This is a genomic window from Janibacter sp. LM (assembly GCF_039631275.1).
In the GTDB taxonomy this organism is placed as follows: domain Bacteria; phylum Actinomycetota; class Actinomycetes; order Actinomycetales; family Dermatophilaceae; genus Janibacter; species Janibacter terrae.
In genome coordinates this window covers 1-55,580 of the sequence record NZ_JBDIVG010000005.1, presented here as the reverse complement: position 1 = coordinate 55,580, position 55,580 = coordinate 1, and the positions used below count along the sequence as shown (strand labels likewise).

Below are 55,580 nucleotides of genomic sequence, written 5' to 3'. Positions count from 1 at the left end.
GAGGTTCTCCAGCCGGGTCTCGTCCTGGGGGTCGCGGCTGGCCTGCAGCTCGGTGACGTAACCGGTGCGGTCGAGGACGGCCTCCAGCATGTCCCCGATGCCGGCCCCGGACTCGTGCAGCTCTCCCAGGCCCTCCAGGAGCGCGGTGAACCCCTTGACCGAGGTCACCGAGCGCGTGGCGATGCCGGGCGCGTCCTCGACCCGCCCGAGCGCCGCGACGAAGGGGATGCGCTCGCGCTCCGCCAGCTGCGCCACGGCCGCCTGGGCCCGGTCGCCGATGCCCCGCTTGGGCACGTTGATGATCCGGCGCAGGTTGACCGTGTCGGCAGGGTTGGCGACGACGCGCAGGTAGGCCAGGGCGTCCTTGACCTCGCGACGCTCGTAGAAGCGGGTGCCGCCGACGACCTTGTACGGCAGCCCGACCCGCACGAGGACCTCCTCGATGGCGCGCGACTGGGCGTTGGTCCGGTAGAAGATCGCGACATCGCCGGGGCGGACCCCGTGCTGGTCGTGCAGCTCGTCGACCGTCTTGGCGATGAACGCGGCCTCGTCGTGCTCGTTGTCCCCGACGTAGCCGATGATCGGCTCGCCGGCGCCGGCCTGGGTCCACAGGTTCTTCTTGCGGCGCGACTCGTTGCGCTCGATGACGGCATTGGCCGCGGTGAGGATCGTCTGGGTGGAGCGGTAGTTCTGCTCGAGGAGGATTGAGCGGGCGTCGGGGTAGTCCTCCTCGAACTCGACGATGTTGCGGATCGAGGCGCCGCGGAAGGCGTAGATCGACTGGTCGGCGTCGCCGACGACGACGAGCTCGCTCGGCTCGACGGCGTGCTCGCCGCGGGCCTGCCCGTCGGCACCACCGACCAGCTCGCGCACGAGCTGGTACTGCGCGTGGTTGGTGTCCTGGTACTCGTCGACGAGCACGTGGCGGAAGCGGCGGCGGTAGTGCTCGGCGACGTCCGGGAAGGCCTGCAGGATGTGCACCGTCATCATGATGATGTCGTCGAAGTCCAGCGCGTTGGCCTGACGCAGGCGGCGCTGGTACTCGGTGTAGACCGCGGAGAGCGTCTGCTCCTGGTGCGTGCCGCCGGGTCGCTGCGCGTCCTCGTCGGCGGCGACCGTGCGGGCGAAGTCCTCCGCGTCGACCAGCTCGTTCTTGAGGTTGCTGATGCGGTGGGAGAAGGATCGCGGCGGGAAGCGCTTGGGGTCGAGGTCGAGGTCGCGCATGACGAGCGCGATGAGTCGCTGGCTGTCGGCCGCGTCGTAGATCGAGAAGTTGCTCTTCATCCCGACCTTGGTCGCCTCGCGACGCAGGATGCGCACGCACGCCGAGTGGAAGGTCATGACCCACATCGCCTTGGCCCGCGGGCCCACGAGGTCCTCGACGCGCTCGCGCATCTCGGCGGCGGCCTTGTTGGTGAAGGTGATCGCCAGGATCTGCCCCGGCTGCGCGCCGCGCGCCGCGAGCAGGTGCGCGATGCGGTGGGTGAGCACCCGGGTCTTGCCCGAGCCGGCACCGGCGATGATGAGGAGGGGACCGCCGTCGTGGAGCACGGCCTCGCGCTGGGCGGGGTTGAGGCCGGCGACGAGCTCCTCGGGGTCCGGCTGCGCCGGGCGCCCGTGGCGACTGTGCGCCGCGCGGGTGGGACCCTCGTCGGACATGGCCCACGTGGGGACACCGGTGTCGGTCACGTCCTTGGTCCAGTCACCGGGCAGGGCATCGGGGAGGTCGTCGAAGAGGCTGCTCATGTCGGCGTCCAGCCTACGTGGCGCAGGTGACAGCCCTAGGGTGCCTCCCATGGCCCAGATCGTGCGACCCGATGCCCGCTACCAGCGCTCCTACCTCGAGGCGCACGACGAGTTCGGCGGCGCGCACCGCGACGGTGACGGCGAGTGGCAGCAGGCGGGGGACGAGGCGACGGGCTTCGCCGGCCACGTCTTCACCCGCGAGGGCCTGGAGGACCCCGACGAGTTCCGCCGCCTCGTGCAGGTGCGGCGTGCGGCCGAGCTGCCGGAGACGCCCCGGCCCACCGGCCACGTACCCTGCACCTTCCTGTGGGTCGTCGACGGTGACGACTACCTGGGGTCCATCGCCCTCCGGCACGAGCTGACCGACGTCCTCCGCGAGCAGGGCGGGCACATCGGGTACTCGATCCGCCCCTCGGCGCGGCGGCAGGGGCACGCGGGCACCGCCCTTCGGCAGGTCCTGGAGCTCGCGGCCGAGATGGGGCTCGAACGGGTCCTCATCACGTGCGACGAGGACAACCTCCCCTCCCGCGCGACGATCGAGGGCGCCGGCGGGGCCTACGAGGACTCCCGCGCCGGAAAGCGGCGCTACTGGGTGCCGACGGTCGCGACCGACCGGCCCGCGGGCGCCGTCATCGGCTGAGGCGGCCCTAGGCTCGGGGGCATGGCCAAGGAGCACGGTGAGGACGTCCACCTCGACGTCGGCGGTCGGGATGTGCGCATCTCCTCCCCCGACCGCGTGTACTTCCCCGAGCGCGGTGAGACCAAGCTCGAGCTCGCGCAGTACTACCTCGCCGTCGGCGAGGGGATCCTGCGCGCGCTGCGCGAGCGGCCGACGATGCTGCACCGCTTCCCCAAGGGCGTCGCGGGCGCCAAGGTCCACCAGAAGCGCCTGCCCAAGGGTGCGCCCGACTGGGTCGAGACCGTGCGGCTGCACTTCCCCCGGTACGACCTGCACGCCGACGAGCTGTGCCCGACCGAGCTCGCGCAGATCATCTGGGCCGTGCAGATGAGCACGGTCGAGCTGCACCCGTGGAACGTCCGCCGCGCCGACGTCGACCGCCCCGACGAGTGGCGCATCGACCTCGACCCCATGCCGGACGCCCCCTTCGAGCGGGTGCGACGGGTGGCCGGCGTGGTCCACGAGGTCCTCGACGAGCTCGGGGTCGTGGGCTACCCCAAGACCTCCGGCGGGTCCGGGCTGCACGTCTACGTGCGCGTCGAGCCCCGGTGGGAGTTCGGGGAGGTGCGAAGGGCGGCCCTCGCCTTCGCCCGCGAGGTCGAGCGACGCGTGCCGAAGGACGTGACGACGACGTGGTGGCGCAAGGACCGCGACCCGGCGGCGGTCTTCGTCGACTACAACCAGAACGCCCGCGACCACACGATCGCCGCGGCGTACTCGGTGCGGGGCAACGCCGCCGGCACCGTCTCGACGCCGATCACCTGGGACGAGATCCCCGACGTCGAGCCGCGGGACTGCACGATCGCGACCGTGCCGGAGCGCTACGCCCGGCTGGGCGACCTGCACGCCGCCATCGACGACCTCGCGCACGACCTCACGCCGCTGCTCGAGTGGGCCGACCGGGACGAGGCCGGGGGCGCGGAGCCGCCGGTCGACCCGGAGGACTAGCGACGCAGGGCCGCGTCGACCCAGTGGCCCAGGCCGGCCTCGTCCTCGACGGCGTCCGGGGAGACGTCGAGCCAGCTCGGCCCCATGTCGCGGCCGCCCATGTCGGCGACCTGCGCGTAGTACGGGCCGGCGCCCGCCACGAGCTGCTCGCTCTCGTCCGGCGCGACCCTCACGAGCAGTCCTCCCCCGCCGCGGCAGCCGACGAGGATCGACCCGCCGACCATGAAGATCAGGGCGCCGAACATCCGCTTCTCCTCCCACTGCACGCCTCGGTCGAAGAGTGCGGTGCGCACCCGGTCCGCGAGGACCTCGTCGATCGCCATGGGTCCACGATGGCAGGTGCCTAGGGTGGAGGGGTGGCTGACGACGTGCTCCTCCCGCACCCGGTGACGGGCGCCCCCTTCGCCTCGCCGGTCGTGCCGGGGACCGGGTGGCCGGACGACCTCGCGACGCGCGAGACCCCCGTCGCACGGACGGCCGCCCAGGTCCGCCGCCTGGCCGCCGGTGCGGTCGGGCAGGACGAGCTCGACGCGCGGATCTCGGTCTGCCGCGCCTGCCCGCGACTCGTCACGTGGCGCGAGGAGGTGGCGGTGACCAAGCGCGCGGCCTTCTCCGACCAGCCGTACTGGGGCCGACCGGTGCCCGCGCTCGGCCCGCCCGACGCGCCCGTGCTCGTCGTGGGCCTGGCGCCGGCGGCCCACGGCGCCAACCGCACCGGGCGCAACTTCACCGGCGACCGCTCGGGCGACTGGCTCTACGCCGCCCTCCACCGGGCGGGGTACGCCAACCAGCCGGTCTCGTGGGCGGCCGGGGACGGTCTCGAGCTCGACGGCGTGCGGATCATCGCGCCGGTCCGCTGCGCTCCCCCGCAGAACAAGCCCACCCTGGTGGAAAGACAGACGTGCGCACCCTGGCTCGACGCCGACCTGGCGAGGAGCGCCCCCTTCGTCCGCTCGATCATGTGCCTCGGGTCCATCGGCTGGGACGCGACGATCGCCGGGGTGCGGCACGCGGGCTGGGAGGTGCCGCGACCGAAGCCGAAGTTCGGGCACGGCGCCCGCGCCACCCTGCGCACGCCCGAGGGCCGCGAGGTCGCGCTCGTCGGCTGCTACCACGTGAGCCAGCAGAACACCTTCACCGGCAAGCTCACCGAGTCCATGCTCGACGAGGTCATCGCCTCGCTCTGACCGGCGCGTCCTAGGGTGGGCCCATGACCACCACGACAGCGCTCGTCGTCACCGCCCACGGAGGGCCCGAGGTCCTCGCCCTCGAGGAGAGGCAGGTGGCCGACCCCGGGCCCGGGGAGGCGCTCGTCGAGGTCGTGGCCGCGGGGGTCAACTTCATCGACGTGTACCAGCGCGAGGGGGTCTACCCCACCCACCCGCCGTACGTGCAGGGCTACGAGGCAGCGGGCACCGTGCGGGCCGTCGGCGAGGGCGCCGTCGTGGCCGTGGGCGACCGGGTCGCCTGGTCGATGACGCTCGGCCTGCACGCGGGCCTCGTCATGGCCGACTCGGCCCGACTGGTGCCTGTGCCCGCTGGCGTCGACCTCGAGACCGCCTGTGCCGCAACCCTGCAGGGAATGACGGCGCATGCCCTCGTGACCGACTGCTTCCCGGTCGGCGAGGGGACCGTGGCACTCGTCCACGCCGCCGCGGGCGGCGTGGGTCAGCTGCTCACGCAGATGATCACCTCGCGCGGCGGACAGGTCATCGCCACGGCCGGGTCCCCGGCCAAGCTGGACATCGCCCGCTCCCGCGGAGCCGTCGAGCTCGTCGACTACTCGGCGACCGACGACCTCGCCGGGGACATCCGCGCGGCGGCGGAGCGGCTCGGTGCCGCGAAGGGGGTCGACGTCGCCTACGACGGCGTCGGCAAGGCGACCTTCGACGCGTCGCTGGCCTCGCTGCGGCGGCGCGGGATGCTCGTGCTCTTCGGTGGCGCGTCGGGGCAGGTGCCGCCCTTCGACCTGCAGCGGCTCAACGCCGGTGGCTCCCTCTTCGTCACCCGCCCGACGCTGGCGCACTACATCGAGGAGCGCGAGGACCTGCTCCGGCGCGGGCGCGAGGTCTTCGGCGCGATCGCCGCCGGGGAGCTGGAGGTCTCCGTCGGCGGGCGCTACGGGTTCGCCGACGCGGCCGAGGCCTACCGGGCGCTCGAGGGACGGGCGTCGACCGGGAAGCTGCTGCTCATCCCCTGACGCGTGTCGCACTGCAGTTCACGGCTCGCCTCACGAGATCCCGGGCCGGGTAGGGCCACGGCGGGGTGAACTGCAGTCCGACACCCACCTGTGGACAAGCCGTACGGGCGGATCGCCGACAGGGCCACCCTGTGGTGATGAGCATCGTCACCCATCTCGTGGGCCAGCACGGCGGCTCCGCCACCCGCGCCCAGCTGCTCGAGCTCACGACGGCCGCGACGGTGGCGAGCGCACTCCGCTCCGGGGAGGTCGCTCGACACCGACGCGGGGTCTACGGACTTCCGGCGGACGGTGCCCCGGCCCGCGCGGCGCAGCTCGGGGTGCACCTGAGCCACCGGACCGCCGCCCTGGACCACGGCTGGGGCGTCCTTCATGTCCCTGACCGCCCCGAGGTCATCGCCTCGCGCACGCGCCGCATCCGGCGGCCCACCGATCTCGACCTGCGCTACCGGACCCTCGCCGACGACGACCTGGGGCTGCACGCCACGACTGCGTTGCGCACCGTGATCGACTGCGCCCGCGACCTGCCCCTGCCCGACGCCCTCGCGGTGGCGGACTCGGCCCTGCGATCGGGCACCGTGACCGTCGACGAGCTCAACCGCGCCGTCCTGCCGAGGACCGGTCGCGCAGCCGCCCGCCGGGTGCTCGACCTCGCGTCGGCGCAGGCTGTCAACCCCTTCGAGTCGGGCCTGAGGGCCCTGGCCGTCGAGGCCACCGATGTCGCGTGGGCGCCGCAGCAGCCGATCACCCTGCGCAGCGGTCAGGCCCTGCACGCCGACGTCGGGTGTGACGACGTGCGGGTGGCCCTCGAGGCCGACAGCCACGAGTTCCACAAGAGCCGTCTGGACGTGCGCCGGGACTGCTGGCGCTACGACGAGATGATCATCTCCGGCTGGATCGTGCTGCGCTTCGCGTGGGAGCAGGTGATGTTCAACCCGGAGTGGGTGCGCGAGGTCATCGGCTGGGTGGTGCGGCAACGCGTGTCGTACTGCAGTTCACTCGGCGCGTGACGAGCTCGCGGGCCGGATCGAGCGTCGGTGTGACGAGCTGCAGTCCGACACACCGTCAAGGTCACCAGAGGAAGGCGATGGCGGCGTTGACCAGCGCCAGACCGGCAGCGGCCCAGGCGAGCTTCGACGCGGCGGCCTCGCCTCGCTTGGCCTTGGCGTTGCCGATCTCGGCGCAGGCCAGGACGGCGATCATGATGACGAGCTTGGTGCCGATCTTGGCGTGGTTGACCTCGGCGTCACCGGCCTCGGCGATGCCGGTCAGCCCGAGGCCGAGCAGCAGCTGGATGCGGGCGCCCCACACCTGGACCAGGTGACCACGACCGGCGACGGCCGGGCCGACGAGGATCGCCAGCATGGCGATCATGTGCAGGACGTACAGGACGAGACGCAGGGCTTCCATGGCCGCCAGCGTAGGCGAGCGGACGCGGCCGCTCCTACAGCGGGTAGGAGTGGCTGCCGGGCACCCACGGCCACAGCGGCGCCATCATGCTCCCGAGCGGGAGGCCGGGCACCTCCTCGATCGGCACCCAGGCCGCGGCACCGGTGGACCCGTCGACCTCCACGACCCGCGCCGGTCCCGGGTCGGGGCAGTGCGCCAGGTGGATCAGCCGCACGGCGTGGAAGTCCTCGGACCCGTCGGCCGCCACCCGGTGCACGGACTGCACCTGGACGAGCCCTCCGGGCACGACGTGCTGGCCGGTCTCCTCGTGCACCTCGCGCACGAGACCGGCCACCGGCTCCTCCCCGGGGTCGACCCCGCCCCCGGGCAGGGTCCACCGGCCGGCCCCGCCGACGACGCCGGCCGCCAGCCGTGACATCAGCAGCCGCCCGGACGCGACGACGATCGCGTACGACCCGAGGCGCTGCAGCCGGCGGGCACCCGGACTGCCCGGCTCGACGGGGACCGGCGGTCGCGCGTCGACCGGCGCGACGTCGTAGTGGACCTCGACCTCCCCCCTTCGCCCGAGCCGAGAGCCCACCGGCTCACCCACCCAGCCGTGCTCCGCGAGGAGGTCCACCGGGTGCTGCCCGTGCCGCAGCGGCAGGCGCTCGTCACCGGCGACCAGGACGACGCTCATGCACCGGCCCTGCGGTACTCGGTGACGGCCAGGTCGACGACCCGCTCCCAGGTCTGCGCCGGAGGCGTACGCGTGTTGTGCTGCGCAATGCGGGTCCGCAGGGTTTCGTCGGCGACGAGCCGCACGAGCGCGTCGGCCAGCCCCGCGTCGTCCTCGGCGAGCAGGCCCGAGCGTCCGTCGGCCACGACCTCGCGCACGCCCGAGTCACCGCGCGCGACGACGGGCAACCCGGCGGTGCGGGCCTCGAGCGCAGCAATGCCGAAGGCCTCCAGCCGGGTCGGCGACAGGTACACGTCGGCGTCGCGCCACGCGGCCGCGAGCTCGGGGCGCGTGACCCGCCCGCGCAGGCGCACGACGTCCGCCAGCCCGAGCGCGGCGGCCCGCGCCTCGAGCCACGGCCGCAGCGGTCCCTCGCCGTACACGTCGAGGCTCATCGCCCCCGGACCGAGGCGATGGCGGGCCGCGGCGACCACCGACAGCATGGCGCCCACCCGCTTGCGCGGTGCGAGACGCGAGGCGCTGACGACCCGCACCGGGCGGCCCGTGCGGACCGGGCCGGGCGGCCACGCGCTCGGGTCGATCCCGTTCGGCAGGACGGTGACCGGTCCACCGCGCGCGGCCCGCCGCACGCTGTCCGCGGCGAAGGCCGACACCGCGGACAGCACGGCGCCCCGGCGCACCCACCGCCGGACCGCGGGTCCGATCGCCGGCGCCGCCCCGTCGAGCACGCAGTGCCAGGTCAGGGCCGTCGGCAGACCGAGCGAGGTCGTCACCCGCGTCATGTCCCAGGCGAAGGGCGAGACCACCCCCAGGTGCACGTGAGCCACGTCGAAGCCGCCGACGGCCAGCAGACGTCGCGCCTCCGGCGGGGCGAAGGGGTTGACCGGCAGGCCCATCGAGAGTGGCGTGCTGAGCCGGTGCACGCGCACCCCCTCGGTGCCCGCTCCCCCGGCAGTCGCCGTGAAGACCTCGACCTCGTGCCCGGCGGCCGCGAGCTGCGCGGCCAGGTCGCCCACCTGCGACTCGATCCCCCCGGTGCGCGGCGGGTAGCAGTCGGAGAGCAGGGCGACCTTCACGGGTCCAAGGGTGCCACGCGGTGGTGTGGCAGGGTTTCACCCGATGGACGAGCCGACCCGCACGCTCGTGGTCTTCCACGCGCACCCCGATGACGAGGCCCTGCTGACCGCGGGCACCATGGCGCGCGCCGCCGCAGCGGGGCACCGCGTCGTCCTCGTCGTCGCCACCGACGGCGCGCTCGGGCTCACCGACGAGGCCTCCTTCGGGACGAAGGGGGATGCCCTCGCCTCCACCCGCAGCCGGGAGCTGGCGGCGAGCGCCCGTGCGCTCGGCGTCGCCCGTACCGTCGAGCTCGGGTACGCCGACAGCGGGAGCGGGCCGCAGGTGTCGGCCGACCCGCCGGGCGGACGACGCTTCGTGCGGGTCCCCGTGGACGAGGCCGCCGAGGCGCTCTGCGGGATCCTCCTGCAGGAGCGCGCGGACGTCCTCACGACCTACGACCCCCGGGGCGGCTACGGCCACCGTGACCACGTGCGGGTCCACGAGGTCGGGGCCCGCGCGGCGGAGCTCGCCCGCGAGCGCGGCCTGCCCGTGCGGGTGCTCTGGGCGACGGTCCCCCGTGACCTCATCTGCCGCGCCATCGACCTGGTCGCCAGGGTCTACCGCTTCCCGCCCGAGTTCGACCGCAGCAGCTTCGACCGCGCCTTCGTCGCCGGCGCCGAGATCACCCACCGGGTCCCGGTGCGCGGCTTCGCCGCCGCCAAGCGGGCGTCCATGCGCGCCCACGCGAGCCAGGGCGCCGACTCCGGCGGCGGGGACCGCACGCTCGGCATGCTCGTGCGCATCCCGCGGCCGCTCTACGACCTCGTCTTCCGCCGCGAGTGGTTCGTCGACCCCGACGTGCCGGCCGGGACGACCCGGACCGACGTCTTCGAGGGGCTGGCATGACGGCCGCGCCGGGCGAGCCGGTGGCGGCGACGACCCGGAGGACCTCCCCCGTCGTCCGGGGGGCGCAGGTCGTCCTCGGCCTCGGGCTCGCGGTCGTCATGCTCTGGTGGGGCCTGCCGCACTTCGCCAAGACCTCCTGGTCGGAGGTCCTCGCCGTCCTCGACACCGTGCCGCTGTGGAGGGCCGCTCTCTTCGTCGCGCTCGTCCTGAGCGGGCTCTACTGCTACACCTTCGTCATGACCGGCGCGATGCACGGACTGGGTCACGTGCGCGCGCTCATCCTCAACGTCTGCGGCTCGTCCGTGTCCAACCTGCTGCCCGGTGGCGGCGCGGTCGGCCTCGCGGCGACCTACTCGATCGCCAAGTCCTGGGGCTTCTCCGCCGCGAGCGTCACGACGATGGCCGTCGTGACCGGCGTGTGGAACGTCCTGGCGCGGGTCGCCCTGCCGATCATCGCCGTCCTCGCGCTGGCCTGGGGCGCCACCGACCTGCCCTCCGCGATGCGGGAGGCCGCGTGGGCCGCGGTGCTCTCCGGCACGGCGATCGCCGTCCTCTTCGCGGTGGCCATCGGCACCGACGCGGGTGCCCGCCGTCTCGGCCACGGCATCGACCGTCTCGTCCGCCTCGTGCGGCGGGGGCACGGGGACTCCGTCGAGCAGGGCCTCACCGGCATGCGCGAGCGCACGGCCGACACGGTCCGCACCGGCTGGCTGCAGATGACGCTCGGCATGGTCGGGTTCTTCGGCCTGTACTACGTGCTCTTCCTGCTGTGCACGGACACGACCGGCATCGAGCTGCCCTTCGGTCAGCTCTTCGCCGCGTACGCGATCGGCCGGCTGCTCACGGCCGTCGGCGTCACGCCCGGAGGGCTCGGGGTGACCGAGACGGGTACCGCGGCCGCGCTCGTGGCGTGGGGCGCCGACCCGGCCGCGTCGATGGCGGGGGTCGTGCTCTTCTCGATCTTCACGCACTTCCTCGAGATCCCGCTCGGGGCGCTCGGGTGGGTGGCGTGGAGCCTCATGCCCAAGGCCAGCGCCCGGGAGCTCGCCGAGACCGAGGCCTGATCAGCCGAGCAGGCGGCGCACCTGGCGCGTCTGCGCCTGCCGGGCCACCTCGTCGTCGAGCACGCCCGGCTCGAAGCCGCGCCCCGTCGCCGACTCGGCCGCCCACCCGATGAGCGTATCCGCGAGCTGCGGGTTGGCGGGGAGGATCGGGCCGTGCAGGTACGAGCCGATGACGTGGCCGGTGATCGCGCCCTCGGTGCCGTCGTTGCCGTTGTTGCCCAGGCCGTGCCGCACCCGGCCGAAGGGAGCCTGCCCCGCCCCGAGCGTCGTGGATCCCGAGTGGTTCTCGTAGCCGACGACGTCACCGTGGTCGGTGGAGAGCACGACGGGGCCGATCATCCGCTTCTCGTTGCCCTGGGTCGTGACGTCGAGGATGCCCAGGCCGGGCAGGCGCTGGCCCTGCACGGTGATGAAGGCATTGCCGAAGAGCTGGTACATCCCGCAGATCATGAGCATCGGCGTGCCGTCGGCGGCCAGGGCGCGCAGCCGGTCGGCGATCCGCTCGAGGTCCTCCTCCACCTTCGCCTGGCCGGAGTCCTGGCCGCCGCCGCCGACGAGCAGGTCGACCTGCTCGGGCAGGTCCTGCCCGGGGTGGTGCTGGTGGACGACGGGCACGTACCCGTGGCGCCGGATCCGCGAGGCGAGACACCGGGTGTTGCCGAGGTCGCCGTAGATGCTCATCTCGCGCGGGTAGAGGTGCACGAGGTGGATCTCGCCCTTGCCCTCGCTGCCGGGCTCGGCCGGCAGGTCGGAGCCGGCGGGCTCGCCGAGGATCGTGATGTCGCGGCTCATGCCGCACCTCCGGTGGGCTCGGGGGCGTCGACGCCCATCTCGGGCAGGTCGTACCGCTCCCCCAGCATGCGTCGCAGCGCGAGCATCGCCGTGTAGGTGCAGAAGATCCGCTTGGGCTCGTCGCGGTGCGCGGCGAGGAAGCCGTCCAGGGCTCGCGCGAGGTCGACCTCGGTCCCGCCGACGGGCACCTCGTCGTACTGCAGGCGCAGCGCCATGTCCCAGCCGCGCACGCCGCTGGTGACGGCGACGCCCTGGTCCCGCAGGGACTCGAAGCTCACGTCGTAGAGCCACGACACGTCGCGCCCGTCGGCGTAGTCGTCGTTGATCGCGATCATCGACGCGACGGGGGTCGACCCGTAGGTGCCGAGCGCGACCGTGAACCCGGCGGGGTTCTTGACCAGGACGAGCTCGAGCGGGGTCCCGTCGGCGTCGATGACCTCACCGCGGCCGAAGGGGGGCGACACCGTGCGCAGGGCCTGCTCCGCGGCGTCGGTGCGGAAGTCGTCGCCGAGCAGCGCGCGGGCGGTGGCGGTGGCGGCCGTCGCGTTGATCATCGCGGCGAGGCCACGCTGACGCAGCTCGACGGGGCCGACGGTGCCCCCTTCGCCGTGCTCGCCGAAGTCCACGCGCAGGCGCTGCTCGTCGAGCGGCACCAGGAGCGCGTCCTCGGCGGTGACCGCCGGTGGCGTCCACGCGTCGTGGGCGCGGGAGTCGTGCTCCTGCAGCTCACCGAGGCGCTCGGCGACGGACGCGTCGAGGCCGAACCACGAGACCCCCACGCCGGGGGTGAGGGTCGTCGCGATGCGGTTGACGAAGGGGTCGTCGCGGTTGAGCACGACCCCCCGGGTCGTCATGCCGGCGAGCTGCTCGAGCAGCCCCGCGGTGTGGTCGATCTCGGCGAAGCGGTCGAGCTGGTCGCGGGCGACGTTGAGCAGGAGGGCGTGCGTCGGTGCGACCGCCCGGGCGAAGTGCAGGGCGTGGGCCTCGTCGAGCTCGAGCACCGCGATGTCGGCCTCGAGCTGGCCGCGCAGCGGCATCTCGGCGAGCATCGCGGAGATCACCCCGCGGGTGAAGTTGCTGCCCGTCGGGTTGGTGAAGACCGTGCGCCCGTGCGCCCGCAGCAGCGCGACGAGCATCTTGGTCGTCGTCGTCTTGCCGTTGGTCCCGGACACGACGACGATGCCGCCCGGCACGTCCGCCAGCGCGTGCGCGAGGAACCCGGGGTCGATCCGCTCGGCGACGAGACCGGGGAGCGCGGAGCCCCCGGAGCCGCCGCCGCGGAGTCGGGCGGCACGGCGGGCGGCCTTGCCGGCGAGGGCGGCGACGGTGGTCTTCAGCACCGCGCCAGCGTACTCAAGCGTGCCTCAGGCCGAGTCGGGGCGGTTGGCGTAGTCGTCGGAGCGCTCTTGCGGGGAGCGCTGCGCGATCGCGTCCATGACCTCGTCGGTGATCGCGCGCAGCAGCCGGGCCTTGGTGTACTGCGCCTGCAGCGCGGCGACGTCGACCGGTGGCGCGAAGCGCACGGTGACCCGGTGCGGACGGATGCCGCGGGAGTCGACCGGCTGCGCCTTGTCGGTGCCGACGAGCGCGCACGGGACGACCGTGGCCCCGCTGGCCAGGGCGAGCCGCCCGACGCCGGTGCGTCCCTTGTGCAGCCGGCCGTCCCGGCTGCGGGTCCCCTCGGGGTAGATGCCGAAGGCTCCCCCGCGGGCCAGGTGCTCCTCGGCGAGCTCGATCGAGCGGGCGGCGGCCCGGGCGTCCGAGCGGTCCACGGGGATCATGCCGCCGAACTCCCCGAACCACAGCCGACCGAGCCAGCCGGAGACCCCGGTGCCCTGCACGTACTCGGCCTTGCCGAGGAAGCCGACCTTGCGGCCGGCCGCGATCGGGATGACCATGGAGTCCACGAAGCTCAGGTGGTTGCTCGCGATGATGACCGGACCGGTGGCCGGGATGTGCTCGGCGCCCTCGACCCGCAGGCGCAGGTAGGCGCGAAGGGGAGGTCCCACGAGGACTCGACGCAGGAGCCACTCGAGCCCGCGCATGGGGAGGTTGCCGTTCACCCGGCCAGAGTAGTCACTAGCCTCGCTGCCATGACGAACGTTCCACCGCCTCACCAGCCCCAGCCCCACCAGCAGCCGGTCATGCCGGTCACCGGGCCGCAGGCCGCGTTCCTGCAGCCGCCCGCCGGCCACGGCGCCCTGGTGCTCACCCTCCAGGGCAATGCGATGACCGCGGGGCTCACCCCGTCGGTCCACATCGACGGCTACCCGGTGCCGGGGGGCTTCGGACCCAACTTCTACCCCCTTCGCCCCGGGCGCCACCGCGTCGACGTGCACACCCAGTGGCTGCGGCAGTACGGGCAGGCGTCGATGGACCTCGACATCCGTGAGGGCCAGACGGTCCCCGGGTACTACGCCGTGCCGTGGCACCAGTTCACGACCGGCTCCATCGGCCACGTCAAGCAGACGCGCAAGGGACTCGGCGTGGTGCTCGCGCTCCTCGCGCTCGTCACCGTGCTCGTCCTCGGCTGCGCGCTCGGCGCAGCGCTGCTCGGCTGAGCGCGGCCCCCGGGGCGCCTGCGCTCACTCCCACTCGATGGTGCCCGGCGGCTTGCTCGTCACGTCGAGCACGACCCGGTTGACCTCTTCGACCTCGTTGGTGATCCGGTTCGAGATGTGCGCGAGGACGTCACCGGGCACGCGAGTCCAGTCGGCCGTCATGGCGTCCTCGGAGGAGACGGGGCGCAGGACGATCGGGTGGCCGTAGGTGCGGCCGTCGCCCTGGACGCCGACCGAGCGAACGTCGGCGAGCAGGACGACCGGGCACTGCCAGATCTCCTTGTCGAGACCGGCCGCGGTCAGCTCCTCGCGGGCGATCGCGTCGGCCCGGCGCAGGATGTCGAGGTTGGTCTCGGTGACCTCACCGATGATGCGGATGCCCAGCCCCGGCCCGGGGAAGGGCTGGCGGTCGACGATCGGGTCGGGGACACCGAGCTCGCGACCGACCTGGCGCACCTCGTCCTTGAAGAGAGCGCGCAGCGGCTCGATGAGCTTGAACTGCAGGTCGTCGGGCAGGCCACCGACGTTGTGGTGCGACTTGATGTTGGCCGCACCGGTGCCGCCCCCGGACTCGACGACGTCCGGGTAGAGCGTGCCCTGCACGAGCCACTTGACGGGGTGGCCCTCGTCGGCGCCCTCACCGACGACGTCGCGGGCCGCCTGCTCGAAGACGCGGATGAACTCGCGGCCGATGATCTTGCGCTTCTCCTCCGGGTCGGTCACCCCGGCGAGCGCGGAGAGGAACCGCTCCCGGGCGTCGACGACGACGAGGTGGACGCCGGTCGCGGCGACGAACTCCTCCTCGACCTGCTCGGCCTCGCCCTGGCGCAGCAGGCCGTGGTCGACGAAGACGCAGGTGAGCTGCTCGCCGACGGCCCGCTGGACGAGCGCGGCGGCGACGGACGAGTCGACGCCGCCGGAGAGGGCGCACAGGACCCGGTCCTCGCCGACGGTCTCGCGGATGGTCGCGACCTGCTCGTCGATGACGTTGTCCGCGGTCCAGTCGGGGGTGAGCCCGGCGCCGCGCAGGAGGAAGTTCTCCAGGACCGGCTGGCCGAAGGTCGAGTGCATGACCTCGGGGTGCCACTGCACGCCGTAGAGACGGCGCTCGTCGTCCTCGAAGGCCGCGACGGGTGCGCCGGACGTGCTCGCGGTGACCCGCATGCCCTCGGGGGCCTCGGTGACGGAGTCGCCGTGGCTCATCCACACCGACTGCTCGGCGGGCTGGCCGTTGAAGAGCGTGGACTCGCGGTCGCTGACCTGTGCGCGGGTCGAGCCGTACTCGCGCAGGCCGGTCCGCTCGACGGTGCCCCCGAGCGCCCGGACCATCGCCTGGAAGCCGTAGCACATGCCGAAGACGGGGACCCCGGCCTCGAGCAGCGCGACGTCCAGACCCGGGGCGTCCTCGGCGTAGACCGACGAGGGCCCCCCGGAGAGGATCACCGCGGCCGGCTCCTTGGCGAGGATCTCGGCCACGGGCATCGTGTGCGGCACGACCTCGCTGTAGATCTTCGCCTCACGCACCCGTCGGGCGATGAGCTGGGCGTACTGGGCGCCGTAGTCGACCACCAGGACCGGCGAGGTCTTGAGGGAGTCGGCCGGGGAGGTCTTGAGCGAATCCGTCACGCGCACAGGTTACCGGGGCGCGGTGAGCGGGCCGACCTCGCGCACGACCCGACGCTCCTCGACGAAGGCGAGGAACGGGATGCAGGCCAGCAGGAGGATGAGGACCATCCGCCCGACCGACCAGCCGACCTTGAACCCCAGGTTGGCCGTCGCCACCGCGAAGACCATGAAGATCAGGCCGTGGACGGGCGACCACCAGGTGAGCACGTCGTTGTCCAGGCCGTACTTGAGGACCATCTCGACGATGAGGACGAACATCGCCAGACCGGCGACGATCGCCGCGCCACGGAAGAAGGTCAGCGCACCCGCGATGGCCCGCGGGTGGGCTGCGGGTCGGGTCCTGTTGTCCGTGCTCACGTGCTCTCCTCCATCTGGACGGCGGCTGCCGTCTGCTCCGGGCGCGCCGCCTGGCGCACCATCTTGACCCACATCCACAGCGCGAAGACCGAGAACATCCACCACTGGAAGGCGTACATGACGTTGCGCCACTGCAGCGAGGTGTCCGGCAGCGGCGGGGGGACGCGCTGGACCCCCTTCGCCTCCGCCGTCCCGTCCTCGGTGACGGCGAACGCGAAGCCGTTGTAGATCTCGCCCGGCCAGACGTTGACGAGCTGGGCGACGTCGACCGAGGTGAGCTCGCCGTCCCGCACGCCACCGGTCTCGTCCGGGGCCTCCGCAGGAGCCAACGACCCGACGAGCTCGATCGTGCCCGACGGCGCCGCCGGTGCGTCCTCGCCCTCCGGGACCCAGCCGCGCACGACCGGCAGGTTGGCGCCGCTCTCCGCGACGACGAACCGGTCGAGGACCCACTCGACCGGCCGGCCGTCGAGTCGACGATCGAGGATGCGAAGGGGGTCCCCCACGTACTCGCCCCGCGTCGAGACCCGTTGCCCGGACCCGTCGTCGGGGAAGCCCTCGTGGGGGGCCACGACGTCGGCGAGCGGCCGCACCGGACGGTCCTGGACCTCGCGCACGGCGTCGGCGCGGGCCTCGTCGTGGGCGACGGACCACTGCCAGCGCCCGGCGGTGATGCCGAGGGCCACGAGGACCAGCGCCACGACGAGCAGCCCCAGCCAGCGGGGTCGAACGGCGGTCCTGAGCACCCGCTCAGGCTACGTGAGCACTCCGGACGCCCTGGACACGCCGTCGCGGACGGTGGGCACGGGCAGGGTCACCCTGGCGCTGGCGTGGGTGTACTCGCGCACCGCCGGCTGCCGGGCCACGACCGCGTCGACACGGCGGTAGGCCTCGCCCTGCGGCGGACGCGGGTCCGCGTCGCCGGCGTTGGGCCACATCGAGAAGGCCCGCTCCGACTGGGCGGTGATCGTCAGCGACGGGTTGACGCCGAGGTTCGCCGAGACCGCGGACCCGTCGACCACGCTGATGCCGGGGTGGCCCCACAGGCGCTGGTAGGGGTCGATGACCCCGGTCGAGGGAGAGTCGCTGATCGGGGCGCCGCCGAGGAAGTGCGCGGTGAGCGGGATGTCGAAGGCCTCGCTCCACGTGCCGCCCGCGTAGAAGGGCTGCCCGAGCCGCGACGAGAGCTGCTCGGCGATGACCTTGATGCCCTCGTGCCCGGCCGCGATGTACGTGGGGTTCTCCTCGCCGTGCCCCTGCCGGGACGTCAGCCGACGACCGCGGGGGCCCTGGGTCAGGTAGGTCGTCAGCGAGTTGTCCAGGGACTGCATGACCAGGCCGATGACCGTGCTGTCCGCGAAGTGGGTCCCCGGCGGGAACCACGCCCTGAGCGCGGGGAGGTTGCGCGGCAGGTCGGCAAGGAGCTTCAGGACGCGGGGGGTGCGCCCGGTCCTCGGCGGCGCCAGGAGCGTGGTCAGCAGGCCCATGGCGTCCGACCCGCGCCCGTAGCGGACGTTCTCGATGTGGGTGGCCTCGTCCGGGTGGAAGGAGGAGGTGATCGCCACCCCCTTCGTCAGGTCGTCCTCGCCGGTGGGCGGGGTGCTGGCGAGCGCGCCGACGAGGGCCTCCGAGTTGGTCCGGGTCAGCTCACCCAGCCGGTCGCTGGTGCCCGGCAGCTCGCCATCGGCCTTCATGGCGTGGAGCAGGTGCTGCGTGCCCCACGTCCCGGCCGCGACGACGACCTTGCCCGCGGTGACGACCCGCGCGCTCCGGTCACCCGGGGCGTCCGTGGCCTCGTGCCGCACCCGGTAGACCTCGTCGGGGCCCTCGGTCCCGGGCACGACGCCCACCCGGGTCACCGTGCGCATCGGGACGATCTGGACGCCCAACCCCTCGGCGAGGGCCAGGTAGTTCTTGACGAGCGTGTTCTTGGCGCCGACGCGGCAGCCGACCATGCAGTTGCCGCACTCGGTGCACGTCGTGCGGGTGGGCCCGGCGCCCCCGAAGTACGGGTCCGCGACGGTGCGCCCCTGCTGCTCGCTCGAGTCGTCGTCACCGAAGAGCACACCCACGGGCGTCTTGCGGAAGGTGTCGGCGACGCCCATCTCGGCGGCGGCGCTGCGCATGACGTCCTCGACGACGGACTCGCAGGGGTTGGTCACGACCCCGAGCATCGTGCTCGCCATGTCGTAGTGGGGCTTCAGCTCGGACTGCCAGTCGGTGATGTGGCCCCACTGGCGGTCCGTGAAGAAGACCTCCGGCGGCACGTAGAGCGTGTTGGCGTAGTTGAGCGACCCGCCGCCGACGCCCGCCCCGGCGAGGACCATCACGTCCTTGAGCAGGTGGATGCGCTGGATGCCGTAGCACCCGGCCCGGGGGGCCCACAGGAAGTTCTTCAGGTCCCAGCTCGTCTCGGCGAAGTCCTCGTCGGCGAAGCGTCGCCCGGCCTCGAGCACCATGACGCGGTAGCCCTTCTCCGCCAGGCGCAGGGCGGCGACGGAGCCGCCGAAGCCGGACCCGATGACGAGCACGTCGGTGTCGGTGGTCTGCACCGGGCTCACCTCATCCCTGCCGTCTTCATCAGGCGCAGGCCCGCGGTGAGGACCTTGGCGTGCACCCTGTCGCTCATCCCGAGGGCCGGGGCGATCGGCAGGAGGTGCTGCGCGGCGACGGTCTGCGCCTCGGTGTACTTCAGGATCCCCTCGGCTCCGTGACGGCGGCCCATGCCGGAGTCCTTCATCCCGCCCATCGGCGCGCCCATCGACGCCCACGCGGCGGCGTAGCACTCGTTGATGTTGACCGTGCCCGTGCGGATGCGGGCGGCGATCTCCCGGCCGCGGCGCACGTCCCGGGTCCAGACCGAGGAGTTGAGGCCGTAGTCGGTGTCGTTGACCAGCGCGATCGCGGCCGCGTCGTCGGCGACCCGGTAGATCGAGACGAGCGGGCCGAAGGTCTCCTCGTCCCGGCAGGTCATCGCGGAGGTGACGCCCTCGAGCACGGTGGGCTCGAAGACGAAGGGCCCGATCTCGGGGCGGTGGCGTCCGCCGGTGAGGATCCTCGCCCCCTTCGCCACGGCGTCCTCGAGGTGGGCGGTGACGGTGTCGAGCTGGGCCTGGTTCACCAGGGAGCCCATGTCGTACCCGTACTCGAGCGCCGTGCCGAGCGTCATGGCGTCGACCGCGGCGACGAACCGCGGGACGAACTCGTCGGCGACGGCCTCGTGGACGACGACCCGCTCGGTGGAGATGCACAGCTGCCCCGCGCTGGAGAAGCATGCCCGCACGGCGCCCTCGACGGCGCGGTCGAGGTCGGCGTCGGCGGCGACGTAGACGGAGTTCTTGCCGCCGAGCTCGAGGCTGAAGGAGACCAGCCGGGCCGCCGCCGACCGGGCGACACCGCGCCCCGTGCGGGTCGACCCGGTGTAGCTGACGTAGTCGGTGGAGTCGACGACCGCCTGGCCGGCCTCCTGACCGGAGCCGAGGACCACCTGGAGGACGCCCTCGGGCAGGCCGGCCTCGCGCAGGAGCTCGACGCCGGCGAGCGCGGTGACCGAGCCCTGCTGGTCCGGCCGCAGGACGACGGCGTTGCCGGCCATGAGCGCGGGCAGCGCGTCGGTGATGGCCAGGCTCAGCGGGTAGTTCCACGGGGAGACGATCCCGACGACGCCCTTGGGGTGGTGGAGCACGCGGGTCTGCGTCAGCACCGGGTAGGCACCGGCGACCCGGCGCGTCCGCAGGTGCGCCTCGGCGGTGCGGGCGTAGTAGCGCGCGGCGAGCGCGGTGTCGAGGACCTCCTCGAAGGCCTGCTTGCGCACCTTGCCGGACTCGATCTGGACCAGGTCGAGCAGCTCGACCTGCTTGGCCAGGACCAGGTCGTGGAAGCGCAGCATGATGCGGCGGCGCTCGTCGAAGGAGGTCGCCGCCCACCGGGGCTGGGCCGCGCGGGCCGCGGCCACGGCCCGGTGGACGTCCTCGGTGGTCGACATCGGCAGCGAGGCGATCGGGCCGCCGGTGAGCGGCGAGGTCCGCGTGAAGGTCTCCGCCCGGGGCGAGGCCACCACCCGACTGGCGTACCGGCGGGTGCGGCCCGGGTCCACGGCGTAGGTGGCCGTCGGGTCCAGCTCAGGGTCAGCGATGATCTCCGAGGTCATTACCCAAGGGTAACCGTGCGCGCCGCCGCAGGCCATGGGGAGCGCCCCGGATGGGACGAAGGGGGATCAGCTCGGCTGGTGCGGCGCGACGACGACCTCGATGCGCTGCAGCTCCTTGACCTCGGTGTACCCGGTGGTGGCCATCGCCCGGCGCAGGGCGCCGATGAGGTTGGTCGAGCCGTCGGCCACCCGGCTGGGGCCGAAGAGGACCTCCTGGAGGGGCGCGACCGAGCCGACCTCGACGCGGGCGCCGCGGGGCAGCTCCGGGTGGTGCGCCTCGGCGCCCCAGTGGTACCCGCGACCCGGCGCGTCGGCGGCCCGGGCCAGGGCGGCCCCCAGCATGACCGCGTCGGCACCGCAGGCGATGGCCTTGACGATGTCGCCGCTCGTGCCGAGGCCGCCGTCGGCGATGACGTGCACGTACCGGCCGCCGGACTCGTCGAGGTAGTCGCGGCGGGCGGCGGCGACGTCGGCGACCGCGCTCGCCATCGGGGCGTGGATGCCCAGCGCCTTGCGCGTCGTGTGCGCCGCACCGCCGCCGAAGCCGACGAGGACGCCCGCGGCGCCGGTGCGCATGAGGTGCAGGGCCGCGGTGTAGCCCGCGGCGCCGCCGACGATGACGGGCACGTCGAGCTCGTAGATGAAGCGCTTGAGGTTCAGCGGCTCGGCGCGGCTGCTCACGTGCTCCGCGGAGACCGTCGTGCCCCGGATGACGAAGAGGTCGACCCCGGCGTCGACGACGCACTTCCAGTGCTGCTGGGTGTTCTGCGGGCTGAGGGCACCGGCGACCGTGACCCCGGCGGCGCGGATCTGCCTCAGCCGCTCGGTGATGAGCTCGGGCTGGATCGGCGCGGCGTAGATCTCCTGCATGCGGGCGGTGGCCACGGCCGGGTCGAGCGAGGCGATCTCGGCCAGGAGCGGCTCGGGGTCCGGGTAGCGCGTCCACAGGCCCTCGAGGTCGAGGACGGGCAGGCCACCGGCCTCGCCGAAGGCGATGGCCGTGGTCGGCGACATGACCGAGTCCATCGGGGCCGCGATGACCGGCATGTCGAAGTGGTAGGCATCGATCTGCCAGTCGAGCGAGACCTCCTCCGGATCGCGCGTGCGGCGGCTCGGCAGCACGGCGATGTCGTCGAAGGAGTAGGCCCTGCGGCCCCGCTTGCCCCGGCCGATCTCGATCTCGTTCACCCACCCACCCTAAAGGGCTTGGTCGTCGCACCCGCAGGGGCGCATACTTGCTTGGCCGATGCATGCATCTTCTGCCCCGGCCAGGGTGGCGACGAGGCCGCCGCCTCCCCCTTCGCACCCCCTCAGGAGACCCCTGTGCCCGTCACCGCGCCCGACCCCTCCCTGCCACAGGAGTACCCGGAGAAGATCGACGCCGCCGTGCTCAAGGTGGCCGGTGTCGTCGTCCTCGGCGCCATCATGTCGATCCTCGACATCACGGTCGTCAACGTCGCCCTCCCCCACTTCCAGACCGACCTCGCCACGGGCCCCGAGCCGCTGCAGTACTCGACCGTCGCGTGGACCGTCACCGCCTACACGCTGGCCCTCGCCACGGTCATCCCGCTCACCGGCTGGGCGGCCGACCGCTTCGGCACCAAGCGCCTCTACCTCGCGGCCATCGCCTTCTTCGTGGCCGGCTCCGTGCTGTGCGCCTTCGCGCCGTCGATCGAGATGCTCATCGGCGCGCGCGTCCTGCAGGGCCTCGGCGGCGGCATGCTCATGCCGCTCGGTATGACGATCATGACCCGCGCGGCCGGCCCCCAGCGCATCGGCCGCCTCATGGCCATCCTCGGTGTCCCGATGCTCCTCGGCCCGATCGGTGGCCCGATCCTCGGTGGCTGGCTCATCGACAACGCCCACTGGCTGGGCCGTCCGAGCTGGACCTGGATCTTCCTGATCAACCTGCCGATCGGCGTCATCGCCCTGGCCTACGCCGCGATCGTCCTGCCCAAGGACCACACCGAGCCCACCGAGTCCCTCGACGTCGTCGGCCTGCTGCTCATGTCGCCCGGCCTGGCGCTCTTCCTCTACGGCGTCTCCTCGATCCCCGAGGAGGGCACGGTCAGCTCGCCCAAGGTCTACGGCACGGCGCTCGCCGGGCTCGTGCTCATCGCCGCCTTCGGGTGGTGGTCGATGCGCCCGAAGCACCCGCTGCTCGACCTGCGCCTGCTCGCCAACCGGCGCTTCTCCGTCGCGGCCCTGACGATGTTCCTCTTCGCCGCGGCCTTCTTCGGTGGCCTGCTGCTCATGCCCACGTACTTCCAGCAGGTGCGCGGCGAGAGCACGACGATGGCGGGCGTGCTGATGATCCCGCAGGGCCTCGGCGCCCTCATCACCATGCCGATCGCCGGCGCCCTCGTCGACAAGTACCCGGTCGGCCGCATCGTGCCCGTGGGCATCGCCCTGATCACCGGCGGCATGTTCGCCTTCACCCAGCTCTCCGCGGACTCCAGCTACTGGGGCTTCGTCATCCCCGCGCTCTTCGTCATGGGTCTGGGCATGGGCGCGACGATGATGCCGCTCATGACGAGCTCGCTCAAGGCCCTCACCGCCCACCAGGTGGCCCGCGGCTCGACCCTGCTCAACATCACCCAGCAGGTCGCGAGCTCCTTCGGTGTCGCCATCGCCTCCGTCGTCCTGACGCGTGGCTTCGAGGACCGCCCGCTCATCGGCCAGGCCCAGGCCTTCGGCGAGGAGAGCGCCCAGGTCAGCGACCCCAACGCGATGCAGCAGCTGCTCGCGAGGTTCCCCGAGGTCGCCCAGGTCCTCGGCCAGTACGCGACCGACCCGCAGGCGGGCGCGCAGGCGCTCGTGCACGCGGTCCGCGTCGACATGGCCGAAGCCTTCGCCGCGACCTACTGGGTCTCCGCCTTCATGTGCCTCGCGACGCTGCTCGTCGCGGCCTTCCTCCCGCGCAAGCACGAGGAGAGCCACCTGCTCGACGAGGAGACCCCCGAGGTGACCACGGTCGCCGTCCACTGACGGCTCGATGACGAAGGGGGGCGGCGCAGGAATCCTGCGCCGCCCCCCTTCGTTGTCATGCTGGAGTGACCACCGACAGATGAGGACGTCAGATGGCCAAGTTCAAGAACGCAGCAGCCATGCTCACCGCGCTCGAGGCCGCCCGGCAGTGGGCCCGGTCCAACCCGGACAAGGCGGGCACGTACATCGACCGGGCCGCCGGCTTCGTCGACGGCCGCACCAAGGGCAGGTACCACAAGCACGTCGAGGGCTTCTCGCGGACCGCGAAGAAGAACCTGACCGGCAGCCAGACGGTGACCGGGTCGACCGTGCACGGCTCGAACGGGAACGCCGCGACGCCGCCCCCGCCGCAGGACAAGCGCTTCTTCCCCGACGGGCGCGCCTGACCTACCGCACCTCGGTGGCCTCGAGGACCCGCAGCACGTTGCCGTGCGCGAGGGCCTCGAGGTCGCTGCGTGACCAGCCCCGCTCCCCCAGGGCCGCGAGCAGCCGCGGGTAGCTCGCGACGTCCTCGAGGCCGACCGGTGTCTCGTCGACGCCGTCGTAGTCGGCCCCGATGCCGACGTGCTCGATGCCCACGACCTCGCGCAGGTGCTCGAAGTGGGCGAGGACGTGCTCGGTGGTCGCCACCGGGTCGGGGACCACGTCGGTGCGTCCGAGGTCCACGTCGGCCCGGGCCTGGTTGACGAACTTGGGCACGACATTGGCCATGACGATCCCGCCGTTGCCGGGGATGCGCTCGAGGACGTCGTCCGGGACGTTGCGCGGGTGGTCGCAGATCGCGCGGGCGCCGGAGTGGCTGAACATCACCGGCAGGCGGGTCGCGTCGAGCGCGTCGTGCATCGTCTCGGCGCTCACGTGGGACAGGTCGACGACGACGCCGAGGTCGTTCATCCGCGCCACGACCTCACGACCGAAGTCCGTCAGCCCACCGTGGACGCGCTCGTCCGTGGCCGAGTCGGCCCACGGGGTGTTGTCGTTGTGCGTGAGGGTCATGTAGCGAGCGCCCCTGCCCGCGAAGGCCTCCAGCGTCTGGAGCGAGCCGTCGATGCAGTGGCCGCCCTCCATCCCGATGAGCGCCGCGTGCCTCCCCGCGTCCCACGCGGCCCGGACCTGCGCGGCGGTGCGCACGGCGACCATCTCCTCGTAGCGCGCGCACATCGCCTCGACGAAGTCGATCTGCTCGTGCGTCGCGGCGACCGCCTCAGCGCCCTGCACCGTCGTCGGGACCCAGACCGACCACAGCTGGGCCGCGAGACCGCCCTCACGCATCCGGGGCAGGTCGGTGTGCAGGTGCGGCTGCGGCTGCGCGATGTCGCACGCGTCGAGGTCGTAGCCGGCCACCTCGCGGTGGTGCCACGGCAGGTCGTTGTGGCCGTCGAGGACGCGGATCGGGGTGCTGCTCGTCGTCATCGCTCCAGTCAACCACCGACCCACCACGCTCCCCGAGCCTCGAAGGGTGTCCCCTCGCCACACGTGGACGCGCACCAGAGCGCCCCGACCAGGAGTGGGCAGGCGGCACATTGCCCCTCGCCCGCGCCGGCGACGAACGTGGCGGACACCCATGACACCGGCGTCAGCGTGGACGTCGGTGCACGACGAGGAGACACACATGCGTTCAGTGCGGTTGTTACTCGGATCGGTCCTGCTCGGCGGAGCCCTGGTGGGCGCCTCCTCGGTGCCGGCGACCTCGGCCCCGCCACCGGGCTCGTCGGCTGCGCTCGCGGCCGGGACGTTGACGCCGGTCACCGGCTTCGGCTCCAACCCCGGCAACCTGTCGATGTACGAGTACGTCCCCGCCGACCTGCCCGCAGGCGCGCCGACCGTCGTCGCGCTCCACGGGTGCACGCAGTCGGCATCGGCGTACCACGTGGGCTCGGGCTGGTCGCAGCTGGCGGACGAGCACGGCTCCGCGGTGATCTACCCGCAGACGTCGTCGGGCAACAACGCCAACGCGTGCTTCAACTTCTTCGAGGCGGCGGACACGACGCGTGGCCACGGCGAGGTCGCCTCGATCGCGCAGATGGTGCAGCACGCGCGCTCGAGCCACGGTCTGGGCAGCGACAACACCTTCGTCACCGGGCTGTCGGCCGGGGGCGGGATGACGTCTGCGGTGCTCGCGACCTACCCGGATCTCTTCGCGGGCGGGTCGGTCATCGCCGGTCTGCCCTACCGCTGCGCGACCTCGATGATCGACGCCTTCGGCTGCATGAACAACCCGCCGGACCGGACCCCGACGCAGTGGGGCGACCTCGCCCGGCAGGGCTTCCCCGGGTACTCCGGTGCGCGTCCCCGGGTGGCGGTCTGGCACGGCACCGCCGACTCGACGGTCGTCCCGGCCAACGCGCGGGAGCTCGTCGACCAGTTCACCGACGTCGCGGGGGTGGGCACGACGCCGACCGCCACGAGCAGCCTGCCCGGCGGCACGACCCGCACGTCCTACGGCGACGCCGTCGTGCGCTACTCGGTCCAGGGCATGGGCCACGGCACCCCTGTCGACCCGGGCACCGGACCGGAGCAGTGCGGCCAGGCCGGCGCCTACTTCCTCGACACCATCTGCTCGGCCAGGTACGACGCGGCCTTCTTCGGGCTGACCGACGCCGTCGACCCGGGCGACCCGAGCGACCCCGGAGACCCGGGCGACCCGGGCGACCCCGACCCGGAGCCGGGCGCGTGCATCACCTCGAGCAACTACACCCACACCGTCGAGGGGCGCGCGCACCAGAGCGGCGGCCTGACCTACGCCAACGGCTCGAACGACCCGATGGGCCTGTGGAACGTCTACACGACGACCGAGCTCGAGGAGACCTCGCCCGGGTACTGGGAGCTCGGCTGCTGAACCGCTCCGGGGTGCATGCTGGGGGCCATGCACCCCGGAGCGCACAATGCCATCACCGACGTCCCGGGCATCCGGGTCGGGCACGCCACCCGTGACGAGACCGACTGGCTGACCGGGACGACGGTCGTGGTCCCGCCGGTCGGCACCGTCGGCGGCGTCGACGTCCGCGGCGGCGGGCCGGGCACCAGGGAGACCGACCTGCTGGACCCGCGCAACCTCGTCGACGCCGTCGACGCGGTCGTGCTCTCCGGCGGCAGCGCCTACGGCCTCTCGACGGCCGACGGGGTCATGGCGGCCCTGGCGGACGAGGGCCGCGGCTGGCAGGTCGGCCGCCCCGGCGAGATCGTGCCGATCGTCCCCGCCGCGATCCTCTTCGACCTCGGACGCGCCGGGACCTGGCGCCACCACCCCGGCCCGGACGAGGGCCGGGCGGCCTACCTCGACGCGAGCGACGGCCCGGTGGACGAAGGGGGTGTCGGCGCCGGGACGGGAGCCCGTGCCGGCGGTCTGCGCGGAGGCATCGGGAGCGCCAGCCTCGTCCTCGACTCGGGGATCACCGTCGGCGCGGTGGTCGCGGTCAACGCGGTCGGCTCACCGCTCCTGCCGAGCGGTGAGCTCCTCGGCGCGCGTCACCTGCTCGACGGTGAGGTCGCCGTCCCGCAGCCGGATCCCGTTGCCGTGCAGGGCCACTGGGAGAGGCAGGCCGCTGAGGCGCGGGCCCTGCAGGCGGGCACGGCGACCACCCTCGCGGTCGTCGCGACCGACGCCACCCTCGACAAGGCCGGCTGCGCGCGGCTCGCCGGCGTGGCCCACGACGGCTTCGCGCGGGCGCTCTCACCGGTCCACACGGCCTTCGACGGCGACACGGTCTTCGCCCTGGCGACGGGTGGACGCCAGGGACCGACCCCCTTCGAGCTCGTGGCCCTGCAGACCGCGGCAGCCGACTGTGTGAGCCGGGCGATCGTGCGGGCGGTGCTCGCCGCGCGGACCGTCGACCGCACCGACGAGGGCGGGCTGTGCCTGCCCGGCTACCGGGAGACGATCAGTCGAGGAAGCTGACCACGTCGGTGACGTCCGACGACCCGCCGTCACCGTGACCGCTCGGGATGTGGTGCCTGAGCTCGTTCTTGCCGACCCACCCGAGCACGACGACGAGCGGCAGGCCGATCACGGTCACGACGATGAGCTCGCGGTCGACGAGACCGGTGAAGGCGACGATCGCGAGGAAGAATGCGGCGATGAAGGCGCTCATCCCCTGGAAGCCCGCGAGGTCGCTGCGTGACTCACGGGTGCCGAGCCAGCGGTGCCGCAGCAGGTCGTGCGCCCACATGAGCACCCAGCCGATCGGGAGGAGCAGGAAGCTCACCAGGGCCCACTCCCGGGGGAACTCCGGATCGAGCACGTCCAGGACGACCACGAGGACGACGGCGAAGGGGATGGAGGCGATCATGCACACCTTCGCCACCATCCGCAGCCGCTGCAGCGGCCGGGACCACCGTCCTGCCCGCACCGACGTGGGGATGCCCGGTCCGAGCTCCCGACGCCGCAGCGCGGCCGCACGCAGCTCCTCGGACGTCGGCTCCGGTCGCGGTGCCCGCGGGTGCGCCTGCTCGTGCCCGGCCTGCTCCTGCCGGTGGCGCTCCCGGATCCGCTCGTCGGCGGCCCAGCGCTGGGCGAGCCGCTCACGCTCGTGCGGTGGCGACCAGCGGTCGACCCGCAGCTCGTTGCCGGCGAGGTCGGTGTAGACCCGCTCGTCCTTGAGCTGGCGCCACGACGAGCGCAGCATCTCGCCGACGAGGAGCACGGTGCACAGCACGAACCAGACGGCGAAGGTGGGCCAGTGCGGGTCCGGCTCAGAGGTCCCCTCGAGGGGCATGCGGGTGAGCATCATCAGGGCGAAGGCCAGCACCCCCATGAGAGCGAGGGTCAGGACGAGGCCGACGAGCTGCTGCAGCCACCAGCCGGTGCCGATGCTCCGCGGTGCGCGCCAGTCCGGCCGCGACGTCGAGCTGTCCCCCATGACGCGACCCGTCAGCCGAGGCTGTAGTTGGGAGCCTCGACGATGCCCTGGATGTCGTGCGGATGGCTCTCCTTGAGGGAGGCGGAGGTGATCCGGACGAACTGCCCCTTCGCCTGCAGCTCGGGGATGGTGCCGGCACCGACGTAGAACATCGACTGGCGCAGGCCCCCGACCATCTGGTGGGTCACCTGGGCCAGGGTGCCGCGGTAGGAGACGCGGCCCTCGATGCCCTCGGGGACGAGCTGGTCGTCGCTGGTGACCTCGGCCTGGAAGTACCGGTCCTTGGAGAAGGACTTCTTGCCGCGGCTGCTCATCGCGCCGAGGCTGCCCATGCCGCGGTAGGCCTTGAACTGCTTGCCGTTGACGAAGATCAGCTCGCCCGGGCTCTCCTCGCAGCCGGCCAGGAGCGAACCGACCATGACGGAGTCGGCGCCGGCGACGAGCGCCTTGGCGATGTCGCCCGAGTACTGCAGCCCGCCGTCGGCGATGACCGGGACGCCGGCCGGCTTCGCGGCGAGGGAGGCGTCGTGGACCGCGGTGATCTGCGGGGCGCCGACGCCGGTGACGATGCGGGTGGTGCAGATCGAGCCCGGGCCGACGCCGACCTTGATCGCGTCGACACCCGTGTCGATGAACGCCTGGGCGCCCTCGCGGGTCGCGACGTTGCCGCCGATGACCTGGACGTGCCGGGTCGCCGGGTCCTTCTTGAGGCGCTCGACCATCTCGAGCAGGAGCTTGACGTGGCCGTGGGCGGTGTCGGCGACGAGGACGTCGACGCCCGCGTCGACGAGCGTCGTCGCGCGCTCCCACGCGTCACCGAAGTAGCCGATGGCAGCGCCGACGAGCAGGCGCCCCTGGGCGTCCTTGCTCGCGTCGGGGAACTGCTCGCTCTTGACGAAGTCCTTGACCGTGATCAGGCCCGCGAGCCGGCCGTCGCCGTCGACGATGGGCAGCCGCTCGCGCTTGTGCTGGCGCAGCAGCAGGGTCGCCGCCTCGTTGGAGATCCCCACGGGAGCGGTGATGAGCGGCATCGGGGTCATGACGTCGCGCACCAGCGTGGTCGACCACTCGGCGACCGGCGTGAAGCGCAGGTCGCGGTTGGTGATGATGCCGATGAGGACGTTGTCGCCGTCGACGACCGGCAGGCCCGAGACGCGGTACTCGCCGCAGCGCTGGTCCAGGTCGTCGAGGGTCGCGTCCGGACCGATGACGACCGGGTTGGTGATCATGCCGGTCTGGGTCCGCTTGACGAGGTCGACCTGGTAGGCCTGGTCCTCGATCGAGAGGTTGCGGTGGAGGACGCCGAGGCCACCCTGCCGCGCCATGGCGATGGCCATGCGGGACTCGGTGACCGTGTCCATGGCGGCGGAGATCAGCGGCGTCTTGATGGAGATCTCACGCGTCAGGCGCGTCGTCGTGTCGAGGTCGCCGGGAGCCAGCTCGCTGTACCCGGGGAGCAGCAGGACGTCGTCGTAGGTCAGACCGAGCTTGGCGAAGGGGTTCGGGGCCGCTGCCCCGGAGTCGTCAGGGGCGGGCGTTGCACCGAAATCCATCTCCCTATCCTAAGCCACCGCGCACACGCCCTCGGACGTGACCCTTTCCTGACGAACTCCCGCAATTCCGGGGCGAATCCATACCTTCCCGACCACCTGCGTTTGCGTTGCCGTCCTTAGGTTGGCAGCAGACAGGGGAGGCGTCGTCAGGGCCGCCCCAGGCACGGAGGTGGAGCAGAGATGGCGCACAACGACAAGGTGCCGGGTCCCGTGGCGGACCACTGGGAGTGGCAGTTCGAGGGCGCCTGCCGGGACACCGGCAGCGAGTCCTTCTACCACCCGGATGGTGAGCGCGGCGCCGCCCGACGCCTGCGGGACGCCGCTGCCAAGGAGATCTGCGCCGGCTGCCCCGTCGTCGCGGCCTGCGGCGAGCACGCGCTCGCCATCCGTGAACCCTTCGGCGTGTGGGGCGGCATGACCGAGGACGAGCGCCACGCCCTGCTGGCCGAGCGCGACATCGCCGCCGCCGGCCTCGCCGGCTGAGGCTCCCCTTCGCCGCCTAGGCTGGTGGGGTGAGCTCTCCCGCACCGGTCCACATCCGCGACGAGTCCATCCGTCTCGGCCAGCTGCTCAAGCTCGCCGGGCTCGTGGAGGACGGCGCCATGGCCCGTGAGGTCATCGCCGCGGGCGAGGTGAGCGTCGACGGGTCCTCCGAGACGCGTCGCGGCGCGCAGGTCCGGGCGGGCAGCGTCGTCGAGTTCGCCGGGCAGCAGGTCGAGGTCGTCACGGGCGAAGAAGAGGTCGACGTCCCCTGGTGACGGTCCGTGAGGAGGTTGCGCAGCAACCGTCTCGAAGGGTCAGCCCTCGGTGAGCATCCAGTCCAGCGCCCGGTCGACGTGGACCGCCGTCGTGTCGTGCAGCGGCACCGGGCAGTCGTCCTCCTCGATGAGCAGGCCGATCTCGGTCCCGGCCAGCACGACGCACTCGGCGCCGCGGTCGGACATCCCCTCCATGACGGCGCGCAGCTGGCGGCGCGAGCTGTCCTTGATGACCCCGTGGACGAGCTCCTCGTAGATGATCCGGTCGACCTCGGGGCGCTGCTGCTCCTCGGGCAGGATCACCTCGATCCCGCGCTGCTCGAAGGGGGTCGTGTAGAAGTCCCCCGCCATCGTCGTCGCGGTGGCGACGAGCCCGACCTTGCGCTGGTGCGAGGCCTCGACGCGGCTCGCGGTGGCCTTCGCGATGTGGAGGAAGGGGATGTCGACGGCCGCCTCGACCCGGTCGGCGACGGCGTGCATCGTGTTGGCAGCGAGGAGGAATCCTTGTGCGCCAGCGGCCTCCAGGCCGCGGGCGGCCTCGACGAGGGTCTGCGCCATGGCGTCCCAGTCGCCGGCGTTCTCGGCGTCGTCGATCGGCTGGAAGTCGACGCTGTGGATCAGGACGCGGGCGCTGTGCAGACCGCCCAGGCGCGCCTCCACCCCTTCGTTGAGACGGCGGTAGTACTCCGCCGTCGCAGACCAGCCCATACCGCCGATGACACCGAGGAGACGCATGGCCACACCCTAGCCAGCGAGCGCGCCGTCGTGGGGTCCGTTCCGCACGGTGGTGCGCGCCCGCATCGCGGGCGAGTGCCAGGTCACACCGCGGCCGGGCATACCCTGCAAGGCGTGAAGGTGCTGCTGCTCGAAAACATCCATGACGCTGCCCGCGAGGCCCTGACCGACGCCGGCTTCGACGTCGAGACCCGCTCCGGGGCCCTCGACGAGACCGAACTGATCTCCGCCCTCGAGGGCGTCGACCTGCTCGGCATCCGCTCGAAGACCAAGGTGACCCAGGCGGTCATCCAGGCCCGCCCCGAGCTCAAGGCGGTCGGTGCCTTCTGCATCGGCACCAACCAGATCGACCTCGACGCGGCTGCCCAGGCCGGCACGGTCGTCTTCAACGCCCCCTTCTCCAACACCCGCAGCGTCGTCGAGCTGGCACTGGGCGAGATCATCTCGCTGGCCCGCCACCTGACCGACAAGAGCACCGCCCTGCACGCCGGGGTCTGGGACAAGTCGGCGAAGGGGGCACACGAGGTCCGCGGCCGCACGCTCGGCATCATCGGCTACGGCAACATCGGCGCCCAGCTGTCGGTCGTCGCCGAGGCCTTCGGGATGCACGTCTCCTTCTACGACCTCGAGGACAAGCTCCCCCTCGGCAACGCCAAAAAGTGCGAGACCCTCGACGAGCTCCTCGAGACCTGCGAGACGATCACGCTCCACGTCGACGGCCGGGCGGGCAACGCCGGCAACTTCGGCGCCGCGCAGTTCGCCAGGATGCGCCCCCGCAGCCTCTTCCTCAACCTCTCGCGCGGTTTCGTCGTCGACCTCGAGGCACTGCGCGACAACCTGCTCTCCGGCCACATCGCCGGTGCCGCGATCGACGTCTTCCCGAGCGAGCCGAAGAAGGCGGGCGACGCCTTCGAGAACTGCCTGCAGGGCATCCCCAACGTCATCCTCACCCCGCACATCGGCGGTTCCACCGAGGAGGCGCAGCTCGACATCGGCCGCTACGTCTCCGGCAAGCTGCGTGACTGGGCGACCACCGGTGCCACGACGATGTCGGTCAACGTCCCGGCCGTCGCCGCCCCCGTCGCCCTGGGCGGCACCCGCATCCTCCACCTGCACCAGAACGTCCCCGGAGTCCTGGCCCGGGTCAACACGATCCTGTCCGAGGGCGACGTCAACATCGACAGCCAGCAGCTGAGCACCAAGGGCGAGTACGGCTACGCCGTCACCGACCTCGCGAGCAGCCTGCCCGCCGACACCGAGCAGCGCCTGCGCGAGCTTCCGGAGACCATCGAGGTCCGGGTCATCGTGACGGCCTGAGGCTGCACCCGCCCGGGGCAGTGCAGCGCCGGGCACGACGAAGGGGGCCACGCACCGGATGGTGCGTGGCCCCCTTCGTCGGATCAGGAGATCAGTGGGAGTGGCCGTGACCGTGGGTCTCGGGCTCCTCCTCCTTCTTCTCCACGACGAGCGTGTCGGTGGTGAGGACCATCGACGCGATCGACGCGGCGTTGATGAGCGCCGAGCGGGTGACCTTGACCGGGTCGATGACGCCCTGGCCGATGAGGTCGCCGTACTCGCCGGTCGCCGCGTTCAGGCCCTGGCCGGGGGCCAGCTCCTGCACCTTGGCGACGGCGACGTAGCCCTCGAGGCCGGCGTTCTCAGCGATCCACCGCAGGGGCTCCACAGCGGCCTTGCGCACGATGTTGGCGCCGACCTTCTCGTCGCCCTCGAGCTCGATGCCGTCCAGGACGGCGACCGCGTGGGCGAGCGAGGAGCCACCGCCGGCGACGATGCCCTCCTCGATGGCCGCGCGGGTCGCGGAGATCGCGTCCTCGATGCGGTGCTTCTTCTCCTTGAGCTCGACCTCGGTGTGGGCACCGACCTGGATGACGCAGACGCCACCGGCGAGCTTGGCGAGGCGCTCCTGGAGCTTCTCGCGGTCCCAGTCGGAGTCGGTGCGCTCGATCTCGGCCTTGATCTGGTTGACCCGGCCGGTGACGTCCTCACCGTTGCCCTGGCCGTCGATGATCGTCGTGTTGTCCTTGGTGACGACGACGCGACGGGCCTGGCCGAGGTCCTCGAGACCGGCCTGGTCGAGCTTGAGGCCGACCTCCTCGGCGATGACCTGACCACCGGTGAGGATCGCCATGTCCTGCAGCATCGCCTTGCGACGGTCGCCGAAGCCGGGGGCCTTGACGGCCACGACGTTGAAGGTGCCGCGGATCTTGTTGACGACGAGCGTGCTCAGGGCCTCGCCGTCGATGTCCTCGGCGATGATGAGCAGCGGCTTGCCGGACTGGACGACCTTCTCCAGCACGGGCAGCACGTCGGCGATCGTGGAGATCTTGCCCTGGTTGATCAGGACGTAGGCGTCCTCGAGGACGGCCTCCATGCGCTCGGGGTCCGAGACGAAGTACGGGCTGATGTAGCCCTTGTCGAACTGCATGCCCTCGGTGAAGTCGAGCGAGGTCTCGGCGGTCGAGGACTCCTCGACGGTGATGACGCCGTCCTTGCCGACCTTGTCGAAGGCCTCGGCGATGATCTCGCCGATGCCCTGGTCCTGGGCGGACAGGGAGGCGACCTGGGCGATCTCGTCCTTGCCCTCGACCTCACGGGCGTTCTCGAGCAGGCGGGCGGCGACGGCCTCGACGGCCTGGTCGATGCCGCGCTTGAGGCCGGACGGTGCGGCACCCGCGGCGACATTGCGCAGGCCCTCGCGGACCATGGCCTGGGCGAGGACGGTCGCGGTCGTGGTGCCGTCACCGGCGACGTCGTTGGTCTTGGTCGCGACCTCCTTGGCGAGCTGGGCGCCGAGGTTCTCGTACGGGTCCTCGAGCTCGATCTCCCGGGCGATCGTCACGCCGTCGTTGGTGATGGTCGGCGCGCCCCACTGCTTGTCGATGACGACATTGCGGCCCTTGGGGCCGAGCGTCACCTTGACGGCGTTGGCGAGCTGGTCGACGCCGCGTTGGAGGGCGTCACGGGCGGAGTCGTTGAACTCCAGTTCCTTGGCCATGTCTGTCCTTTGGTTCTACGAAGGGGGAAGAAGCGACGCCCCGGAGGGACCCGGGAGGGCCCGCACCCGGGGCGTGCGCTGCAAGCAGAGAGAGGTCGTCAGGAGACGATCGCGAGGACGTCGCGGGCGGAGAGGATCAGGTACTCCTGGCCGCCGTGCTTGATCTCGGTGCCGCCGTACTTGGAGTAGATGACGCGGTCGCCGACGGCGATGTCCATGGGGATGCGCTCGTCGCCGTCCTCGTTGAAGCGGCCGGGGCCGATCGCAACGACCTCGCCCTCCTGCGGCTTCTCCTTGGCGGTGTCCGGGATGACGAGGCCGGAAGCGGTGGTCTGCTCGGCCTCGACGGCCTGGACGACGATGCGGTCCTCGAGCGGCTTGATGGAAACCGACACGGTGACTCCTTAGTGAAGTGAGGGTCGTGAGTATGAGTTCTGGCGTGCCGGGCCGGGCGCCGTCGCGGGGGTCGACCAGCCGTGGCATCTGGCACTCGCCGAAGGTGAGTGCCAAGGGCAAATCTAGGCACCCGGCTGGCACTCGGTCAACCTGAGTGCCAATGTGCGGCGCGGGACGTCGCGACCGTGGACAATGCCGCCTGTGGACATCCAGACCGTGAGGTGGCTCGCCTCCCCGGAGGGCCATGCCCGGCTGCACGAGCTCCCTGCCTACCGCGAGGCCGACGCCGTGACCACCGCGGCCCGGTTGCGGTCCGAGGGCCTGGCACCCGAGCACGCCGCCGGGCTGCTGACCCAGAAGCGCCTGCAGGACAAGGCGAAGGACAAGTTCGGCGAGTTCGCCGAGGGGATGCTCTTCACCCCCGACGGGCTCGAGCAGGCCAGCCGTCTCGAGGTCGCCGCGACCCACGCGGGGCGCTTCGCGGCGGCCAGCCTCGCGACGGTCCACGACCTCGGCTGCGGCATCGGCTCGGACGCGATGGCGATGAGTGCCCTCGGGGTCACGGTCCACGGCGTGGACGCCGGCCCTCTCACCGCGGCGATCGCCGACGTCAACCTCCGCCCGTGGCCGGACAGCCGCGCCCGGCCGGGCGTCGCCGAGGACTTCGAGGCACCGATCGACCCGCTCCACTCCCGCGTGGGCGTCTGGCTCGACCCCGCCCGCCGCACCCCCGGGCACACAGACCGCACCGGCCGCACGCGCCGGGTCTTCCGCCTCGACGAGATCTCGCCGTCGTGGGAGTTCGTGCTGTCCGTCGCCCGTGACGTGCCGGCGACGGGCGCCAAGCTCAGCCCCTCGCTCCCCCACGACATCCCGCCGCTCGGCACCGAGGCGCAGTGGACCTCGTGGCAGGGGACGGTCCTGGAGTGCGCCGTGTGGTGGGGGCCTCTCGTCAAGGAGGCCGGCCGCAGCGCGCGGATCCTGCGCAAGGACGCCCCGCCCGTCGAGGTCGACCAGCGCACCTGCGAGGACGACCCCGACGTCGCCGGTTCACTCGCCGACCTCGGGCCCTGGCTCTACGAGGCCGACCGGGCCGTGACCCGCGCGGGGCTCATCGGCACCGTGACCGGCGCCGTCTCGGGCCGCGAGCTCGAGGCCGGCCTCGGGTACGTGAGCAGCGACCACGCGCTCGACCTCGGGCACGCGCGCCGCTACGAGGTGCTCGAGGCGATGCCCTTCTCCGTCAAGGGGCTGCGGGCATGGCTGCGTGAGCGCGGCGTCACCGGTCTCACCGTCAAGAAGCGCGGCATCCGCCTCGACGAGGACCAGCTGCGCAAGCAGCTGAAGATCGGCCGCGGCGCCGGCAGCGGTGAGAGCGCGACCATCGTGCTCACCCGCGTCGGCGGCACCCAGGCCGTCCTCGTCGTGCGGCCGGCCGGGGCCTGAGTCCCGGGACCACCTCCCCTCCGCACGCCCCGGGTAGCCTGCAGGGCATGCCGCGTCGAGCCACCCACCTGACCCGCGCCACCGCCGCACTCGCCGCGCTCGCCCTCGTGGGATGCGGCTCCGACTCGGGTGACGAGGCGTCCAGCCCGACCTCGAGCACCTCCTCGAGCACCTCCTCGACCAGCCGGTCGACCTCGGCGACGACCTCCTCCTCGCCCTCGTCCCCGAGGAGGACGTCGTCCTCGACCTCGACCACGACGAGCGCGTACGGACCGGCCGCGAGCTCCTGCGTGGGCGCCGTCCGGGACGCGATGACCCCGACCCAGCAGGCCGGCCAGCTGCTCATGGCCGCCATGCAGCCCGGCCCGGCGACCGGTCTCGACGCGCCGATCGGGCAGCAGGGGCTCGGCTCGATGCTCTACCTCGGCGGGTGGCAGGACTCGGGTACCGTCGCGGCGGCGAGCGCGCACCTGCAGGACGTCTCCCCGACCGTCGACGGCACCAAGGTCGGCATGCTCGTCGCGGCCGACCAGGAGGGCGGCGAGGTCCAGCAGCTCACGGGTGCGGGCTTCACCGAGATGCCCTCCGCCCTCGAGCAGGCCCGGGACCCCGACCTGCGGGCCTCCGCCAAGGCCTGGGGCGCGGAGCTCGCTGCGGCCGGGGTCAACGTCAACCTCGCCCCCGTCGCCGACACCGTCCCCGCCGAGATCGGTCGCGCCAACCAGCCGATCGGCACGTGGGGCCGCCAGTACGGCTCGACCCCGGCCGCGTCGAGCGCCGGGGCGGAGGACTTCGCGCGCGGCATGCAGGACGCGGGCGTGGAGCCGACCGTCAAGCACTTCCCGGGCATCGGTCGCATCACCGGCAACACCGACCTCTCCGCGACCGGCATCACCGACTCCACGGCGACGACGACGGACCCCTACCTCGCCCCCTTCGCCGACAACATCGAGGGCGGGACCAGGATCGTCATGGTCGGCTCCGCGCACTACTCCAGGATCGACGGCGAGACGCCCGCGCTGTTCTCGAAGAAGATCGTCGACGGCATGCTCCGCGAGGACCTGGGCTTCGACGGGGTCGTCATCACCGACGACGTCGGCGCGGCCGAGGCGGTCGCCGCGACCCCGGTCGGCGCGCGCGCCACGAAGTTCATCGCCGCCGGCGGGGACATCGTCCTCACCGCCGACCCAGGCCAGGTCCCGACGATGGTCTCGGCGATCGAGGGCACGGCGAAGGGGGACCCGGCCTTCGCGCGGCAGGTCACCGCCTCGGTCACCCGCGTGCTGACGCTCAAGGAGGGCATGGGTCTGCTGCGCTGCGGCTGACCCTCCTTCGCACCGCCCTCGGGGTCAGTGCGCGTGGTCGTGGTCGACGTGCACCGGCAGGCCGGTGCTCACGTCGGTCACCGGCAGCGAGCTGTCGGCGGGCAGCGACAGGTCGCTCGCGGGCCGCCCCTTGAGCATCATCTGGGCACCGAGGCTCGCGACCATCGCGCCGTTGTCCGTGCACAGCCCCGGCCGCGGGACGCGCAGCGCGATCCCGGCGTCGTCGCAGCGCTGCTGGGCCATCGCCCGCAGGCGCGAGTTGGCGGCCACGCCGCCACCGATCTGCAGCGCTGCGACGTCGTGCTCACGGCAGGCGAGGACCGCCTTGCGGGTGAGCACGTCGACGACGGCCTCCTGGAAGGAGGCGGCGACATCGGCGACCGGGACCTCGCGGCCGGCGGCCCGCTCGGTCTCGACCCAGCGCGAGACGGCGGTCTTCAGCCCCGAGAAGGAGAAGTCGAACCGGTGGCGCTCCATGTCCTTGCGCGACGACAGCCCGCGTGGGAAGTCGATGGTGATCTGCCCGTCGCCCGCGGCGCGGTCGATGTGCGGCCCACCGGGGAAGGGCAGGCCGAGCACGCGCGCGACCTTGTCGAAGGCCTCCCCCGCCGCGTCGTCGATCGTCGCGCCGAGGCTGCGGATGTCGTGGGTGACATCGGGGACGAGCAGCAGCGAGGAGTGGCCGCCGCTCACGAGCATCGCCAACGTCGGCTCGGGCAGCGGGCCGTGCTCGACGATGTCGACCGCGACGTGGCTCGCGAGGTGGTTGACGCCGTAGAGCGGGACGCCGAGCGCGAGCGCCAACGCCTTGGCCGAGGCCACCCCGACCATGAGGGCGCCGGCCAGGCCGGGGCCGGCGGTGACGGAGATGCCGTCGAGGTCGCCGAGTGCGACGCCGGCCTCGCGGCAGGCCCGCTCGATCGTCGGGACCATCGCCTCCAGGTGCGCGCGGGAGGCGACCTCGGGCACGACCCCGCCGAAGCGCGCGTGCTCGTCGACGCTCGAGGCCACGGCGTCGACGAGCAGCTCCTCGCCGCGGACGATGCCGACGCCAGTCTCGTCGCACGACGTCTCGATGCCGAGGACGAGGGGCTGGCTGCTCATGACTGCCTCCCGAGGTCGAGGGCGAGGACGAGCGCGTCGACCCCACCCGCGTAGTAGCCGCGACGGGTCTGCAGCAGCTCGAACCCGCGTGCGGCGTACAAGCCGCGGGCGGCCTCGTTGTCGGCGCGCACCTCGAGGAGGAGGCGCTCGGCGCCCGCGGCGCGGGATCGCTCGACGAGCTCCTCGAGCAGTCGTCGGCCGAGGCCCGTGCCCCGGGCGCGCGTCAGCGTCGCGATCGTCATGAGGTCGCTGACCTCACCGCCGTGGTCGAGCCCGGCGTACCCGGCGATGCCCTCCTCGTCCTCGGCGAGCAGGTACTCGCGCCGTGGCCGCCCGGCGAGCTCGCCCCACCACGAGGCCTCGGACCAGGCCTCGGTCCCGAAGAGGTCGACCTCGTGCCCGGCGAGCTCGGCGAGGTCCTGCCAGCGCACCTCCCGCAGGACGAAGGGGGTCTGCGTCACCGTGGTCACTGGTCCGCCTCCCCGCTCCGCGGCTCACCCGACGACCCACGGCCCGCCTGCCGCAGCGGGCGCTGCTGCTGGCGGGGCGGGGCGGCCAGGGAGGGCTTCGGCGGCGCCGGCGCGACGGCGTCCGGGCGGCGCAGGTAGAGGGGCTCGACGGGCATGTCGTCCCCGGCGGCGAGCCTCGTGACCGCGAGGGTCGCGAGGACGCCCGCGTCGACGTCGAGCAGGTCGCTGGCGTGGGGCAGCAGCTCGGGGTAGAGCAGCGGTCCACGACCGACGGTGGGCAGGGCGCGGACCTCCTCGGGCAGGTCGGCCGGGCGGGTCACGCTGGGGTCGTCGATCGCGGTGGCCGTCCCTGCGGCACACCGGTACCGGGCCCAGTAGACCTCCTTGCGCCGCGCGTCGGTCGCGACGAGCAGCAGGCCCTCATGACCCTCGACGGCGGCAGCCGCAGCCAGGGCGTCGAGGGAGCAGACCCCGTGGACGCTGATCCCCCGGACGTGGGCGAAGGTCACGGCGGTGACCAGTCCGACCCGCAGCCCGGTGAAGGGTCCCGGACCGGTCCCCACCGCCACGTGGGTGATGTCGGCGGTCGTGGCGCCGGCCGCGGCGAGGGTCTCGGCGACGAGGGGCGCGAGCAGCTCGGTGTGCCGGCGCGGGTCGAGCACCGACCGGGTCGCGAGCACCTGCGCGCCGTCGTGCACGGCGACGGTGATCGCCGAGGTCGCGGTGTCCAGCGCGAGCAGCCTCATGCGTCTCCCCCTTCGTCCCGCAGGAGGGACTCGACATCGGTCCCGGCCCAGCGCGGGCCGACGGCCAGCACGTCCAGCCGGCGCGACTCGGTGGCCGGGTCGGCGACGAGGGTCAGCTCGAGGCGGTCGTCAGCGAGCCCCTCGGCGAGGCCGGCGCCCCACTCGACGACGGTGACGGCCTCGTCGAGGTCGGCGTCCAGGTCCAGGCCGTCGAGCTCCGCGGCGCCGCCGAGACGGTAGGCGTCGACGTGGACGAGCTCGGGCCCGTCACCGAGGGGCGGGTGCACCCGCGCGATGACGAAGGTCGGGGAGGTCACCGCGCCGCGGACACCGAGGCCCTCGCCGAGGCCACGCGTCAGGGTCGTCTTGCCGGCGCCGAGGCCACCGGTGAGGACGACGAGGTCACCGGCACGCAGCAGGCGCGCCAGCCGGCGGCCGAGCGCGACCGTCGCGTCGGTGTCCGGGAGGACCAGGCTCACGTGCTGGCCACCTCGTCGACGGCCCCCTTCGCCCGCTTGGCGTCGCGCGCCGCGTCGTCGCCGCGGGTGCGCTCGAGGAGACCGAAGATCGCGTCCGTGACCGGACCGGGCCGCTCGAGGTAGAGGATGTGCCCGACGCCGGGGACGACGACGTGCTCCGCGGTCGGCAGCGCCTCGGCGAGCGCGACGCTGTGCTCCGGCGGCGTCATCTTGTCCGCGGACCCGGCGACGATGAGGACCGGCGTCTCGCGCAGACCGGGCAGCGAGGCGCGGATGTCGAGCTCGTCGAGCTCGGGCAGGAAGGCGCCGATCGTCTCCAGCCGGGTACCGAAGACCATCGTGGCGACCTTGCGCAGCAGCTCCTTGGGCACCGGCTGGCCGAAGGCGTAGTACTGCACGAGTCGCTCCTCGATGGCGCGCCCCCCGAGCCGCAGCCCGCCCCAGACGGCCTCCTGGTCACCGAGCCGTCCGAGGAACCCGGGGCCGAGGCGCGCGATGATCCGGTCGAAGACCTGACCGAGGCCCAGCCGGACGAGGCTGTCGCCGCCCGCGCTCGTCGCGATGAGCGCGGCGCCGGCGACGCGGGCCCGGGTGTACTGCTGGTACCGCCCGGCGAAGCTCATGATCGTCATGCCGCCCATGGAGTGGCCGACGAGGACGAGCTGGCCCTCGGGCGTCGTCGCGTCGAGCACCGCCCGCAGGTCCATGGCGAGCTGGTCGATGGTGCACCGCTCGAGCTCGCCGACCTGCGAGGCGCCGTGGTTGCGCTGGTCGTAGCTCACGACGCGGTAGCCGGCGTCGACGAGGGCGCGACGCTGGTGCACCCACGAGCTGAGGTTCAGCACGAAGCCGTGGATGAGCACGACCGTCGGGCCGTCCTGCGGGCTCCAGCCCTTCGGCTCGTCGATCTCGGCGTGCAGCACGAGGCCGTCGTTGGCCGGTACCGCGACGTACTTGTCCGTGGCGAAGGGGAAGACGTGCACCTTGTCGGCGCTGGTCACCGCGTGGGCCCGGGACCGTCGGGCGACGGACCTGCCGGCGAGGCCGGCCCCGGCGAGCGCGATGCCGCCGACGGCCGCTGCCGCCAGGCCGATCCCGGTCGCCGCGGTCCTGCCGAGGCCGGTGCGCTGCTCGTCCATCACGACTCCTCCAGGTAGCGGCGCGGGACGCGGGGCCCGAGCCGGGTGACGATCTCGTAGTTGATCGTGCCGATGGCCGCGGCCCAGTCCTGCGCGGTCGGCTCGCCGGCGGCCTCGCGGCCGATGAGGACGACCTCGTCGCCGGCCGCGGCCGGGTTGTCGGCACCGAGGTCGAGCACCACCTGGTCCATGCACACGCGCCCGGCGATGGTGTACCGACGCCCGTGCACCTGCATCGGGCCGACGCCCGAGGCGTGCCGCGGGATCCCGTCGGCGTAGCCCAGCGGCACGAGGCCCAGGCGGGTCTCCGCCGGTGTCACGTACTGGTGCCCGTAGGAGACGCCCTGACCGGCCGGGCAGTCCTTCACGGCGATGAGCCGCGCGGTGACCCGCATGGCCTCGCGCAGGCCGAAGTGCGTCGGCCCCCCGATGTCGGGCACGGGGCTCAGGCCGTAGATCGAGATGCCGGGCCGCACCATGTCGAGGTGCGCCGAGGGGTTGGTCAGGGTCGCCGCCGAGTTGGCGAGGTGGCGCAGGCGCGGGCGCAGCCCGACGCGGTCGGCGTCGGCGAGCACCGCGGCGAAGGTCTCCTGCTGCGCCCGCACCGTCGGGTGGTCCGGCGCGTCGGCAGAGGCGAAGTGGGAGAAGATCCCCTCGACGTCGACGACGCCCTCCGCCTCGAGCCGGGCGGCGTCGACGAGCATGGCGGCGAGGTCCTCGCCCCAGGCACCGCCACGGCCCAGGCCGGTGTCGACCTTGAGGTGGATCCGCGCGGTCGTGCCGAGCGAGCGGGCGGCGGCGGCGATCTCGGCCAGGGCCCAGGGGGCACCGGCGGAGAGGGTGAGGTCCTCACCGATCGCGCCCGCGAGGTCGGCGCCCGGCGGGTAGAGCCAGGTGAGGATCGGCGCGCTCACGCCGGCGGCACGGGCGGCGCGGGCCTCCGCGAGCTGGGCGACCGCGAGGTAGGTCGCTCCTCCGGCGAGGGCGGCCCCGGCGACCGGCACGAGGCCGTGCCCGTAGGCGTCGCCCTTGATGACCGCCATGACGTCCGCGTCGCCGGCGAGGCGGGAGAGCTGGGCGACGTTGTCACGGATCGCCGTGAGGTCGATGTCGGCCCACGCCGACAGACCGACCGTGGACGCCCCCTGCGGCAGGACGGAGGGGGTCGCGACGGACGGGAGCTCGGGGTGCGGGGTCGACAGGTCCATGGGGCTTCCGGACAAGTCTAGGTCGCGCCGGCGGGGCAGGATGGGAGGCATGACGTACCGCACTGACGACTACCAGGCCGATGGCACCCGCTACGACGGGACGGACTACCGCCGCTGCGGACGCTCCGGGCTGGTGCTGCCCCCGATCTCGCTGGGTCTGTGGCACAACTTCGGCGACGCCGAGCCGCTGGAGACCCAGCGCGCGGTGCTGCGACGCGCCTTCGACCGCGGCGTGACGCACTTCGACCTCGCCAACAACTACGGCCCGCCGTACGGGGCGGCCGAGCGCAACTTCGGGACGATCTTCGCGCAGGACCTGCGGCGCTACCGCGACGAGCTGGTCCTCTCGACCAAGGCCGGCTGGGACATGTGGCCCGGGCCCTACGGGCAGGGCGGCGGCTCGCGCAAGTACCTGCTCGCCTCCCTCGACCAGTCGCTGGAGCGGATGGGGGTGGACTACGTCGACATCTTCTACAGCCACCGCTTCGACCCCGACACGCCCCTCGAGGAGACGATGGGCGCCCTCGACGCCGCCGTCCGCAGCGGCAAGGCGCTCTACGTCGGCATCTCCTCCTACGGCCCCGAGCGCACCCGAGAGGCGCACGCGATCCTGCGGGAGATGGGCACGCCCCTGCTCATCCACCAGCCGTCGTACTCGATGATCAACCGCTGGATCGAGGACGAGCTGCTCGACACGGTCGACGAGCTCGGCATCGGCACGATCGCCTTCACCCCGCTCGCGCAGGGGTTGCTCACCCACAAGTACCTCGGCGGCATCCCGGCCGACTCCCGGGCCGCGCGCGAGGGCACCGGCATCGTCGACCAGCTGACCGAGGACAACCTCGCGCGTATCCGTGCGCTCGACGAGATCGCGCAGGGGCGCGGGCAGACGCTCGCCCAGATGGCCCTGGCGTGGGCGCTGCGCGACCGGCGCGTCACCTCGCTGCTCGTCGGCGCCCGCACCGTCGAGCAGCTCGACGACAGCCTCGACGCGATGGAGCGCCCGGACTTCACGGACGAGGAGCTGCGGCGGATCGACGAGCACGCCGTCGACGGCGGGGTCAACTGGTGGGCGGAGTCCGCGCAGGGCTGATCGCGAGGCGGCGGTGGGGCTAGCCTCGGCTCATGCGCACCGTCGTCATCAGCCTCATCGCCGCCGACCGTCCCGGCCTCGTCGCCGACCTCGCCCGCACCGTCGCAGAGCAGGGCGGCAACTGGCTCGAGAGCCAGATGGGCCGGCTCGGAGCATCGTTCGCCGGCGCGGCCCTCGTCGAGATCGACCACGAGCGGGTCGAGTCGCTCACTGCCGCGGTGCGGTCGCTCCCGGACGTCGGCGTCGTCGACGTCTCCGTCACGTCGGCCGGTGACGACCCGGGGCAGTCGGTCGACCTGCAGGTCGTCGGCCAGGACCAGCCCGGCATCGTGCGCGACGTGACCACGGCGCTGGCCGCCCGCGGCCTGAGCATCCGCGAGCTGCACACGTGGACGAGCGACGCCCCGATGAGCGGCGAGCGACTCTTCGAGGCCGTGGCGGTGGTCGGCGTGGGACCCGACGTCGACCTGGCCGCCCTGCGCAGCACGCTGGACGAGGTGTCCGCGCAGCTGAGCCTCGACGTGCGCATCGACGACGGGCTCGAGCCCTCGGCCTGGGGCGCGGTGCCCGAGCGCGGCTAGCCCGCGTCGCGCAGCAGGCCCGCGACGGTGCGACCGAGGGCGTGCGCGAGGTCCAGCGCGCGGAGCGGCCCACCGGGGCTGGCGACGTCCGCGGCCCGACCGTGGACGAGGGCGCCCAGCGACCCCGCCTCCGCCGGCTCGAGGTCGGCCGCGAGCAGCACGCCGAGGAGGCCCGCGAGGACATCCCCGGCGCCGGCCGTCGCGAGCCACGCCGGGGCGTCGTCCTGGACGTGGACCGGCCCGTCGGCGTCGACGACGAGCGTCGTCGCGCCCTTGAGGAGCACGGTGGCGCCGGTGGCCTCGGCGAGCGCCCGGGCGTGCTCGAGCGGTGACCCCTCGACCTCCTCGCGGGTCAGCTCGGTCGTGCGACCCCGCAGCCGGGTGAGCAGGCGGGCGCACTCCCCCGCGTGCGGGGTGAGCAGGGTCGGTGCGTCACGCGGTCCCTCGACGAGGTCGAGGCCCCCGGCGTCGACGAGCACCGGCAGGTCGGAGGCGAGCGCCGCGCGGACGACCTCGGTCTGGGCCGCCGCACCCTCGGCCGTCGAGGTCACGTCGAGGCCCGGCCCCACGACCCAGGCCTGGACCCTCCCTTCGCCGTGGACGGCCTCGGGGACGGCGGCGCGCACGAGGGCGCTGGGGGTCGGGGTGCCGACGTAGCGGACCATCCCCGCGCCCGCGGTCACGGCCGCGGTCACGGCGAGCACCGCGGCACCCGGGTACTCCTCGCCGCCCGCGACGACCCCGAGCACGCCCCGGGAGTACTTGTCGTCCTCGGCGGTCGGGACCGGCCAGAGCCGCGCGACGTCGTCGGGCGTGTGGCGCACCACGGCCGGCGTCGCGCCCTGGAGGTCGAGGCCGATCTCGAGCACCGTGAGCACGCCGCACGCCACCTCGGTCGGCGGCAGGAGGTGCACCGGCTTCGGGGCGCCGAAGGTCACCGTCTCGTCGGCGAAGACGGCGTCGGCCACCAGCGGCCCGCCCTCGACCGGCTGCCCGCTCGGGGTGTCGACGGAGATGACCCAGGACCGGTCCCGGATCGCGTCGACCCACGGGCGGGCGAAGGGGGCCAGCCCCGGTCGCCCGCCGATGCCGGTGATGCCGTCGAGGACCACCTCGGCGCGGGAGATCGCGGTGACCACCTCGGGACCGGCACCCGTGAGCACGGTGACGCCGCGCGTCGTGGCCAGGGCCGCGGCCTCGATCTGGACCTGCGAGGCGCTCGGGTCGGCGCACACGGCCGTGGCCGCGAAGCCGCGTCGGGCCAGTCGGGCCAGGGCGAAGAGCGTGTCGGCGCCGTTGTTGCCGGGCCCGATGAGACCGACGACGGTGCGGGCGCCGCGCTCGCGCATGCGACCGGCGGTGAGCCGGGCGACACCCCGGGCGGCCCGCTGCATGAGCTCGCCGCTCTCGAGGAGCTCGGGGAGTGCTGCCTCGGCCGCGCGGATGGTCTCGACGGAGTAGCCGGTGATCACGAGACCGACGCTACCGCGCCCCCTTCGCCCCGGGGTCAGGCGGACTCGGCGACGACGAAGGCCGTGGCGATGCCCCCGTCGTGGCTCAGGGAGATGTGCATGCGGGCGACGCCCATGTCCTGCGCCCGCGCGGCCACCGTGCCGGAGATGACGAGGACCGGCTCGCCGTGCTCGCCGTTGGTCACCTCGACGCCCTGCCACGGCAGGTCGCCGGGGGTGCGCAGCGCCTTGCCGACCGCCTCCTTGGCTGCGAAACGGGCCGCCAGCGAGTGCAGCGGAAGGCCGCGCTCGCTCTGCGTGAACACGCGGTCGCGCAGCTTCGGCGTGCGGTCGAGCCGCTCGCCGAGCCGCGCGATGTCGACGACGTCGATGCCGACCCCGATGATCACCGGGTCACTCGACGGTGACGGACTTGGCCAGGTTGCGCGGCTGGTCGACGTCCAGGCCCTTGGCGGTCGACAGGTGCAGGGCGAAGACCTGCAGCGGCACGACCGTGAGCAGCGGCTGCAGCAGCGGTGAGGTGTGCGGCACGCGGATGACCTCGTCGGCGAAGGGGAGGACCTCCTCGTCGCCCTCCTGCGCGATGACGAGGGTGCGGGCCCCGCGCGCGCGGATCTCCTGGATGTTGGAGACGACCTTCTTGTGCAGCTCGTTGGGCGTGTCCGGGCCGGGCACGACCACGAAGACCGGCTGGCCGGGCTCGATGAGCGCGATCGGGCCGTGCTTGAGCTCACCGGCGGCGAAGCCCTCGGCGTGGATGTAGGCGAGCTCCTTGAGCTTGAGCGCGCCCTCCATGGCGATGGGGTACCCGACGTGGCGGCCGAGGAAGAGCACCGCGCGGGTGTCGGCCATGAAGCGGGCGATCTCCTTGACCCGGTCCATCTCGCCCAGGAGCGACTCGATCTTGGCGGGCACCTCGTGCAGCTCGGCCATGACGGCCTTGGCGTCGTCGGCGTAGGTCTCGCCGCGCAGCTGCGCGAGGTAGAGGCCGAGCACGTAGCAGGCGGTGATCTGCGCGAGGAAGGCCTTGGTCGAGGCGACGGCGATCTCGGGTCCGGCGTGGGTGTAGAGCACGGCGTCGGACTCGCGCGGGATCGTCGCGCCGTGGGTGTTGCAGACCGAGACGGTCAGGGCACCGAGCGAGCGCGCGTGCCGCACCGCCATCGCCGTGTCGGCGGTCTCGCCTGACTGGCTGATCGAGACGACGAGCGTGCGGTCGGAGACGATCGGGTCGCAGTAGCGGAACTCGTGCGCCAGCGCGACCTCGACGGGGATGCGGGTCCAGTGCTCGATGGCGTACTTGGCGACCATGCCGGCGTAGGCGGCGGTGCCGCACGCGACGATGGTGATGCGGTCGATGTCCTTGAGCTTGGCCTCGTCGATGCGCAGCTCGTCCAGGACGAGGCGTCCGTCGGCGTCGGTGCGGCCGAGGAGGGTGTCGCCGACCGCCTGCGGCTGGTCGTGGATCTCCTTCTCCATGAAGGTGTCGTAGCCGCCCTTCTCGGCGGCCGCGGCGTCCCAGGTCACCTCGTAGGGCTTGCCCTCCGCGGGGGTGCCGTCAAAGTTGATCACCGAGTACGAGGACGGCGTGATCGTGACGATCTGGTCCTGGTCGAGCTCGACGGCCCGCTTGGTGTACCCGATGAAGGCAGCGACGTCGGAGCCGAGGAAGTTCTCCCCTTCGCCGAGACCGACGACGAGCGGGCTGTTGCGACGGGCCGCGACGACCGTGTCCGGCTGGTCCGCGTGGACCGCGAGGAGGGTGAAGGCGCCCTCGAGGCGGCCGACGACCGTGCGCATGGCCTCCGTGAGGTCACCGGTCGCGGCGAAGGCCCGGGCCACGAGGTGCGCCGCGACCTCCGTGTCGGTCTCGGAGGTGAACTCCGCGCCCTCGGCGAGCAGCTCCTGCTTCAGCGCGTGGAAGTTCTCGACGATGCCGTTGTGGACGACCGCCAGCTTGCCGTCGCCCCCGCCGCGGTGCGGGTGCGCGTTCTGGTCGGTCGGACCACCGTGGGTGGCCCAGCGGGTGTGGCCGATGGCGGTCGCCGACCCGGGGACGGTGTCGCCCTCGAGCGCGCCGCGCAGGTTGGCGAGCTTGCCGGCACGCTTCTCGGTGAAGACCCCGCCACGGTCGACGAGCGCGACGCCCGCGGAGTCGTACCCGCGGTACTCGAGGCGGGCCAGGCCCTCCATCACGACGTCCAGGGAGCGGGCACCGGAGTCGGGCCCCACGTATCCAACGATTCCGCACATGACGGACAGGCTAACCGTCCGTGCGTCGTCGCCAGACCACGTGGGACACAATGGGGGGCGTGTCCACCGCCCTCACGGCGACGTTGCCGTCCCCCTTCGTCGAGCTCGACCGCCAGGCGTGGGCCCACCTCCGCGAGAACCACCCCCTCAACCTCGACGAGGGTGACCTCGCCCGCCTGCGCGGGCTGAGCGACCCGATCGACCTGGAGGAGGTGCAGGAGGTCTACCTCCCGCTCTCCCGCCTGCTCACCTTCTACGTCTCGGCGACGACGCGGCTGCACCGCATCACGTCGACCTTCCTCGGCGAGCGGCCGCCGAAGGCCCCCTTCGTCATCGGCGTCGCCGGGTCGGTCGCCGTCGGCAAGTCCACGACCGCGCGCATCCTGCGCGAGCTCATGCAGCGCTGGCCCGACACCCCCAAGGTCGACCTCGTGACGACCGACGGGTTCCTCCTGCCCAACGCCGAGCTCGAGCGCCGGGGGCTGCTGCAGCGCAAGGGCTTCCCGGAGTCCTACGACCGGCGGGCACTGCTGCGCTTCATCTCCGCGATCAAGGCCGGCCAGCCCGAGGTCACGGCGCCGGTGTACTCGCACCTGACCTACGACATCGTCCCCGACGAGCGGATCGTCGTGCGCCAGCCGGACGTGCTCATCGTCGAGGGGCTCAACGTCCTCCAGCCGCCGGGGGCGCGCAGCGACGGGCGCACCGGTCTCGCGGTCAGCGACTTCTTCGACTTCTCCGTGTACGTCGACGCCAACGTCGCCGACATCCGGCGCTGGTACGTCGACCGGTTCCTCAGCCTGCGGCAGACCGCCTTCGCCGACCCGGCGTCGTACTTCCACCGCTACGCGAGCCTCACCGACGAGCAGGCCGAGGCTCGGGCGCTGCACATCTTCGAGACGATCAACGAGCCCAACCTCGTCGACAACGTCCTGCCGACCCGGGGCCGGGCCACGCTCGTGCTGACGAAGGGCGCCGACCACCAGGTCCGCCGGATCCGCCTGCGCAAGCTCTGACGCCGCGCGACGACGAGGCCCCCGCCGACCCAGGGGTCGCGGGAGCCTCGTCGTACCGGCAGCGGCTCAGTACCAGTGCGGGTTGTTGCTGTCCCAGAAGGCCTTGGCCCCGCAGGGCGTGCCGTAGGACTGCTTGATGTAGTCCATGCCCCAGTGCATCTGGGTGATGGGGTTGGTCCTCCAGTCCTCGCCCGAGGTGGCCATCTTGTCGGCCGGCAGGGACTGCGGGATGCCGTAGGCGCCCGAGCTGGGGTTGGTCGCCTTGTAGTCCCAGTTGGACTCGCCGTTCCAGAGGCTGATGAGGCAGGACCACTCGCCCTCGCCCCAGCCGAACTCCGGGAGCATCTCCTTGGCGTACGGCGCGGGGTCCTTCTGGATGACGGCGATCTCGGCGTCGGTGAACTCACGCTCGCTGACCGGCTTGGCCTTCTCCTCGGCGCGCTTCTTCTTCGCGGCCTCGGCCTTGCGCCTCGCCTCGGCCTTCTTCTTGGCCTCGGCCTTCTTGGCGCGCTCGACCTCGGACAGGCGGGCCTGCTCGCGGGAGGCGCTGCGGGAGACATTGGTCGTGCGGCGGTCCTGCGCCAGGCGCGTGGCGTCGACCGTGGCGGTGTCGGCGGTCACCTCGGAGGTCGGGGACTCGACGGCGGCAGCGCTCCCGTCCGAGTGCGAGGGGTCACCGATGGCGACGGTGGCGCCGACCGATCCGAGCATGGCCACCGCGAGGGCGCCACCGACGAGGGGGCGACGGACGGCAGCGCGCAGCGCGGCTCCCTTGCCCCCCTCGGGGGCACCGCCGTGTCTGGGCGCGTAGCTCGACGAGAGCACGTGACCAGCTCCTTTCCGTGAAAAAGCCACTCACGGGGAGTGGCCAAGTGCCGCCGGCGACGACGAGGCGTCGGACCGGCCGTTATCTTTTCGAGACCTTAGCCGACGGGCCGCGCCGGACGCAAAGCGCCCCTGTGGACGAAGGGGAGGCCCCGCCCGGTGATCCGGCGGGGCCTCCCCTTCGCTGCGGGGGGTCAGAGGTCGAGGCCCTCGAGCAGGTCCGTGACGAGCGCGGCGATGGGGCTGCGCTCGCTGCGGGTGAGGGTCACGTGGGCGAAGAGCGGGTGACCCTTGAGGGTCTCGATGACCGCGGCGACGCCGTCGTGGCGACCGACGCGCAGGTTGTCCCGCTGGGCGACGTCGTGGGTGAGGACGATCTTCGAGTTCTGCCCGATGCGGGACATCACGGTGAGCAGGACGTTGCGCTCCAGGCTCTGCGCCTCGTCGACGATGACGAAGGCGTCGTGGAGGCTGCGGCCGCGGATGTGCGTCAGCGGGAGCACCTCGAGCATGTCGCGGTCGAGGATCTCGTCGACGACCTCCTTGGAGACCAGCGCGCCGAGGGTGTCGTGGACCGCCTGCGCCCACGGGCCCATCTTCTCGGACTCGCTGCCGGGCAGGTAGCCGAGCTCCTGGCCGCCGACCGCGTAGAGCGGGCGGAAGACGACGACCTTGCGGTGCTGGCGCCGCTCCATGACCGCCTCGAGGCCGGCGCACATCGCCAGGGCGCTCTTGCCGGTGCCGGCGCGACCGCCGAGGCTGACGATGCCCACGTCCGGGTCGAGCAGCAGGTCGAGGGCGATGCGCTGCTCGGCCGAGCGGCCGTGCAGGCCGAAGGCGTCACGGTCGCCGCGCACGAGTCGCACCTGCTTGTCGGCGCCGACCCGGCCGAGGGCGCTGCCCTTGGGCGAGAGGATCTTCAGCCCGGTGTGGCAGGGCATCTCGGCGGCAGCGAGGTGCTCGACCCGACCGGTCTCGTACAGGTGGTCGACGTCCTCGGCACTCATCTCGAGCTCGGACATGCCGGTCCAGCCGGAGTCGGACGGACGCTGCTCGTGGCGGTACTCCTGGGCGTCCAGGCCCACCGCCGAGGCCTTGACCCGCATCGGCAGGTCCTTGGAGACGATCGTGACGTCGGCGCCGTCGAGGGAGAGGTTCTTGGCCACGGCGAGGATGCGGGTGTCGTTGTCCCCGAGCCGGAAGCCCGACGGCAGGGACTGCGTATCCGTGTGGTTGAGCTCCACCCGCAGCGTCCCGCCGTCCTCGCCGACGGGCACCGGCGCATCGAGGCGGCCGGCGGACACGCGCAGGTCGTCGAGGAGACGCAGTGCGGTCCGCGCGAAGTAGCCGAGCTCCGGGTGGTGCCGCTTGCCCTCGAGCTCGGTCACGACGACGACCGGCAGGACGACCTCGTGCTCCTTGAACCGCAGCATCGCGCGCGGGTCGGAGAGGAGGACGGAGGTGTCGAGCACGTAGGTGCGGGGGCCCTCGTCCTGGGGCGGGAGGTCCACCGGGTCGGGCGCGCCCTCGGGCTGCGCGAGCGAGGGGGTGACGGTCTGGGTCATCAGGTCGTCCACGTCGGTCTCCTCCACGGGCGCCGCGCCGGCAGGCGCGTGCGCGCCTACTCTCGGTGCTGGTGCCGGGACCGGGCCGCGGGCCGGAGCCGGGGCCGGGTCCGGCCCCTCCTGCTGAGCAGCTGCTCCATGCGAGGCCTCCCGAGACGTCCTGCGGTGTGCGGGTCGTCACGCTCAACGTAGGACCACCGGAGCAGGACGCGCGCGACGTCGGGGGCGTGTCGCGGGTGCGGCTCGAGGTGTTCACGCCGTCGACACCTCACCCGCCCCACGGGCCACTCCTGTCCCTCCCCCTTCGTCCGGCCACGACCGCTCGTCTGCATTGCCCTAGGGCAATGCAGGGTCGGGAGAGCGAAGGGGAGGTCAGGCGCCGAAGCGGCGGTGCCGGTCCGCGTAGGAGCGCAGCGCGCGCAGGAAGTCGACCCGGCGGAACTCGGGCCAGTAGACCTCGCAGAAGTAGTACTCGCTGTGGGCGGACTGCCACAGGAGGAACCCGGAGAGCCGCTGCTCGCCCGAGGTGCGGATCACGAGGTCCGGGTCGGGTTGGCCCTTGGTGTACAGGTGCGCGCCGATGTCCTCGACGGTCAGCTCGCTGGCGATGTCCTCGATCGTCGCGCCCTGCTCCGCACGGTGGCGCAGGAGCGAGCGGACCGCGTCGGCGATCTCCTGGCGACCGCCGTACCCGACCGCGACGTTGACGATGAGGCCCTCGACCTCGGCGGTCTCCTCCTCGGCACGGCGCAGCGCGGCGGCCGTCTGGACCGGGAGCATGTCGAGCGCACCGGCGGGGTGGAGCTGCCAGCGGCCCGCGGCGGCGAGGTCGGCGACGAGCCCCTCGATGATGCGCAGCAGGCGGTCGAGCTCCTCCGGCGGACGGGTGAGGTTGTCCGTCGACAGCAGCCACAGGGTGACGACCTCGACCCCGGCGTCCTCGCACCACTCCAGGAAGCTGGCGATGTTGGCCGCGCCGGCCCGGTGCCCCTCGTCGGCGTTCGCCCCGCGCGCCTTGGCGAAGCGGCGGTTGCCGTCGACGATCATCCCGACGTGCCGAGGGACGGACTGGGAGTCGAGGTTGCGGACGAGCCGCCTCTCGTAGGCGCTGTAGAGCGGATTGCGCACTCGCGGTTCCCTTCCTGGCGACGTGGTCCGCCCAAACCTACCTGCGCGACGTGTCCGCCCTCACGCGCGTCCCCGTGGAGACCCGACGCACATGGCCAACCTACGGGCCCGTAGGTTAACGTCTTCGGCATGGATTCCCCCCGGGCAGAGATCAAGGAGCTCGGCGAGCACGTCGGCGAGCACGTCGACGCATTCGTCGACGCGGTCAAGCCGCACCTGCGCGGGTGGCTCCACCTGGTGACCGCCCCGCTCGCCCTCATCGGCGGGCTCGTCCTCACCTCGACCGCCCCGACCCAGGCCGGGCGCATCGCGGCCATGGTCTTCACGATCACCGCCGGCCTGCTCTTCGCGACCTCGGCGATCTACCACCGCGGCCGGTGGGGACGGCGCGCGGGCGCGGTGCTGCGGCGCTGGGACCACGCCAACATCTTCCTCATCATCGCGGGCAGCTACACCCCCTTCGCGCTGATGCTGCCGCGCCAGCAGGCCATCACCCTGCTCGTCATCGTCTGGAGCGGGGCGATCATGGGCGTGCTCTTCCGCGTCCTGTGGATCGGCGCCCCGCGCTGGCTCTACGTGCCGGTCTACGTCGCGCTCGGCTTCGTGGCCGTCTTCTACATCAAGCCGCTGCTCACCCACGGCGGCTGGACGATCCTGGCCTTCGTCGTCGTCGGCGGTGCGCTCTACACGGCCGGCGCGCTCGTCTACGGGTTCAAGCGTCCCAACCCGTCACCGCGCTGGTTCGGCTTCCACGAGATCTTCCACGCCCTGACGGTGCTGGCGTTCATCTCACACTTCGTCGCGGCGACCCTGGCCCTCTTCGGGCCCATCGCGACGAACGCCGGCTGAGCCGCCGGACCCCTCCGGCAGGTCCTGGTCCCGAGCGCGCTCGGTGAGGTCGTCACGGGCCCGCGCCTCCTCCTGCTGTCGGCGCAGCTCGTCCTTCTGCGCGAGGTTCATGCGACGCAGCCGCGTGAACATGCTGCGCATGATCAGCCACAGCGCGACCGCGAGGAAGAAGAAGGCGACGAAGGCCCACCAGCCGGGGCCGACCTCGGTGCTCGGGGCGCTCATGACCACTCCCTCACGGTCGGTTCGGTCCGCTCGTCGAGCACGAGCTCGAGGTCACCGCGGGTGGCGAGGGCGTCGGCCTCGGCCAGGCTCGTCGGCACCCCGGCGAAGAGGTCGTCCTCGGGGACCGTCGTCGGCACGTGGCTCATGACGAGCTCGTACTCCTCGGTCGGCCACAGGTCGGCCTGCACGTCGTTGGGCACGGCGAAGAAGAAGCCGTCGGGGTCGATCTGCGTCGCGTGGGCGCGCAGCGCCTCGTCCCGCTGGTCGAAGAAGTCGGAGCACGGCACCCACGTGGTGAGCGTGCGCTGCGGACGGCCCTCGGTGCGCTCGATCCACTCGACGAAGGGGGACTCCTGCCCCCGGGCGATGAGGGCCTCGTGGAAGGTGTGGATCCGCTCGCGGCTGAACCCACCGATGTAGTAGAGCTTCAGCGGTTGCCACGGCTCCCCCGCGTGCGGGAAGGCCTCCGGGTCGCCCGCGGCCTCGAAGGCCGCGACGCTGACGCGGTTGGTCATGACGTGGTCCGGATGCGGGTAGCCGCCGTTCTCGTCGTAGGTCGTCACGACGTGCGGGCGGAACCGGCGGATCTCGCGGACGAGGGCCTCGGTCGCCACCTCGAGGGGCTCGAGGTAGAAGCAGCCGGCGGGCAGCGCCGGGAGCGGGTCGCCCTCCGGCAGACCGGAGTCGACGAAGCCCAGCCACGTGTGCTGCACCCCGAGCGCCGCCTGCGCCCTGGCCATCTCCTCGCGGCGCACCTGGACGAGGTCGCGCAGGATGTGCACGTCCCCCTTGAGCTTGGGGTTGAGCACGTCACCACGCTCACCGCCGGTGCACGTCACGACGAGCACCTCCGCGCCCTCGTGGACGTAGCGGGCGGTCGTCGCGCCACCCTTGCTCGCCTCGTCGTCGGGGTGGGCGTGCACGGCCATCAGCCTGAGTGCTTCCACTGCTCGGGTCCTCCCGGAGGGGTGCGCCCGCGGCCCGGTGTGCCGCCGCGGACTTCGGTCACGGACAATGGCTCCATCCTCTCACCGCGCCCGGGTGGTCTCGACCGCCGGCCGGACCGACCCCCTTCGTCCCGCAGGAGCCCGTGCATGACCTCCGACGCCCCCGACGCCGTGCCCGCCTGGGACCCGGAGCGCGAGGAGGCAGAGGCTGAGTCGCGCCGCGACCGGGGCAGCCGTCGCTGGTGGGTCGTCGCCGCGGTGCTCGTGACGCTCGCGACCGCCCTGACGATCTGGTTCGGGATCTCCGGCACCCGAGGCGCGATCACGACGACCGACATCGGCTTCGAGAAGGACAGCGACAGCCGGATCACCATGGTCTTCGACGTCACCCGTCCCGAGGGAACGGCGGTCTCGTGCACGATCGCGGCGATGGACGGCAGCTACGCGCGCGTCGGGACCAAGGAGCAGCTCGTCCCGGCGAGCCGGGAGCGCACCACCCGGGTGCGCGCCGCCGTGCGCACGACCACCCGCGCCGTGACGGCCACCGTGCAGGGCTGCTCGCGGGTCGAGTGAGACCTGCACCCACGCCGATTCCGCGTTATACTGGTCCTTTACCGCAACCGTGGGTCTGGACCGATGGGTCCAGACCTTTGTGCTTGACCCGGACGACCGGGCGGCACCACCGGTTCATCGTCCACGGGGGTTCACCAGGTCTCCCCGCGGCCCGAAGCAAGGAGTTACCCGTGACCCAGACCGCGTCTTCCGCGTCCTACCTGACCCAGGAGGCGTTCGACCGACTCCAGGCCGAGCTGCGCGAGCTCTCGGGCCCGGGTCGTGTCGACATCGCCAAGCGCATCGAGGCTGCCCGTGAGGAGGGCGACCTCAAGGAGAACGGCGGCTACCACGCCGCCAAGGAGGAGCAGGGCAAGATGGAGGCCCGCATCCGCCAGCTCAAGCAGATCCTCGACACCGCGATCGTCGGCGAGACCCCGCCCGACGACGGTGTCGTCGAGCCCGGCATGGTCGTCACCGTCGAGATGTTCGGCGAGGAGGAGACCTTCCTCCTCGGCTCCCGTGAGATCGCCGACGGCAACGACTCCATCGACGTCTACTCCGAGCAGTCACCGCTCGGCGGCGGTATCAACGGCAAGAAGGTCGGCGAGACGGCCACCTACCAGGCCCCCAACGGCAAGACGATCGAGGTCAAGATCCTCGCGGCCAAGCCGT

General features: G+C 72.6%; 57 protein-coding genes (1 of these 57 running past the window's edge). 23 read left to right on the top strand and 34 right to left on the bottom strand.

Annotation, left to right across the window (positions count from 1 at the left end; translation table 11 throughout):
- Positions 1-1,746: the 5' portion of a DNA helicase PcrA gene (gene pcrA / locus ABC138_RS03450; protein WP_068321800.1), read on the bottom strand. It extends 702 nt beyond the left edge of the window; 1,746 of the gene's 2,448 nt are visible here — the first part of the coding sequence; its start codon is at positions 1,744-1,746; its stop codon lies beyond the left edge, outside the window.
- Positions 1,747-1,795: 49 nt separating this feature from the next.
- Here pcrA and ABC138_RS03445 point away from each other — a divergent pair, with 49 nt between their 5' ends.
- Together ABC138_RS03445 and ligD are read left to right on the top strand one after the other, a co-directional pair.
- Positions 1,796-2,386: a GNAT family N-acetyltransferase gene (locus ABC138_RS03445; RefSeq protein WP_068321797.1), complete on the top strand. Its 591-nt coding sequence runs from the start codon at positions 1,796-1,798 to the stop codon at positions 2,384-2,386.
- A 21-nt stretch (positions 2,387-2,407) separates the two neighbouring features.
- Complete coding sequence (gene ligD / locus ABC138_RS03440) at positions 2,408-3,373, top strand: non-homologous end-joining DNA ligase (RefSeq protein ID WP_068321794.1); 966 nt, start codon at positions 2,408-2,410, stop codon at positions 3,371-3,373.
- Here ligD and ABC138_RS03435 read toward each other — a convergent pair.
- A complete protein-coding gene (locus tag ABC138_RS03435) occupies positions 3,370-3,696 on the bottom strand; it encodes a TfoX/Sxy family protein (RefSeq protein ID WP_068321791.1) in 327 nt (108 codons plus the stop codon). The genes ligD and ABC138_RS03435 overlap by 4 nt on opposite strands.
- Positions 3,697-3,729: 33 nt before the next feature.
- On the opposite strand from ABC138_RS03435, the gene ABC138_RS03430 reads away from it, so the two are divergent.
- From ABC138_RS03430 to ABC138_RS03420, 3 genes are all read left to right on the top strand, one after another.
- Complete coding sequence (locus tag ABC138_RS03430) at positions 3,730-4,560, top strand: uracil-DNA glycosylase (RefSeq protein WP_068321788.1); 831 nt, start codon at positions 3,730-3,732, stop codon at positions 4,558-4,560.
- A gap of 23 nt (positions 4,561-4,583) precedes the next feature.
- On the top strand, positions 4,584-5,573 hold the full coding sequence (locus ABC138_RS03425; protein WP_068321785.1) for a quinone oxidoreductase: 990 nt from the start codon (positions 4,584-4,586) through the stop codon (positions 5,571-5,573).
- A 137-nt stretch (positions 5,574-5,710) separates the two neighbouring features.
- A complete protein-coding gene (locus ABC138_RS03420) occupies positions 5,711-6,583 on the top strand; it encodes a DUF559 domain-containing protein (protein ID WP_345912757.1) in 873 nt (290 codons plus the stop codon).
- A 61-nt stretch (positions 6,584-6,644) separates the two neighbouring features.
- On the opposite strand, the gene ABC138_RS03415 is transcribed toward ABC138_RS03420, so the two are convergent.
- The 3 genes from ABC138_RS03415 to ABC138_RS03405 are packed head-to-tail and all read right to left on the bottom strand — an operon-like array spanning position 6,645 to position 8,738.
- Entirely contained in the window at positions 6,645-6,983 is a 339-nt protein-coding gene (locus ABC138_RS03415) for a hypothetical protein (protein ID WP_068321779.1), read from the bottom strand.
- Positions 6,984-7,017: 34 nt separating this feature from the next.
- Positions 7,018-7,662 (bottom strand): NUDIX domain-containing protein, encoded by a 645-nt coding sequence (locus ABC138_RS03410; protein ID WP_068321776.1) that lies wholly within the window; start codon positions 7,660-7,662, stop codon positions 7,018-7,020.
- Positions 7,659-8,738, bottom strand: coding sequence for a glycosyltransferase family 4 protein (locus ABC138_RS03405; protein WP_345912756.1), 1,080 nt, complete (start codon positions 8,736-8,738; stop codon positions 7,659-7,661). Before ABC138_RS03405 ends, ABC138_RS03410 begins: the two co-directional genes overlap by 4 nt.
- Positions 8,739-8,781: 43 nt before the next feature.
- Between ABC138_RS03405 and ABC138_RS03400 the strand changes: the two genes are divergently transcribed.
- Together ABC138_RS03400 and ABC138_RS03395 are read left to right on the top strand one after the other, a co-directional pair.
- Complete coding sequence (locus tag ABC138_RS03400) at positions 8,782-9,627, top strand: PIG-L family deacetylase (protein WP_068321770.1); 846 nt, start codon at positions 8,782-8,784, stop codon at positions 9,625-9,627.
- On the top strand, positions 9,624-10,691 hold the full coding sequence (locus ABC138_RS03395) for a lysylphosphatidylglycerol synthase transmembrane domain-containing protein (RefSeq protein WP_345912755.1): 1,068 nt from the start codon (positions 9,624-9,626) through the stop codon (positions 10,689-10,691). Before ABC138_RS03400 ends, ABC138_RS03395 begins: the two co-directional genes overlap by 4 nt.
- Here the strand turns inward: ABC138_RS03395 and ABC138_RS03390 are convergent, their stop codons facing one another.
- Genes ABC138_RS03390 through ABC138_RS03380 form a run of 3 tightly spaced genes read right to left on the bottom strand, consistent with a single transcriptional unit; the run spans position 10,692 to position 13,546 of the window.
- Positions 10,692-11,483 (bottom strand): cobalamin biosynthesis protein CobB, encoded by a 792-nt coding sequence (locus ABC138_RS03390; protein ID WP_345912754.1) that lies wholly within the window; start codon positions 11,481-11,483, stop codon positions 10,692-10,694.
- Positions 11,480-12,823 (bottom strand): MurT ligase domain-containing protein, encoded by a 1,344-nt coding sequence (locus tag ABC138_RS03385; RefSeq protein ID WP_345912753.1) that lies wholly within the window; start codon positions 12,821-12,823, stop codon positions 11,480-11,482. Before ABC138_RS03385 ends, ABC138_RS03390 begins: the two co-directional genes overlap by 4 nt.
- Before the next feature lie 24 nt (positions 12,824-12,847).
- Complete coding sequence (locus ABC138_RS03380; RefSeq protein ID WP_082807388.1) at positions 12,848-13,546, bottom strand: lysophospholipid acyltransferase family protein; 699 nt, start codon at positions 13,544-13,546, stop codon at positions 12,848-12,850.
- Positions 13,547-13,576: 30 nt separating this feature from the next.
- Here ABC138_RS03380 and ABC138_RS03375 point away from each other — a divergent pair, with 30 nt between their 5' ends.
- The gene (locus ABC138_RS03375) at positions 13,577-14,044 is read left to right on the top strand and encodes a hypothetical protein (protein WP_169701789.1); all 468 of its coding nucleotides are present in this window, start codon (positions 13,577-13,579) and stop codon (positions 14,042-14,044) included.
- A 24-nt stretch (positions 14,045-14,068) separates the two neighbouring features.
- Here the strand turns inward: ABC138_RS03375 and guaA are convergent, their stop codons facing one another.
- The 6 genes from guaA to ABC138_RS03345 form a co-directional block, all read right to left on the bottom strand.
- Positions 14,069-15,670 carry a glutamine-hydrolyzing GMP synthase gene (gene guaA / locus ABC138_RS03370; protein ID WP_068322481.1) on the bottom strand — a complete coding sequence of 534 codons (1,602 nt, stop codon included), beginning with the start codon at positions 15,668-15,670 and terminating at the stop codon, positions 14,069-14,071.
- A 9-nt stretch (positions 15,671-15,679) separates the two neighbouring features.
- Complete coding sequence (locus ABC138_RS03365; RefSeq protein WP_068321760.1) at positions 15,680-16,027, bottom strand: DUF3817 domain-containing protein; 348 nt, start codon at positions 16,025-16,027, stop codon at positions 15,680-15,682.
- Positions 16,024-16,773, bottom strand: coding sequence for an SURF1 family protein (locus ABC138_RS03360; RefSeq protein WP_338537693.1), 750 nt, complete (start codon positions 16,771-16,773; stop codon positions 16,024-16,026). The genes ABC138_RS03365 and ABC138_RS03360 overlap by 4 nt, the downstream gene beginning before the upstream one ends.
- A 9-nt stretch (positions 16,774-16,782) precedes the next feature.
- Positions 16,783-18,579, bottom strand: coding sequence for a GMC family oxidoreductase (locus ABC138_RS03355; protein ID WP_338537692.1), 1,797 nt, complete (start codon positions 18,577-18,579; stop codon positions 16,783-16,785).
- A gap of 5 nt (positions 18,580-18,584) precedes the next feature.
- Positions 18,585-20,177: a succinic semialdehyde dehydrogenase gene (locus ABC138_RS03350; protein WP_068321752.1), complete on the bottom strand. Its 1,593-nt coding sequence runs from the start codon at positions 20,175-20,177 to the stop codon at positions 18,585-18,587.
- A gap of 66 nt (positions 20,178-20,243) precedes the next feature.
- Positions 20,244-21,365 carry a GuaB3 family IMP dehydrogenase-related protein gene (locus tag ABC138_RS03345; protein WP_068321749.1) on the bottom strand — a complete coding sequence of 374 codons (1,122 nt, stop codon included), beginning with the start codon at positions 21,363-21,365 and terminating at the stop codon, positions 20,244-20,246.
- A 51-nt stretch (positions 21,366-21,416) separates the two neighbouring features.
- Between ABC138_RS03345 and ABC138_RS03340 the strand changes: the two genes are divergently transcribed.
- Positions 21,417-23,165, top strand: a complete 1,749-nt coding sequence (locus ABC138_RS03340) for a DHA2 family efflux MFS transporter permease subunit (RefSeq protein WP_345912751.1) — start codon at positions 21,417-21,419, stop codon at positions 23,163-23,165.
- Positions 23,166-23,257: 92 nt separating this feature from the next.
- Positions 23,258-23,551, top strand: coding sequence for an antitoxin (locus ABC138_RS03335; protein WP_068321743.1), 294 nt, complete (start codon positions 23,258-23,260; stop codon positions 23,549-23,551).
- A 1-nt stretch (position 23,552) separates the two neighbouring features.
- Here ABC138_RS03335 and ABC138_RS03330 read toward each other — a convergent pair whose 3' ends face one another.
- Positions 23,553-24,578, bottom strand: a complete 1,026-nt coding sequence (locus tag ABC138_RS03330; protein WP_345912750.1) for a dipeptidase — start codon at positions 24,576-24,578, stop codon at positions 23,553-23,555.
- A 199-nt stretch (positions 24,579-24,777) separates the two neighbouring features.
- Here ABC138_RS03330 and ABC138_RS03325 point away from each other — a divergent pair, with 199 nt between their 5' ends.
- Entirely contained in the window at positions 24,778-26,004 is a 1,227-nt protein-coding gene (locus ABC138_RS03325) for a PHB depolymerase family esterase (protein WP_345912749.1), read from the top strand.
- A 27-nt stretch (positions 26,005-26,031) separates the two neighbouring features.
- The gene (locus ABC138_RS03320; protein ID WP_068322478.1) at positions 26,032-27,063 is read left to right on the top strand and encodes a P1 family peptidase; all 1,032 of its coding nucleotides are present in this window, start codon (positions 26,032-26,034) and stop codon (positions 27,061-27,063) included.
- On the opposite strand, the gene ABC138_RS03315 is transcribed toward ABC138_RS03320, so the two are convergent.
- On the bottom strand, positions 27,047-28,024 hold the full coding sequence (locus ABC138_RS03315; protein WP_068321734.1) for a hypothetical protein: 978 nt from the start codon (positions 28,022-28,024) through the stop codon (positions 27,047-27,049). The genes ABC138_RS03320 and ABC138_RS03315 overlap by 17 nt on opposite strands.
- 11 nt (positions 28,025-28,035) lie before the next feature.
- Positions 28,036-29,577: an IMP dehydrogenase gene (gene guaB, locus ABC138_RS03310; protein ID WP_345912748.1), complete on the bottom strand. Its 1,542-nt coding sequence runs from the start codon at positions 29,575-29,577 to the stop codon at positions 28,036-28,038.
- A gap of 180 nt (positions 29,578-29,757) precedes the next feature.
- On the opposite strand from guaB, the gene ABC138_RS03305 reads away from it, so the two are divergent.
- Together ABC138_RS03305 and ABC138_RS03300 are read left to right on the top strand one after the other, a co-directional pair.
- A complete protein-coding gene (locus tag ABC138_RS03305; RefSeq protein WP_068423758.1) occupies positions 29,758-30,060 on the top strand; it encodes a WhiB family transcriptional regulator in 303 nt (100 codons plus the stop codon).
- 29 nt (positions 30,061-30,089) lie between these two features.
- Positions 30,090-30,335: an RNA-binding S4 domain-containing protein gene (locus ABC138_RS03300; protein WP_345912747.1), complete on the top strand. Its 246-nt coding sequence runs from the start codon at positions 30,090-30,092 to the stop codon at positions 30,333-30,335.
- A gap of 39 nt (positions 30,336-30,374) precedes the next feature.
- On the opposite strand, the gene ABC138_RS03295 is transcribed toward ABC138_RS03300, so the two are convergent.
- Entirely contained in the window at positions 30,375-31,070 is a 696-nt protein-coding gene (locus ABC138_RS03295) for an aspartate/glutamate racemase family protein (RefSeq protein ID WP_068322475.1), read from the bottom strand.
- A gap of 114 nt (positions 31,071-31,184) precedes the next feature.
- Between ABC138_RS03295 and serA the strand changes: the two genes are divergently transcribed.
- Entirely contained in the window at positions 31,185-32,387 is a 1,203-nt protein-coding gene (gene serA / locus ABC138_RS03290; protein ID WP_068321722.1) for a phosphoglycerate dehydrogenase, read from the top strand.
- 91 nt (positions 32,388-32,478) lie between these two features.
- Here the strand turns inward: serA and groL are convergent, their stop codons facing one another.
- Both groL and groES read right to left on the bottom strand, forming a co-directional pair.
- On the bottom strand, positions 32,479-34,086 hold the full coding sequence (gene groL, locus ABC138_RS03285; RefSeq protein WP_068321720.1) for a chaperonin GroEL: 1,608 nt from the start codon (positions 34,084-34,086) through the stop codon (positions 32,479-32,481).
- Between the two features lie 98 nt (positions 34,087-34,184).
- Positions 34,185-34,481 carry a co-chaperone GroES gene (gene groES / locus ABC138_RS03280; protein ID WP_068321718.1) on the bottom strand — a complete coding sequence of 99 codons (297 nt, stop codon included), beginning with the start codon at positions 34,479-34,481 and terminating at the stop codon, positions 34,185-34,187.
- Between the two features lie 202 nt (positions 34,482-34,683).
- Here groES and ABC138_RS03275 point away from each other — a divergent pair, with 202 nt between their 5' ends.
- The gene (locus tag ABC138_RS03275) at positions 34,684-35,928 is read left to right on the top strand and encodes a class I SAM-dependent methyltransferase (protein WP_345912746.1); all 1,245 of its coding nucleotides are present in this window, start codon (positions 34,684-34,686) and stop codon (positions 35,926-35,928) included.
- Positions 35,929-35,975: 47 nt separating this feature from the next.
- Entirely contained in the window at positions 35,976-37,253 is a 1,278-nt protein-coding gene (locus ABC138_RS03270) for a glycoside hydrolase family 3 N-terminal domain-containing protein (protein ID WP_345912745.1), read from the top strand.
- A gap of 24 nt (positions 37,254-37,277) precedes the next feature.
- On the opposite strand, the gene tsaD is transcribed toward ABC138_RS03270, so the two are convergent.
- Genes tsaD through alr form a run of 6 tightly spaced genes read right to left on the bottom strand, consistent with a single transcriptional unit; the run spans position 37,278 to position 42,399 of the window.
- Entirely contained in the window at positions 37,278-38,357 is a 1,080-nt protein-coding gene (gene tsaD, locus ABC138_RS03265) for a tRNA (adenosine(37)-N6)-threonylcarbamoyltransferase complex transferase subunit TsaD (RefSeq protein ID WP_345912744.1), read from the bottom strand.
- Complete coding sequence (locus ABC138_RS03260; protein WP_345912743.1) at positions 38,354-38,827, bottom strand: GNAT family N-acetyltransferase; 474 nt, start codon at positions 38,825-38,827, stop codon at positions 38,354-38,356. Before ABC138_RS03260 ends, tsaD begins: the two co-directional genes overlap by 4 nt.
- Entirely contained in the window at positions 38,824-39,573 is a 750-nt protein-coding gene (gene tsaB / locus ABC138_RS03255; RefSeq protein WP_345912742.1) for a tRNA (adenosine(37)-N6)-threonylcarbamoyltransferase complex dimerization subunit type 1 TsaB, read from the bottom strand. The genes ABC138_RS03260 and tsaB overlap by 4 nt, the downstream gene beginning before the upstream one ends.
- Positions 39,570-40,052: a tRNA (adenosine(37)-N6)-threonylcarbamoyltransferase complex ATPase subunit type 1 TsaE gene (gene tsaE, locus ABC138_RS03250; protein ID WP_068321705.1), complete on the bottom strand. Its 483-nt coding sequence runs from the start codon at positions 40,050-40,052 to the stop codon at positions 39,570-39,572. The genes tsaB and tsaE overlap by 4 nt, the downstream gene beginning before the upstream one ends.
- Positions 40,049-41,191 carry an alpha/beta hydrolase gene (locus ABC138_RS03245; RefSeq protein WP_345912741.1) on the bottom strand — a complete coding sequence of 381 codons (1,143 nt, stop codon included), beginning with the start codon at positions 41,189-41,191 and terminating at the stop codon, positions 40,049-40,051. The genes tsaE and ABC138_RS03245 overlap by 4 nt, the downstream gene beginning before the upstream one ends.
- The gene (gene alr / locus ABC138_RS03240; RefSeq protein WP_345912740.1) at positions 41,191-42,399 is read right to left on the bottom strand and encodes an alanine racemase; all 1,209 of its coding nucleotides are present in this window, start codon (positions 42,397-42,399) and stop codon (positions 41,191-41,193) included. The genes ABC138_RS03245 and alr overlap by 1 nt, the downstream gene beginning before the upstream one ends.
- A 49-nt stretch (positions 42,400-42,448) precedes the next feature.
- Between alr and mgrA the strand changes: the two genes are divergently transcribed.
- Complete coding sequence (gene mgrA / locus ABC138_RS03235) at positions 42,449-43,492, top strand: L-glyceraldehyde 3-phosphate reductase (protein ID WP_068321700.1); 1,044 nt, start codon at positions 42,449-42,451, stop codon at positions 43,490-43,492.
- A gap of 32 nt (positions 43,493-43,524) precedes the next feature.
- Positions 43,525-44,073: an ACT domain-containing protein gene (locus ABC138_RS03230; protein WP_068321698.1), complete on the top strand. Its 549-nt coding sequence runs from the start codon at positions 43,525-43,527 to the stop codon at positions 44,071-44,073.
- Here ABC138_RS03230 and ABC138_RS03225 read toward each other — a convergent pair.
- Genes ABC138_RS03225 through glmS form a run of 3 tightly spaced genes read right to left on the bottom strand, consistent with a single transcriptional unit; the run spans position 44,070 to position 47,798 of the window.
- Positions 44,070-45,545 (bottom strand): NAD(P)H-hydrate dehydratase, encoded by a 1,476-nt coding sequence (locus ABC138_RS03225; RefSeq protein WP_345912739.1) that lies wholly within the window; start codon positions 45,543-45,545, stop codon positions 44,070-44,072. The genes ABC138_RS03230 and ABC138_RS03225 overlap by 4 nt on opposite strands.
- A 35-nt stretch (positions 45,546-45,580) precedes the next feature.
- Positions 45,581-45,934 carry a holo-ACP synthase gene (locus ABC138_RS03220; protein ID WP_068321691.1) on the bottom strand — a complete coding sequence of 118 codons (354 nt, stop codon included), beginning with the start codon at positions 45,932-45,934 and terminating at the stop codon, positions 45,581-45,583.
- 4 nt (positions 45,935-45,938) lie between these two features.
- Complete coding sequence (glmS, locus tag ABC138_RS03215; protein ID WP_068321689.1) at positions 45,939-47,798, bottom strand: glutamine--fructose-6-phosphate transaminase (isomerizing); 1,860 nt, start codon at positions 47,796-47,798, stop codon at positions 45,939-45,941.
- A 50-nt stretch (positions 47,799-47,848) separates the two neighbouring features.
- On the opposite strand from glmS, the gene coaA reads away from it, so the two are divergent.
- Positions 47,849-48,814, top strand: coding sequence for a type I pantothenate kinase (gene coaA, locus ABC138_RS03210; protein WP_068321686.1), 966 nt, complete (start codon positions 47,849-47,851; stop codon positions 48,812-48,814).
- 66 nt (positions 48,815-48,880) lie between these two features.
- Here the strand turns inward: coaA and ABC138_RS03205 are convergent, their stop codons facing one another.
- The 3 genes from ABC138_RS03205 to ABC138_RS03195 form a co-directional block, all read right to left on the bottom strand.
- Positions 48,881-49,639, bottom strand: coding sequence for a hypothetical protein (locus ABC138_RS03205; protein ID WP_345912736.1), 759 nt, complete (start codon positions 49,637-49,639; stop codon positions 48,881-48,883).
- Between the two features lie 194 nt (positions 49,640-49,833).
- Positions 49,834-51,072, bottom strand: coding sequence for a PhoH family protein (locus ABC138_RS03200; RefSeq protein ID WP_245634778.1), 1,239 nt, complete (start codon positions 51,070-51,072; stop codon positions 49,834-49,836).
- Between the two features lie 504 nt (positions 51,073-51,576).
- On the bottom strand, positions 51,577-52,332 hold the full coding sequence (locus tag ABC138_RS03195; protein WP_068321677.1) for an isoprenyl transferase: 756 nt from the start codon (positions 52,330-52,332) through the stop codon (positions 51,577-51,579).
- 129 nt (positions 52,333-52,461) lie between these two features.
- On the opposite strand from ABC138_RS03195, the gene ABC138_RS03190 reads away from it, so the two are divergent.
- Entirely contained in the window at positions 52,462-53,181 is a 720-nt protein-coding gene (locus tag ABC138_RS03190; RefSeq protein WP_068321674.1) for a hemolysin III family protein, read from the top strand.
- On the opposite strand, the gene ABC138_RS03185 is transcribed toward ABC138_RS03190, so the two are convergent.
- A complete protein-coding gene (locus ABC138_RS03185) occupies positions 53,122-53,406 on the bottom strand; it encodes a hypothetical protein (protein ID WP_169701786.1) in 285 nt (94 codons plus the stop codon). The two genes, ABC138_RS03190 and ABC138_RS03185, sit on opposite strands and share 60 nt — an antisense overlap.
- The gene (gene mca / locus ABC138_RS03180) at positions 53,403-54,335 is read right to left on the bottom strand and encodes a mycothiol conjugate amidase Mca (RefSeq protein WP_068423738.1); all 933 of its coding nucleotides are present in this window, start codon (positions 54,333-54,335) and stop codon (positions 53,403-53,405) included. The genes ABC138_RS03185 and mca overlap by 4 nt, the downstream gene beginning before the upstream one ends.
- Before the next feature lie 165 nt (positions 54,336-54,500).
- On the opposite strand from mca, the gene ABC138_RS03175 reads away from it, so the two are divergent.
- Both ABC138_RS03175 and greA read left to right on the top strand, forming a co-directional pair.
- On the top strand, positions 54,501-54,926 hold the full coding sequence (locus ABC138_RS03175) for a DUF4307 domain-containing protein (protein ID WP_068321666.1): 426 nt from the start codon (positions 54,501-54,503) through the stop codon (positions 54,924-54,926).
- Positions 54,927-55,096: 170 nt separating this feature from the next.
- Positions 55,097-55,580, top strand: a 484-nt coding sequence (gene greA, locus ABC138_RS03170; RefSeq protein ID WP_345912734.1) for a transcription elongation factor GreA, incomplete at its 3' end; no start/stop codon positions are given.

Coding starts and splice junctions, on each gene's coding strand:
- ABC138_RS03270 (WP_345912745.1), top strand. CDS start 35,976: ATGCCGCGTCGAGCCACCCACCTGACCCGCGCCACCGCCGCACTCGCC.
- glmS (WP_068321689.1), bottom strand. CDS start 47,798: ATGTGCGGAATCGTTGGATACGTGGGGCCCGACTCCGGTGCCCGCTCC.
- coaA (WP_068321686.1), top strand. CDS start 47,849: ATGGGGGGCGTGTCCACCGCCCTCACGGCGACGTTGCCGTCCCCCTTC.
- ABC138_RS03295 (WP_068322475.1), bottom strand. CDS start 31,070: ATGCGTCTCCTCGGTGTCATCGGCGGTATGGGCTGGTCTGCGACGGCG.
- ABC138_RS03410 (WP_068321776.1), bottom strand. CDS start 7,662: ATGAGCGTCGTCCTGGTCGCCGGTGACGAGCGCCTGCCGCTGCGGCAC.
- mca (WP_068423738.1), bottom strand. CDS start 54,335: ATGGCCGTGCACGCCCACCCCGACGACGAGGCGAGCAAGGGTGGCGCG.
- ABC138_RS03400 (WP_068321770.1), top strand. CDS start 8,782: ATGGACGAGCCGACCCGCACGCTCGTGGTCTTCCACGCGCACCCCGAT.
- ABC138_RS03190 (WP_068321674.1), top strand. CDS start 52,462: ATGGATTCCCCCCGGGCAGAGATCAAGGAGCTCGGCGAGCACGTCGGC.
- ABC138_RS03200 (WP_245634778.1), bottom strand. CDS start 51,072: ATGCTGCGGTTCAAGGAGCACGAGGTCGTCCTGCCGGTCGTCGTCGTG.
- tsaD (WP_345912744.1), bottom strand. CDS start 38,357: ATGAGCAGCCAGCCCCTCGTCCTCGGCATCGAGACGTCGTGCGACGAG.
- ABC138_RS03445 (WP_068321797.1), top strand. CDS start 1,796: ATGGCCCAGATCGTGCGACCCGATGCCCGCTACCAGCGCTCCTACCTC.
- ABC138_RS03185 (WP_169701786.1), bottom strand. CDS start 53,406: ATGAGCGCCCCGAGCACCGAGGTCGGCCCCGGCTGGTGGGCCTTCGTC.
- ABC138_RS03425 (WP_068321785.1), top strand. CDS start 4,584: ATGACCACCACGACAGCGCTCGTCGTCACCGCCCACGGAGGGCCCGAG.
- ABC138_RS03315 (WP_068321734.1), bottom strand. CDS start 28,024: ATGGGGGACAGCTCGACGTCGCGGCCGGACTGGCGCGCACCGCGGAGC.
- ABC138_RS03420 (WP_345912757.1), top strand. CDS start 5,711: ATGAGCATCGTCACCCATCTCGTGGGCCAGCACGGCGGCTCCGCCACC.
- ABC138_RS03395 (WP_345912755.1), top strand. CDS start 9,624: ATGACGGCCGCGCCGGGCGAGCCGGTGGCGGCGACGACCCGGAGGACC.
- ABC138_RS03245 (WP_345912741.1), bottom strand. CDS start 41,191: ATGGACGAGCAGCGCACCGGCCTCGGCAGGACCGCGGCGACCGGGATC.
- ABC138_RS03320 (WP_068322478.1), top strand. CDS start 26,032: ATGCACCCCGGAGCGCACAATGCCATCACCGACGTCCCGGGCATCCGG.
- ABC138_RS03435 (WP_068321791.1), bottom strand. CDS start 3,696: ATGGCGATCGACGAGGTCCTCGCGGACCGGGTGCGCACCGCACTCTTC.
- ABC138_RS03230 (WP_068321698.1), top strand. CDS start 43,525: ATGCGCACCGTCGTCATCAGCCTCATCGCCGCCGACCGTCCCGGCCTC.
- ABC138_RS03330 (WP_345912750.1), bottom strand. CDS start 24,578: ATGACGACGAGCAGCACCCCGATCCGCGTCCTCGACGGCCACAACGAC.
- ABC138_RS03335 (WP_068321743.1), top strand. CDS start 23,258: ATGGCCAAGTTCAAGAACGCAGCAGCCATGCTCACCGCGCTCGAGGCC.
- ABC138_RS03350 (WP_068321752.1), bottom strand. CDS start 20,177: ATGACCTCGGAGATCATCGCTGACCCTGAGCTGGACCCGACGGCCACC.
- ABC138_RS03375 (WP_169701789.1), top strand. CDS start 13,577: ATGACGAACGTTCCACCGCCTCACCAGCCCCAGCCCCACCAGCAGCCG.
- ABC138_RS03325 (WP_345912749.1), top strand. CDS start 24,778: ATGCGTTCAGTGCGGTTGTTACTCGGATCGGTCCTGCTCGGCGGAGCC.
- ABC138_RS03175 (WP_068321666.1), top strand. CDS start 54,501: ATGACCTCCGACGCCCCCGACGCCGTGCCCGCCTGGGACCCGGAGCGC.
- groL (WP_068321720.1), bottom strand. CDS start 34,086: ATGGCCAAGGAACTGGAGTTCAACGACTCCGCCCGTGACGCCCTCCAA.
- alr (WP_345912740.1), bottom strand. CDS start 42,399: ATGGACCTGTCGACCCCGCACCCCGAGCTCCCGTCCGTCGCGACCCCC.
- ABC138_RS03415 (WP_068321779.1), bottom strand. CDS start 6,983: ATGGAAGCCCTGCGTCTCGTCCTGTACGTCCTGCACATGATCGCCATG.
- tsaB (WP_345912742.1), bottom strand. CDS start 39,573: ATGAGGCTGCTCGCGCTGGACACCGCGACCTCGGCGATCACCGTCGCC.
- mgrA (WP_068321700.1), top strand. CDS start 42,449: ATGACGTACCGCACTGACGACTACCAGGCCGATGGCACCCGCTACGAC.
- guaB (WP_345912748.1), bottom strand. CDS start 29,577: ATGGATTTCGGTGCAACGCCCGCCCCTGACGACTCCGGGGCAGCGGCC.
- ABC138_RS03390 (WP_345912754.1), bottom strand. CDS start 11,483: ATGAGCCGCGACATCACGATCCTCGGCGAGCCCGCCGGCTCCGACCTG.
- ligD (WP_068321794.1), top strand. CDS start 2,408: ATGGCCAAGGAGCACGGTGAGGACGTCCACCTCGACGTCGGCGGTCGG.
- ABC138_RS03305 (WP_068423758.1), top strand. CDS start 29,758: ATGGCGCACAACGACAAGGTGCCGGGTCCCGTGGCGGACCACTGGGAG.